At 57.3% G+C, this 57,671-nt stretch carries 52 protein-coding genes, 2 tRNA genes and 2 other RNA genes (2 of these 56 running past the window's edge); 27 read left to right on the top strand and 29 right to left on the bottom strand.

The annotated features are described in order from the left end of the window. The 6 genes from I6G83_RS20470 to I6G83_RS20445 all read right to left on the bottom strand — a co-directional run. Positions 1-985, bottom strand: the 5' portion of a protein-coding gene (locus tag I6G83_RS20470; RefSeq protein ID WP_054306216.1) for a Rieske 2Fe-2S domain-containing protein. 107 nt of this gene lie to the left of the window's left edge; only the first 985 of its 1,092 coding nucleotides appear in the window; the start codon lies at positions 983-985; its stop codon lies off the left edge, out of view. A 22-nt stretch (positions 986-1,007) separates the two neighbouring features. Then, positions 1,008-2,711: an NAD(P)/FAD-dependent oxidoreductase gene (locus I6G83_RS20465; RefSeq protein ID WP_054306217.1), complete on the bottom strand. Its 1,704-nt coding sequence runs from the start codon at positions 2,709-2,711 to the stop codon at positions 1,008-1,010. A 43-nt stretch (positions 2,712-2,754) separates the two neighbouring features. Then, a complete protein-coding gene (locus tag I6G83_RS20460; protein ID WP_054306218.1) occupies positions 2,755-3,840 on the bottom strand; it encodes a monodechloroaminopyrrolnitrin synthase PrnB family protein in 1,086 nt (361 codons plus the stop codon). Further along, positions 3,840-5,438 carry a tryptophan halogenase family protein gene (locus I6G83_RS20455; RefSeq protein WP_054306219.1) on the bottom strand — a complete coding sequence of 533 codons (1,599 nt, stop codon included), beginning with the start codon at positions 5,436-5,438 and terminating at the stop codon, positions 3,840-3,842. The genes I6G83_RS20460 and I6G83_RS20455 overlap by 1 nt, the downstream gene beginning before the upstream one ends. 437 nt (positions 5,439-5,875) lie before the next feature. Then, a complete protein-coding gene (locus I6G83_RS20450) occupies positions 5,876-7,696 on the bottom strand; it encodes an acyltransferase family protein (protein WP_072186117.1) in 1,821 nt (606 codons plus the stop codon). Positions 7,697-8,824: 1,128 nt separating this feature from the next. Next, entirely contained in the window at positions 8,825-9,199 is a 375-nt protein-coding gene (locus tag I6G83_RS20445) for a VOC family protein (protein ID WP_054306221.1), read from the bottom strand. 170 nt (positions 9,200-9,369) lie between these two features. Here I6G83_RS20445 and I6G83_RS20440 point away from each other — a divergent pair, with 170 nt between their 5' ends. Continuing rightward, entirely contained in the window at positions 9,370-9,882 is a 513-nt protein-coding gene (locus tag I6G83_RS20440) for a hypothetical protein (protein WP_054306222.1), read from the top strand. Between the two features lie 63 nt (positions 9,883-9,945). Here the strand turns inward: I6G83_RS20440 and I6G83_RS20435 are convergent, their stop codons facing one another. The 4 genes from I6G83_RS20435 to I6G83_RS20420 all read right to left on the bottom strand — a co-directional run bounded on the left by I6G83_RS20435 (position 9,946) and on the right by I6G83_RS20420 (position 13,581). Beyond that, a complete protein-coding gene (locus I6G83_RS20435) occupies positions 9,946-10,974 on the bottom strand; it encodes a fatty acid desaturase (protein ID WP_054306223.1) in 1,029 nt (342 codons plus the stop codon). Positions 10,975-11,301: 327 nt separating this feature from the next. Beyond that, positions 11,302-12,435 carry a class C beta-lactamase gene (gene ampC, locus I6G83_RS20430; RefSeq protein WP_072186118.1) on the bottom strand — a complete coding sequence of 378 codons (1,134 nt, stop codon included), beginning with the start codon at positions 12,433-12,435 and terminating at the stop codon, positions 11,302-11,304. A 157-nt stretch (positions 12,436-12,592) separates the two neighbouring features. Beyond that, positions 12,593-12,913, bottom strand: a complete 321-nt coding sequence (locus I6G83_RS20425) for an AzlD domain-containing protein (protein ID WP_054306224.1) — start codon at positions 12,911-12,913, stop codon at positions 12,593-12,595. Beyond that, positions 12,913-13,581, bottom strand: a complete 669-nt coding sequence (locus I6G83_RS20420) for an AzlC family ABC transporter permease (RefSeq protein ID WP_015672684.1) — start codon at positions 13,579-13,581, stop codon at positions 12,913-12,915. Before I6G83_RS20420 ends, I6G83_RS20425 begins: the two co-directional genes overlap by 1 nt. Before the next feature lie 102 nt (positions 13,582-13,683). Between I6G83_RS20420 and I6G83_RS20415 the strand changes: the two genes are divergently transcribed. Next, entirely contained in the window at positions 13,684-14,232 is a 549-nt protein-coding gene (locus I6G83_RS20415; RefSeq protein ID WP_061323420.1) for a helix-turn-helix domain-containing protein, read from the top strand. Positions 14,233-14,475: 243 nt separating this feature from the next. Further along, a complete protein-coding gene (locus I6G83_RS20410) occupies positions 14,476-14,892 on the top strand; it encodes a hypothetical protein (RefSeq protein WP_128144866.1) in 417 nt (138 codons plus the stop codon). Between the two features lie 69 nt (positions 14,893-14,961). Here I6G83_RS20410 and I6G83_RS20405 read toward each other — a convergent pair whose 3' ends face one another. From I6G83_RS20405 to I6G83_RS20380, 6 genes are all read right to left on the bottom strand, one after another. Continuing rightward, positions 14,962-15,801, bottom strand: coding sequence for an alpha/beta fold hydrolase (locus I6G83_RS20405; RefSeq protein ID WP_015672681.1), 840 nt, complete (start codon positions 15,799-15,801; stop codon positions 14,962-14,964). A 146-nt stretch (positions 15,802-15,947) separates the two neighbouring features. Beyond that, on the bottom strand, positions 15,948-16,493 hold the full coding sequence (locus tag I6G83_RS20400) for a hypothetical protein (RefSeq protein WP_054305868.1): 546 nt from the start codon (positions 16,491-16,493) through the stop codon (positions 15,948-15,950). Positions 16,494-16,944: 451 nt separating this feature from the next. Beyond that, a complete protein-coding gene (gene dcuR, locus I6G83_RS20395) occupies positions 16,945-17,661 on the bottom strand; it encodes a two-component system response regulator DcuR (protein WP_054305869.1) in 717 nt (238 codons plus the stop codon). A 3-nt stretch (positions 17,662-17,664) separates the two neighbouring features. Then, on the bottom strand, positions 17,665-19,266 hold the full coding sequence (locus tag I6G83_RS20390) for a sensor histidine kinase (RefSeq protein ID WP_054305870.1): 1,602 nt from the start codon (positions 19,264-19,266) through the stop codon (positions 17,665-17,667). A gap of 125 nt (positions 19,267-19,391) precedes the next feature. Continuing rightward, complete coding sequence (locus tag I6G83_RS20385; protein WP_054305871.1) at positions 19,392-20,234, bottom strand: class I fructose-bisphosphate aldolase; 843 nt, start codon at positions 20,232-20,234, stop codon at positions 19,392-19,394. 123 nt (positions 20,235-20,357) lie between these two features. Further along, a complete protein-coding gene (locus tag I6G83_RS20380; RefSeq protein ID WP_054305872.1) occupies positions 20,358-20,681 on the bottom strand; it encodes a cupin domain-containing protein in 324 nt (107 codons plus the stop codon). 217 nt (positions 20,682-20,898) lie between these two features. Here I6G83_RS20380 and I6G83_RS20375 point away from each other — a divergent pair, with 217 nt between their 5' ends. Next, positions 20,899-21,441 carry a hypothetical protein gene (locus I6G83_RS20375; RefSeq protein ID WP_015672675.1) on the top strand — a complete coding sequence of 181 codons (543 nt, stop codon included), beginning with the start codon at positions 20,899-20,901 and terminating at the stop codon, positions 21,439-21,441. A 9-nt stretch (positions 21,442-21,450) separates the two neighbouring features. Here the strand turns inward: I6G83_RS20375 and I6G83_RS20370 are convergent, their stop codons facing one another. Beyond that, positions 21,451-22,260 carry a DeoR family transcriptional regulator gene (locus I6G83_RS20370; RefSeq protein WP_054305873.1) on the bottom strand — a complete coding sequence of 270 codons (810 nt, stop codon included), beginning with the start codon at positions 22,258-22,260 and terminating at the stop codon, positions 21,451-21,453. Positions 22,261-22,511: 251 nt separating this feature from the next. Here I6G83_RS20370 and kbaZ point away from each other — a divergent pair, with 251 nt between their 5' ends. The 8 genes from kbaZ to I6G83_RS20330 all read left to right on the top strand — a co-directional run bounded on the left by kbaZ (position 22,512) and on the right by I6G83_RS20330 (position 30,491). After that, positions 22,512-23,807 (top strand): tagatose-bisphosphate aldolase subunit KbaZ, encoded by a 1,296-nt coding sequence (gene kbaZ, locus I6G83_RS20365; protein ID WP_054305874.1) that lies wholly within the window; start codon positions 22,512-22,514, stop codon positions 23,805-23,807. Positions 23,808-23,826: 19 nt separating this feature from the next. Continuing rightward, a complete protein-coding gene (agaV, locus tag I6G83_RS20360) occupies positions 23,827-24,300 on the top strand; it encodes a PTS N-acetylgalactosamine transporter subunit IIB (protein WP_015672672.1) in 474 nt (157 codons plus the stop codon). Between the two features lie 10 nt (positions 24,301-24,310). Continuing rightward, complete coding sequence (gene agaW, locus I6G83_RS20355; protein ID WP_054305875.1) at positions 24,311-25,090, top strand: PTS N-acetylgalactosamine transporter subunit IIC; 780 nt, start codon at positions 24,311-24,313, stop codon at positions 25,088-25,090. Beyond that, positions 25,080-25,961, top strand: coding sequence for a PTS N-acetylgalactosamine transporter subunit IID (gene agaE, locus I6G83_RS20350; protein WP_054305876.1), 882 nt, complete (start codon positions 25,080-25,082; stop codon positions 25,959-25,961). Before agaW ends, agaE begins: the two co-directional genes overlap by 11 nt. Positions 25,962-25,977: 16 nt before the next feature. Next, entirely contained in the window at positions 25,978-26,412 is a 435-nt protein-coding gene (gene agaF / locus I6G83_RS20345; RefSeq protein ID WP_015672669.1) for a PTS galactosamine/N-acetylgalactosamine transporter subunit IIA, read from the top strand. A gap of 94 nt (positions 26,413-26,506) precedes the next feature. Next, positions 26,507-27,661: an SIS domain-containing protein gene (locus tag I6G83_RS20340; RefSeq protein WP_054305877.1), complete on the top strand. Its 1,155-nt coding sequence runs from the start codon at positions 26,507-26,509 to the stop codon at positions 27,659-27,661. Between the two features lie 9 nt (positions 27,662-27,670). Continuing rightward, the gene (gene kbaY / locus I6G83_RS20335) at positions 27,671-28,549 is read left to right on the top strand and encodes a tagatose-bisphosphate aldolase subunit KbaY (protein ID WP_054305878.1); all 879 of its coding nucleotides are present in this window, start codon (positions 27,671-27,673) and stop codon (positions 28,547-28,549) included. A 52-nt stretch (positions 28,550-28,601) separates the two neighbouring features. Continuing rightward, positions 28,602-30,491 (top strand): alpha-amylase family protein, encoded by a 1,890-nt coding sequence (locus tag I6G83_RS20330; RefSeq protein ID WP_054305879.1) that lies wholly within the window; start codon positions 28,602-28,604, stop codon positions 30,489-30,491. A gap of 60 nt (positions 30,492-30,551) precedes the next feature. Here I6G83_RS20330 and I6G83_RS20325 read toward each other — a convergent pair whose 3' ends face one another. After that, positions 30,552-31,433: an alpha/beta fold hydrolase gene (locus I6G83_RS20325; RefSeq protein WP_054305880.1), complete on the bottom strand. Its 882-nt coding sequence runs from the start codon at positions 31,431-31,433 to the stop codon at positions 30,552-30,554. A gap of 270 nt (positions 31,434-31,703) precedes the next feature. Here I6G83_RS20325 and I6G83_RS20320 point away from each other — a divergent pair, with 270 nt between their 5' ends. The 5 genes from I6G83_RS20320 (at position 31,704) to I6G83_RS20300 (ending at position 37,737) form a co-directional block, all read left to right on the top strand. Continuing rightward, positions 31,704-32,285 carry a CGNR zinc finger domain-containing protein gene (locus I6G83_RS20320; protein WP_054305881.1) on the top strand — a complete coding sequence of 194 codons (582 nt, stop codon included), beginning with the start codon at positions 31,704-31,706 and terminating at the stop codon, positions 32,283-32,285. 361 nt (positions 32,286-32,646) lie between these two features. Next, entirely contained in the window at positions 32,647-33,105 is a 459-nt protein-coding gene (locus I6G83_RS20315; protein WP_054305882.1) for a (2Fe-2S)-binding protein, read from the top strand. After that, positions 33,102-35,339, top strand: a complete 2,238-nt coding sequence (locus I6G83_RS20310) for a xanthine dehydrogenase family protein molybdopterin-binding subunit (RefSeq protein WP_054305883.1) — start codon at positions 33,102-33,104, stop codon at positions 35,337-35,339. The genes I6G83_RS20315 and I6G83_RS20310 overlap by 4 nt, the downstream gene beginning before the upstream one ends. Before the next feature lie 26 nt (positions 35,340-35,365). Continuing rightward, positions 35,366-36,706, top strand: coding sequence for a c-type cytochrome (locus tag I6G83_RS20305; protein WP_062778907.1), 1,341 nt, complete (start codon positions 35,366-35,368; stop codon positions 36,704-36,706). A gap of 299 nt (positions 36,707-37,005) precedes the next feature. Beyond that, positions 37,006-37,737: an HNH endonuclease gene (locus I6G83_RS20300; RefSeq protein WP_072186184.1), complete on the top strand. Its 732-nt coding sequence runs from the start codon at positions 37,006-37,008 to the stop codon at positions 37,735-37,737. Between the two features lie 153 nt (positions 37,738-37,890). Here the strand turns inward: I6G83_RS20300 and I6G83_RS20295 are convergent, their stop codons facing one another. Beyond that, positions 37,891-38,322: a hypothetical protein gene (locus I6G83_RS20295; RefSeq protein WP_232238929.1), complete on the bottom strand. Its 432-nt coding sequence runs from the start codon at positions 38,320-38,322 to the stop codon at positions 37,891-37,893. A gap of 257 nt (positions 38,323-38,579) precedes the next feature. Beyond that, positions 38,580-39,671, bottom strand: a complete 1,092-nt coding sequence (gene ychF / locus I6G83_RS20290; protein ID WP_015672659.1) for a redox-regulated ATPase YchF — start codon at positions 39,669-39,671, stop codon at positions 38,580-38,582. Positions 39,672-40,025: 354 nt separating this feature from the next. Between ychF and I6G83_RS20285 the strand changes: the two genes are divergently transcribed. After that, positions 40,026-41,501 carry a SulP family inorganic anion transporter gene (locus I6G83_RS20285; protein ID WP_054307646.1) on the top strand — a complete coding sequence of 492 codons (1,476 nt, stop codon included), beginning with the start codon at positions 40,026-40,028 and terminating at the stop codon, positions 41,499-41,501. A gap of 489 nt (positions 41,502-41,990) precedes the next feature. Here the strand turns inward: I6G83_RS20285 and pth are convergent, their stop codons facing one another. Continuing rightward, positions 41,991-42,581, bottom strand: a complete 591-nt coding sequence (gene pth / locus I6G83_RS20280; RefSeq protein ID WP_054307645.1) for an aminoacyl-tRNA hydrolase — start codon at positions 42,579-42,581, stop codon at positions 41,991-41,993. A gap of 310 nt (positions 42,582-42,891) precedes the next feature. Between pth and ychH the strand changes: the two genes are divergently transcribed. Then, positions 42,892-43,173 (top strand): stress-induced protein YchH, encoded by a 282-nt coding sequence (gene ychH, locus I6G83_RS20275; RefSeq protein ID WP_015672656.1) that lies wholly within the window; start codon positions 42,892-42,894, stop codon positions 43,171-43,173. A 172-nt stretch (positions 43,174-43,345) separates the two neighbouring features. Here ychH and prs read toward each other — a convergent pair whose 3' ends face one another. From prs to I6G83_RS20255, 4 genes are all read right to left on the bottom strand, one after another. Further along, positions 43,346-44,293 carry a ribose-phosphate diphosphokinase gene (gene prs / locus I6G83_RS20270; RefSeq protein ID WP_015672655.1) on the bottom strand — a complete coding sequence of 316 codons (948 nt, stop codon included), beginning with the start codon at positions 44,291-44,293 and terminating at the stop codon, positions 43,346-43,348. 180 nt (positions 44,294-44,473) lie between these two features. Further along, on the bottom strand, positions 44,474-45,334 hold the full coding sequence (ispE, locus tag I6G83_RS20265) for a 4-(cytidine 5'-diphospho)-2-C-methyl-D-erythritol kinase (protein WP_054307644.1): 861 nt from the start codon (positions 45,332-45,334) through the stop codon (positions 44,474-44,476). After that, positions 45,331-45,954 (bottom strand): lipoprotein insertase outer membrane protein LolB, encoded by a 624-nt coding sequence (gene lolB / locus I6G83_RS20260; protein WP_015672653.1) that lies wholly within the window; start codon positions 45,952-45,954, stop codon positions 45,331-45,333. The genes ispE and lolB overlap by 4 nt, the downstream gene beginning before the upstream one ends. Positions 45,955-46,187: 233 nt before the next feature. Further along, positions 46,188-47,339 carry a porin gene (locus tag I6G83_RS20255; protein ID WP_054307648.1) on the bottom strand — a complete coding sequence of 384 codons (1,152 nt, stop codon included), beginning with the start codon at positions 47,337-47,339 and terminating at the stop codon, positions 46,188-46,190. 554 nt (positions 47,340-47,893) lie between these two features. On the opposite strand from I6G83_RS20255, the gene hemA reads away from it, so the two are divergent. The 6 genes from hemA to kdsA are packed head-to-tail and all read left to right on the top strand — an operon-like array spanning position 47,894 to position 53,234. Further along, positions 47,894-49,156 carry a glutamyl-tRNA reductase gene (gene hemA / locus I6G83_RS20250; RefSeq protein ID WP_015672651.1) on the top strand — a complete coding sequence of 421 codons (1,263 nt, stop codon included), beginning with the start codon at positions 47,894-47,896 and terminating at the stop codon, positions 49,154-49,156. A 32-nt stretch (positions 49,157-49,188) separates the two neighbouring features. Beyond that, entirely contained in the window at positions 49,189-50,274 is a 1,086-nt protein-coding gene (gene prfA, locus I6G83_RS20245) for a peptide chain release factor 1 (RefSeq protein ID WP_054307643.1), read from the top strand. Further along, positions 50,274-51,116, top strand: a complete 843-nt coding sequence (prmC, locus tag I6G83_RS20240) for a peptide chain release factor N(5)-glutamine methyltransferase (RefSeq protein ID WP_054307642.1) — start codon at positions 50,274-50,276, stop codon at positions 51,114-51,116. The genes prfA and prmC overlap by 1 nt, the downstream gene beginning before the upstream one ends. A gap of 22 nt (positions 51,117-51,138) precedes the next feature. Next, positions 51,139-51,540, top strand: coding sequence for a SirB2 family protein (locus I6G83_RS20235; protein WP_174545388.1), 402 nt, complete (start codon positions 51,139-51,141; stop codon positions 51,538-51,540). Next, positions 51,537-52,346: an invasion regulator SirB1 gene (gene sirB1, locus I6G83_RS20230; protein ID WP_054307640.1), complete on the top strand. Its 810-nt coding sequence runs from the start codon at positions 51,537-51,539 to the stop codon at positions 52,344-52,346. Before I6G83_RS20235 ends, sirB1 begins: the two co-directional genes overlap by 4 nt. Positions 52,347-52,379: 33 nt before the next feature. Then, entirely contained in the window at positions 52,380-53,234 is an 855-nt protein-coding gene (kdsA, locus tag I6G83_RS20225; protein ID WP_015672646.1) for a 3-deoxy-8-phosphooctulonate synthase, read from the top strand. A gap of 510 nt (positions 53,235-53,744) precedes the next feature. Here the strand turns inward: kdsA and I6G83_RS23775 are convergent. The 4 genes from I6G83_RS23775 to I6G83_RS20210 all read right to left on the bottom strand — a co-directional run bounded on the left by I6G83_RS23775 (position 53,745) and on the right by I6G83_RS20210 (position 54,931). Continuing rightward, positions 53,745-53,866, bottom strand: a non-coding RNA gene (locus I6G83_RS23775) — RtT sRNA. A gap of 45 nt (positions 53,867-53,911) precedes the next feature. Then, positions 53,912-54,001: transfer RNA gene (locus I6G83_RS20220), tRNA-Ser, on the bottom strand. 674 nt (positions 54,002-54,675) lie between these two features. After that, positions 54,676-54,796: non-coding RNA, RtT sRNA (locus I6G83_RS20215), on the bottom strand. A 45-nt stretch (positions 54,797-54,841) separates the two neighbouring features. Beyond that, positions 54,842-54,931 (bottom strand) — tRNA-Ser (locus tag I6G83_RS20210). Between the two features lie 490 nt (positions 54,932-55,421). Between I6G83_RS20210 and I6G83_RS20205 the strand changes: the two genes are divergently transcribed. Together I6G83_RS20205 and ghrA are read left to right on the top strand one after the other, a co-directional pair. Next, the gene (locus I6G83_RS20205) at positions 55,422-56,891 is read left to right on the top strand and encodes a peptide MFS transporter (RefSeq protein ID WP_054304813.1); all 1,470 of its coding nucleotides are present in this window, start codon (positions 55,422-55,424) and stop codon (positions 56,889-56,891) included. Positions 56,892-57,032: 141 nt separating this feature from the next. Next, positions 57,033-57,671 carry the 5' portion of a glyoxylate/hydroxypyruvate reductase GhrA gene (gene ghrA / locus I6G83_RS20200; RefSeq protein ID WP_054304812.1) on the top strand. 303 nt of this gene lie beyond the right edge of the window, so 639 of the gene's 942 nt are visible here — the first part of the coding sequence; it begins with the start codon at positions 57,033-57,035; its stop codon lies beyond the right edge, outside the window.

Here is a 57,671-nt window from a genome sequence, read left to right as displayed (position 1 = left end):
CGTTCCAGATTTTGACGTCGTACTGCGCCGCCTGTCTGGTCTGCAGCCCGAACAGCATGTAGTCGGTCGCACGGCGCAGGGCGCCGCCCACCTTTTTGATCGAAATAAGCATATGCATGATGTTCTTGCCGTCGCTCACCGGCGTCACGCACTGGAGCAGCTTGTATTTGAAGTCGCCGTCCAGGGAGACGGTCATAACGCAGCCGCCGGGGTAGCCATCGAAGTGCAGGTTCATCTGCGACATATTCAGACCAAGCGCGCGCGCCAGCATGCCGAAGGGGCCAAAGTAGCGGTCCACGGTGAAGTCGATCCCGGCGCCGAACCACGCGCCCGCCTGGGCCAGCGGCTCTAGCTCCGGCCAGCGCTGCCAATCGTCGAACAGCCTGAGTTCGAAGGCTGAGATCGGGAGTTCGTGCACGGGGGCTGCGTGCTGTGCGTCGTAGAAATTCTCGACGATACGCAGCACCGCCGTGGTGGTCTCAAACGCAAAGTGCAGGTGCATAAAGTCGTCGTTGTCGACGTCGGCGGCGGTGATTTCGGGCAGCGGATGCAGCGGCTGCGGGGAGCCGTACCAGACCCACACGTAGCCGTAGCGCTCGGTGGTGATCCACGTCGGCTGACGCACCGAGCGCGGCACCGGCTCCAGTTTACGCACCGTCTGGCTGTGGCCGGGGATGTGCACGCACTGGCCCTGTTCGTCGTATTGCCAGTGATGAAACGGGCACTGGATGCAGCCGTCCTTGACCTGTCCGTCGGCCAGGTTCGCGCCGAGGTGCGAGCAGTGGCGATCCATCACCACGGCCTGTCCTGTCGCGCCGCGCCATGCCACGCACGGACGGCCGAACAGCGTCAGCGCCTTCGGCTTGTCCTTGAGCTCGCTGGAGCGTATCGCCACGTACCAGCTTGCGGCGACGGAGGTGGTCGCGTCGTACGCCTTCGGGGGATGATCCTTGACGCTCACTGATTGCAATTGAATGTCGTTCATCGTTTGGTTCCTCGACGGCCGGCTACTTCTTCTGCATCAAGCCGATGCGGGTGGTGATGTACGCCTTGAGCAGCGCGAACATCGGGTTATAGTCGAAATACTTTTTCACCTCCGCCGGCGCGCTGGTTTGTGTCCAGTACATCAGCTTCATCGCCGGCAGCAGGCTGTGCTTCGAGTTGTTGAGCTGCGGCTTCTCCCCGGTGATGCAGTAGCCGAAACCAAACATATGCTTGGCGAAATCCCGTTCGTCGATGAGGGCGTGAATCCGCGCCGCGGCCTCCTCAGGCGGTTTCTGGCCGGTGCTCACGGCCTCGATCTCGGCTTTGGCGTCGTTGAACAGCTGGTAGTAGCCCTCCATGTCCGCGCACAGATAGCCGAGGTATGGCGGATCGTTATCGAGATGATCGAGGTCGCCATCGTTGCGCGACGCGCGGAACCGCGCATGGGCCTGCACAAGCCGGAACTGCCCGAGGATCGTGCCGACCGCCCACAGCCGGTGGAAGGCGTCCCACAGGCGAAAGTCCGAGAACGCGGTGTAGCAGCAGCTGACGAAGTCGTCGTTGTGGTCCAAAAGCTTTTGCTGCAGGCGCTCAATGTACTCGAAGCGCTCCGGGGAGAAGTCGTCGTCGCGCAGCGCCTTGATAAGGCGTGCCGCGAGCGCGTGGATGGTCACCGCGGTGTTCTCAAGCCCGCGGGAGAAGAGCGGGTCGATAAAGCCGTTCGCGTGCAGCATCAGGCAGTAGCGATCGCCGACGCAGGCGCTCGACGAGAACTGCAGGCGGTCGGTTCTGACCCAGTCACGCACCGGTACGGCGTCGCGGAACTGCGCCCCGATGCTGGGAAAGCGCGCGAGAAACTCGTCAAATTCCTGCTGTGCGGAGATGTCCGTTTTCGGGTAGATACGCGGGTCGAGCTGCAGGCCGACGCTCACCAGATTGTTGGTCGAACGCGGGTGGTTGTTGAACGGAATCACCCAGAGCCAGCCGCCCTTGAACATGTGGTGTAAGGTTCCCTCGTGCCAGCGCCAGCGCTGCCCCTTGACCTTGAAGATGTCGTCGAACGGTTTCACCCCGATCATATGCGTATAGAGGCTGCGTGAGTGCGTCTTGAAGCGGCACGGCTCTTCGCGGAGATTGAACTTGATCGCCAGCGGCGCGCGCGGGCCTCCGCAGTCGATCATATAGCGGCCGGTGAAGCGTTCGTTCTGCGCGGTGGTAATCGCGACGCCGTCTTTATCGGCGTGGAATTCGGTCACTTTCGTATTCTGGAGCACCGTGCAGCCGTATTTAATGGCGGCCTGCAGCAGGTAGGCGTCGACGTCTTGCCGGTAATAATGGCTCTCCGGTCCCCAGGGCAGCTCGGGAATGACGCACTGTGTGAACTCCTTCGGATCGTGCTCCTGGCCGGGTTTGTGGAACACAAAACCGAAGTTGCGCTTGATGCCGGTGCTCGACGCCACGTAACGCTGCGTCGAGTAGAACGACGTGATGTGGTCGAGTTCCGGAATGCCGTAGCGATCGGCGATGATGCGGTTCATCAGCGAGGTTTCGGGAATCGACGATTCGCCGATCGTGAAGCGCGGGTGCGACGACGCCTCGACGATCAGCACGCGAAACTGCTGTTTGGCCAGGATGGCTCCCATCTGGGTGCCGGACATGCCTGAGCCGATGATGATCACATCGAAGTGGTGGTTATCGCGCCCGTTCGCCGGGCTCTTCTGAGTCATGAGGGCAAATCTCCTAATGAGAGGAAACAGACAGCCGCGTGCGTCAGGACGGGTTGAGAGCGGCGCGAAGGCGGGAACGTGCGGCCAGCGTGAGCGTGAGCAGGTCGCCGAGCATGCTGGGCGCGTATCCGCCACTACCGACCGAGGGACCGCTGCGTCCGGCTTCGTATACCCGTTCCGCCAATTGGTGATGCGGTGCCCGGAAGCGCAGCAGGATCACGAAGAGCCGGTTGAGGGCCGTCAGTCCGGCCCGGACGGATTCGTCCTGCGCGCCGGCCGCTTGCGCCTCGGCGATCGCGCGGTCTACCAGCGCCGGCTTCCCGGCGAAGCGGGCGTAGACCGCGCGGTATCCAGGAAGCACGTAGGGCAGGTAGGTCTCTTTGAATTCCAGATAAACCGGATGATCCGATTGCGAGCCCCACAACACATGCTCCAGCACGAACAGGGGCATTTCTACGGCGCCGGGGCCAAGGTAGCTCTGGCCTCCGATTTGAATCGGTTCGTAGAAGGGGCGTAGCTCATCGTAGAAGACCTGCGGCGAGATAAAGCGGTACGCGTAGACGATCGATTCAACCATTTTTTGCAGATAGGCGGCCAGCTCGTCGCACCCCTGCACAAACGCGGGCGAGCGCAGGGGCACCTCAGTCAGCTCGACGGTCACGGCGATGGCCGCTTCGAGCGCCGCCATCGACATGCGTACGCTCTCGAGCAGGTGCGTTTCGTCGTCGAGCCCGGAATAGCTGCGCTGCGCGTCGGCCGCTGAAGGGTTCCAGACCGTCACATGCAGCAGCGTCTCGCGCGGCGGCATCTCGGTGATGCGCGCCAGGTCGAGCAGCAGCGGCTCCAGCCCGGGCACCGCGTCCGCCGGCTCTTGTCCGTGTCGCTTGAGCGAGCCCAGGAAGAACCCGATGTCCCGCATCGCGGCGGCGGCTTCGGTGAAGCCCCAGCCGGCAGGCACGCCGCCCAGCGGCAGGAACTCGCGCAGCAGGCCGACGATGCCGGGTACGTCCTGATTACGGTTCAGGCCCGGCAGCTGCAGTACCCGCGGGCGCGCCTGCAGCGGGTCGCAGGCCGCCACGGCTGCGTGGGTGGCGGCGAAGGCACCAGCCCGATCCAGGGCGCGTTCCACTACAGGATCTCCGGCGACGCGGGCCGCGACTGTTCCGCGTAGCCTTTCTGCAGCGAACGCAGGTAGTCATAGTTTGTCGGCAGGCTGGTGCGCAGACGCTCCGCCTCGTGCTGGATGCTGGCGAACATCGCTTCGGCCTTGTCGATCGATTCCGGCCGCAGTTGCAAAAGCGGCAGCGAGCGGTCGGGCAGCATGTCCAGGCCGGCAAAGATGCAGTAGTAGTTGCCGTTCAACCAGAAGTTCTTGAACTCAAAGTCGAAGGTGTCGTAGTAGGTGGCATCGTCGAACGAGGTGGTGGTCAGCGGCAGGCCCGCCTTGTAGCGCTCAATTTTCTCCTGGATGGCGTCGGAGAGCCGCAGTTCGTGCCGGTTGGCGAGCCAGAACGCGGTGTCTTCACGCGCGGAGGTGAAATAGTGCGCCTGAACAAAATCCCGGCAGTCGTCGAACATGTAGACGATCTCGGCGTTGAATGCGTCAGCCAGGCGCGGGTCGAACGCGGTGTCGGGGAAGTGCTTCACGAGTTGGTAAAGCGCCGCGTAGATGAAATAGATCCCCGTCGATTCCAGCGGCTCCAAAAAGCACGACGCCAGCCCGATGGAGACACAGTTGTTAACCCACGCCCGCTTGTTGCGCCCGACCCGGAATTTGATTTGGTTGAGCGGCTGATTGTCCGAAAGACCCCACAGGTTGAGGAAGTCGCTGGTGGCCTGGTCGCGCGAGGTGAACTTGCTTGAGAAGACGTAGCCGCTGCCGAACCGGCCCAGCATCGGGATCTTCCAGGTCCACCCTGCGTTCATGGCGATCGACGAGGTGTACGGCTCGACGCCCGCCTGCGTGTCGTCGTTGGGGACGGCGGAGGCAACTGCGCTGTCGCACAGCAGGTAGTCGGACATGTCAATGAAAGGCTCCTTCAGAGCCTGATTGATCAACAGCCCCCGCATGCCGGAGCAGTCGATAAACAGGTCCGCTTCGAGCTGGCGGCCTTCCTTGGTGAGCAGGCTGGAGATGAAGCCGTGTTCGTTCAGCTTAACTTCCACCACCTCGTCGACCACGCGGTTCACACCGCGATCGACAGCCCAACGTTTGAGAAAATCAGCCACCAGGTGCGCGTCGAAGTGCCACGCGTGCGACATCTGACGGCTGCCGTCGTGCAGGCAGGGCGCCAGGTTGCCATCGAGCGCTCCGGGCTGTGGGTAGCAGGCGTATGCCATCGACTGTTGAAAACCCTGTTCGCGCTTGCGCAGCCAGTAATGGGTGAGCGGCACGCCGTCGCAGTTCGGCACGTTGCCGAACAAATGGTAGAAGTAATCGTTATGCGAGGGAGAAGGAGGCTTTCTCCAATTGACGAATTTGATACCGGCTTTGAATGCGCCGTTCACCTGGGGCATCCACTCTCGCTCCGGTATTCCGAGGAAGTCGAAGAACACCTTCTGCAGGCTCGGAATGGTCGCTTCGCCGACGCCGATCCGCGGGATCGCCTCAGACTCGATAAGCGTAATATTCGCCTGTTGCTGGAGCGCCCGGACGAGGTAGGAAGCGGACATCCAGCCCGCAGTGCCGCCGCCCACGATGACAATATTTTTGATCGGTTTGCTCATGACACTTCTCCCATTAGGAGCCGGTGGAGGTATTAGACTGGAGTCTAATTCAGGTTAGACTTTAGTCTAAAAAGTGCAAATGCCGCTTCCGATTTAACGGCATCACGCCGGTATTGCGGGAAACTCAACGCGGGTTGAAAGGTATATTTATGAAGAGTAGCGATTATCACGCAGTTATATTCGATCCGTTTTTTTATTGTTGAAAACAATATGTTAAATCCCCGAACAACCACTTTCTTGCCCTGGTTGCTGAGCGTATGGCGCGCCGTCTTATTATTTCCGCTGCGAAGTGTGCGGGGAGCGGTACGTGCTTAAAAATAAACGGATAGTAGGACGGCAAGTTAATCTAGTTTGGGCAAGGCAGGGGAGGAGCAGAAGATTTAATGTAAATAAAGGTAAATGAAAAGGGTTGTCGCCAACCCTCTTCCTGGTGGAGTTTATAGGCCAACACTGGCTCTGATATGTTTTACATATGAGTCGGCCCATGTTTTTGTCAGGTGGTTTTTATCAAACATCATCGGCACGTTGTTTTTGTCGATATAATCACAACGGCCCTGACTGCAGTTAAGATCAAATACGTCAATGTAGTTGATGCCGCTTTGCGCCAGCTGTTCTGACATCCAGCGGTTACTCGCCCTTGACTCTTTGGTGACCAGCTGTTCTATTTTACTTTCCGGCGTTTTTTGCGCAATCTTGTAAAAATCGATGCTGAAGGTCTTGGTTTGCCCGATAATAAATACTTTATCCTTACCAATTTTATTAATCACTTCGGTAAGTTTTTTCCCCAGATCCCGATCTTTGTTTACCATCCAGTTGGCGGAGAGCAGAATATAGTCCACCTTGTTGTTTACCAGGAAGTCGTTATAGATATAGTTGAATAAATCGGTGCAGCGTTTTTCTCCGGTCTTGCCGTTTACCGGCATGCAGCCGGATGCTGCCGCTTGCATCACATTGTAATCAGAAAACACTTCATTGACCGACTGGTAGAGTTCGGCTGCATGGCTGTCGCCAAGCACCAGGATATTCTTCTTATCGTCTGCGGTTTTTAAACAGACTTCTTTATCAAAGAATGAAATATCATTGGTCTTGGTTGACAGGAAGCAGGTGCGATTATGGTTACCGAACTGCCGGATCCCTTCAGGGCTGGCAGCATAAGTTTTGAATTTCTCCAGCGCGATAGTGCCGGGGGATACCCAGTGCTTATTGACTTCCGTTGCCGTCGCGCCAAAGGAGATCGCGGCGAATGCGGCGGCGGCAGTGGCCAGGTAGGCGTAGCTCTTGCTGAACAGGCGCTCAAAGTATTTATAAGAGATATAACCCAACGCGAAAGACAGAATGATGCCGATAGTTGCATTGAGCGTCGTGAACTCAATGGAGTTATTGGCCATAAATGAGACCACCGGCCAGTGGAAAAGGTAAATGGAATACGATGCGGAACCGATGCTCTGTATAACGCTATTTTTGAACAATGTTTCGCTATTGCTGAGATTGGCATGGATGATGGCGCCGGTCGCCAATACCGGGATCAGTGTCATTCCGCCTGGCCAGGGGGCGCTCTCTTTTACAAACAGGAAGAAGGCGACCAATACAAGAACGGCGACGATTTCGGTCTGCTTGGCATAGGGATTTTTAAGCCGTGAGGCAGACACATAGGCGCCGATCATCAGCTCCCACATGCGGGTAGGCAGTAAGTAGAAGTTTGCGCTCAGGTGGGACTTACCAAATAGAATGCAGAGCAGTACCGAGCAAAGAATAATTAACAGATAAAAGTGACTTTTGTAATGTTTAAATAAATTGCCAATGACCAGAATTAACGGGAATATTAAGTAAAACTGCCATTCAACGGACAGCGACCAGGTATGTAATAACCAGTTGAAGTCAGATGTTGCGGAAAAATACCCGCCGCTGTGCAACAGGTAGTAAATATTAGAGGTGAAGGTCAAGGCGCTGAGCGTTTGCTTAAACTCTTCCTTGGCGCCGTTAGGCGTTTCGGAATACAGTGCGAGTAAAAAGGTGAAGATGACCATCATCAATAGCGCAGGGTATATCCTCTTGAACCTTTTTCTGTAAAAATCAATCACCCATGATTTTTTCCCTATCTGCTTTTGACATATTTCGTTCATTAAAAAACCGGAAATAACGAAAAATATATCAACCCCAGCGAAACCACCATATGCAAATTCGAATTTAAAATGGAATAAGACCACCATCGTAACGGCAAGAAATCTTAATCCATTAATGTCTAGTCTAAAGTTCATTTTCACTAACACCCAGAAAACAAGAAAGATCCTGGAAAATAGCATTTTGTCAGAGAGCACAGCAACGCGGTTAATTCTTATTTTTAGCGGGTTGTCGGATGGGTTAAATTTTACAATCTTTAGGATAATGGCCAATTATTTATTATTTTTGTAGGGTGCCGGAAGGGAGAAGGGAGCCTTAAATAAATAAAAAATCATAAATTACATAGTGTTAAGAGTTTGTTAAGGATGAGCGTTCACCTGTGTCAAGATGTGTAAATAACAAATTTTTAATGTAAATGAGGCATGGGCGAGAGATTTTTCCGCGGCCGTGGCGGAGATTTATAGGAAAAATCCCCATTGCATAGAAATGGGATGCCGCACGCCACTGTTGATGTTGCCTAACGTATTTTTGCTGATGCTGGCGTATTGAATTTTATGTGATCTCTGTTGGTTACTGTCCCCAGGGCTGCTCGCTGACATACTGCAGGAAGCTCATCATACCCAGGCAAACCAGTACGCCAACCATTACTATTATCACTAATCTCATAATGTTACCTTCCAGTCGTTTGGTTATCTGTTTCGTTATTCGCACGCCGGCAGGCGTGTGAGTAAAGCAACTTATCTGCCTTACGAATTATTGGCGACCCAGTATAACCAGAACTGGCCAAGGTTGGGAGTCAGGCGGCTAAAGGGTGGGAGCGAGGGCGTAACAGCGGGGCAGATATTTACTATCGGCATAATGGCATCGGGCTAGCCAGGTCGTCGGCTGGTTGCTTTATGATCCGGACTATGCAAACCCTTTTTTTTACGATGTTTCTAAGTTATTGATATATATTGGTTGAATTGAATGCGAGAAAAAGAGCCTTTTCGGGCGTAATCGGCAGGAGTGCTTTTAAAAACAATAGGCTAGTGCTAATCTGCAACAGTTCACTGCCGTACAGGCAGCTTAGAAAGGTAAAAATCATCTAGCCTTGGCTATCGCCAAGTTCACTGCCGTACAGGCAGCTTAGAAACTGAAATACTCGACGAATTAACACGGCGATTTGGTTCACTGCCGTACAGGCAGCTTAGAAAGACAGCAGGGAGCAACGACAGAACGCCGGATGGTTCAGCCGCACAGGCAGCTCCGTCCCCTTGCTGTGATTCTTATGCCTCAACGCGATGACAAACCATTTCGATATTGTGGCCGTCCGGCGCAATCACAAAGGCAGCGTAGTAACTGGCGTGATAATTGGGACGCAGGCCTGGTCCGCCGTTATCTTTACCGCCGGCCGCCAGCGCTGCCCGGTAGAAATCATCCACCTGCCGGCGGCTGTCGGCGATGAACGCCAGATGCAGCTGCGCCGGCTGCGCCGTGGTCTGGTACAGGCACAGTGAGGTATTGTCGGGGGCGGCGATCTCTATCCCATAGTCCGGCGCGCCTTCATCCACCACGCTCACGCCCAGCGGCGCTAGTGCCTTAAGAAAGAAATTTTTGCTGGCCTCATAGTCGCTAACGCCAAATTTTACGTGGTCAAACATAGCTTCCCCTTACCCGTGATGAGCCGTGCGCTCACTCCAGTATAGCCGTGCGGTCCGGGTATACTGCCACGCTGCGGTTTTTTCTTCTTTCTCGTTTTGACGGGGAGCGGCTTTACAACTATAAAAAATAAGACCTGAGTATCACAATTGATGGTTTATCTGGGGGTACTATGTTTAATAATGAAGAAGATTTCCTGAATGCGTTACCGGAAAAGCTGCGTGAACCTATTGCTAAATTTATGACCGCCGTTAAAAATACGTTTGATTCTCTAAACCCTGACTCCTCTGATTTTTTCAAAGGCGTTATTGGCACCGTAAAGGGATTGTTCACCGAGGTGGGGGACTTTATTCACGATCGCGTCAGCCATATTTCTGATCTATTCAGCAAACCGCTTAAATTCTTCAAGGATACTCTGGAAGGCGTGAAGGATCTGGCCGGTAAAGTGGGGGATATCTTCCATGATATCAAGGATAAATACGATCAGCTGACGGATAAACCCAGCCATATTTTCGACGGTATTAAAAATTGGTTCGATGGCCTGCTGGACGGCAAACATGAAAAAACCAGCGATGCGGAGTTTAATCTGTACCAGGAGGGTCACGATAATGCGGCGATCGCCCACAGCGCTATTGAAGCTAACGGTGTTGCCGCGGCTAATGCGGATATGCACTCGGTGATATAAGCGGCGCAAGAATGGCACGACCCGGCCCTTTTACTCAGGCGGCGCCGGGCGTGCTGTTGTTGCTTAGCCGCTACTCTTCCAGCGGTTGGCCCTGCTGAAGGAGCCATAGTCGTTAAACCTGACGCCCATCTCTCTCATCACGCGGTGCGCTTTTGCGGCGGTCAGCTGCCGGATATAGAAGGGTTCATTAACCACGAAGTGGTGAATACTGTGCGTACTGCCGAAATTAAAGCAGAACAGCTGCAGCGGCCATAGCCACCAAGGGTTCATCACCTGCGTTTGCTGCAGGAGATTGTTGTGCTCTACGTCGCCATGATAATGCATATTTGAACTGACGAAGTGCAGGCAAAAACTCCAGAGAATATTGGGGCCGATCAGCACCACCACCAACATATCAAGATCGCCGATCAGCGCCTGCGCACCGGCGGACCAGGCAATCGGCATGCCGAGCAGCGCGGCGGCCACGTCCACGCCGTGTACCAGCAGAAACAGATACCACAGCCCCCAGGTCAGCATGGCAACGGGGAAGAACGCCTTGATCCCGGTCATCACCATCCCCAGACGGTCGCCTTTATCCTTGTCCTGCCAGGCGACGACGGCCATCGCCACCATCAGATCCGCCGTCATCAGCAGCCGCAGCACTCCCCAGCGGGTGCCGTTACTGAGCGCGCGCTCTTCAATATCCAGCTCTGAACCGGAATACTGATGATGTTTAAGGTGCAGCGTTTTGCGCGCCCACGGGTTAGCGCTGCTCGGCCTGACGATCCACACCAAGGCCATCATCAGGTGGTACATAAAGCGGTTTTTTTTAAAGTAGAGGCTATGGATTAAATCGTGTTCTATCTCATGGGCTAAAGAGAGACACAGCGCATTCAGGATCAGACATAGCCACCAGGGAATCTGCTGATTGAGGTAGAGCGCCGAGACGACGACCATGGAAAACAGCGCGAAGAGCAAGATGCCAAGGCCAATGGCGTTCTGATATTTCAACACGGGGAAACGCTGCTTAACGTCGCTGCCTGCCGCGATAATGTTTTTGCGGATATATTTTACCCGCTCGGGCAGGCTGAGCGGCTGGGGTTCATCGACCATTGATACGTCCTCGCTATCCGGTTAACTGCTGTCGAGTGCTCTTCAGGCTCCCTGAGCGGTTGTCTCCGGCCACGTCAGCCAGGATGAATTCCATGCAATAAAGAAGGTAGAAATAATTAGCAAATTATCAAGCATCACTTAAGTTTTGGTGCGGGCGATAGATTTGCTCAGGAATGATTTATCTGCTGATTATTCAGTGAATAACCTCTGGCGTTTCCCGTATTTGATTCTGCTGTTTCGGATTTTTGCGCAGGGAAAACTATCGCGAAGTGAATGGAATTAAAGGGGGAGAATAGGGGGCAGAAGCCCCCTAAGAGAAGACGGCGGTTAGTGCGCCAGGCTTTGGACGATCTGGTAAACCGCCTTTACGCGCTCATCGTTAGGGAAGTTTTTATTCGCCAGCATCACGACGGCGGTTTTTTGCGCGGGGATAAATACCGCGTAGGTGGCAAAGCCGTTAGTCGAGCCGGTTTTGTTGTACCAGGCCTGCTGCTGAGGAGCCTGCGGCGGGGTTATCGCCTGCGCCGGCGTGCCATCCATGATCACCTTCACATCGTTGCCTGCCAGCAACGTTTCCAGCTTCACCGGATACGGGTAGCTTTCCCACATCAGATCCTGGGTAAACTCGCTGGCGCGGTAGTAGCCGCGATGAACGCCATCCAGCGCCTGTTGCCAGTCGGGCGTCACCTTGACCAGCCCCATATTGGCGTTCAGGTAACGGATCAGATCGCTGCTGCTGGACTTCAGGCCGTAAGATTCAGCGTCCAGCGGGCCGGGGGTAACGCGCACCGGTTTATCCTCTTTATTATAGCCCTGCGCATAATCTTGCTGGGCGGCCGGCGGCACATTGACGTAGCTGTGCGTCATTCCCAGCGCCGGCAGCAGGCGCTGCTCCATGGCGGTGGCAAACGGCTGCTCCAGGCTGTTGGCGGTAATCATGCCCAGCAGGCCGATGCCGAGGTTGGAGTACACCCGGTAGCTGCCGATCGGGTGCGACGGCTGCCACTGGCGGTAATAGTCCATCAGCTGCCGTTCATTGGTGACCTCATCCGGGACAAACAGCGGCAGGCCGGAGGTGTGGGTCGCCAGGTTCAGCAGGCTGACGCGGTCGAAGGCGCTGCCGCGCAGCTGCGGCAGGTAATGGCTGGCCGGCTGCGCCCAGTCAATCTTGCCGGTGTGCTGCGCGTAGGCGGCCAGCGTGGCGGTAAAGGTTTTACTCAGCGAGCCGATCTCAAACAGCGTGTCCTGCGTAACCGGCTGTTTGCTCTGTTTGGAGGCCACGCCATAGTTATAAAACTGCGGTTTGCCGTCGACGGAAACGGCGAGGGTCATGCCCGGCACCGCATACTTTTCCATTAACGGCTGTACGATCTTGTCGATGTCCGTCTTATCGACGGCGTGGCTGAATGCCGGCAGCAGGGCCAGGCACAGGGGAAGCAGGGTAAGCGTTTTTTTCAGCATAATTAAAGGTAACCGAGGCGATGCATCAGATGTCTGGGAATGCCGAACCCGCAGGTTCGGCGCCGATCGTTAATGCGCAAATTTTCCTGTTGCGCTGAAACTACATCATAGAACAGTTGCGTATCGTTATTATCATTAATTATGCGAATAATCTTGATCAGGGCAGGCCCAGCCAGCGCAGCAGCGCGGTCACCGCAGCGGCGGCGATCAGCACGATAATCAGCGGCACCTTACGCCAGGTGAGCAGCAGGCCGGTCAGGACGCCGACCACCCGCGCCGCGCCGGCGAAATGTTGGTCCTCGAACAGCGTGGCGATAACCGCGACCGCCAGCAGCAGCGTGGTGGCGGCATCCGCCAGCAGATCGCGGGTGGTGGTGGAAAAGGACATCTTCCGGCCGAGCATCGCGCCGCTCAGGCGCAGCAGATAGGTGCCGGCGGCCAGGATAATCATACCGATAACCACGGATTGCAGTGACATTAACGCGTCCTCTTTCTGATCAGCAGGCCCAGCAGGGCAAACAGCACCGGCATGCCAATGGGCGCCCAGGGCACGGCCGCCAGCGCAAACGCGGTGCCGGAGGCGGCGGAAAGCAGGGTGCGGCGGTTTTTCAACGCCGAAACGATCAGCGCCAGGAGAATCGTCGGGAAAACGGCGTCCAGACCAATACTGTGCACGTCCGGGATCAGGTTGCCGATGGAACCGCCGATAATCACCCCCAGCGGCCAGCACAGCGCAATGCCGAGGCCGCACAGCCAGTAAGCCGCCTTGCGCGCCGCCAGCGTCGATTGTGATACGCCGAACACCACGCTTTCATCATTCATAATGTGGCAGCCGAGAAAGCGCGCCGGGCCGTGGCCGATTAAATCCTTCACCGCCATGCCGAAGGGCATATGGCGCGCGTTGACCAGCAGCCCGGCGGTGGCGGCGGCAAATGGGCTGCCGCCGCCGGCGACAATGCCGATAAACAGAAACTCGGACGCGCCGGCCAGCACCAATACTGACAGCCCCAGCGGCACCCATAACGGGAAACCGTAGCCGATGGCCAGCGATCCGTAAGAAACGCCCACGATGCCATCGGCCAGGCAGACCAGCACGATGCCTTTGACCACATTACCGTTTAGCGCGCCAAAGCGGTTGAGCCTCATCTCCATTACCTTATAACGAACGAAAGTTCTGTTATAATGAACAACGCCAAGCCGTTTTACAAGTCGAACGATCGTTCGTTATAAGGAAAGAGTGACGTATTTATGACGCAACCGATAGCCATTATTGCCGAGGCGCTGATGCGTGAACGCCAGCGCGCGGGGCTTTCTCTGGCGGAGGTCGCCCGGCGCGCGGGCATTGCCAAATCCACGCTGTCGCAGCTGGAGGCGGCGAACGGCAATCCCAGCCTGGAAACGCTGTGGGCGCTGTGCGTTGCCCTGGATATTCCGTTTGCCAGGCTGATGGAGCCGCAGCAAAACAGTACGCAGGTGATTCGCCGCGGCGAAGGGCCGACGGTGGTGGCGGAAATGGCTAACTATACCGCCGCGCTGCTGGCGACCTGCCCGCCGGGCGCGCGGCGCGATATTTATCTGCTGACCACCCAGCCCGGCGCCGATCGTATTTCACAGCCGCATTCCCCCGGTTCGGTGGAGCACATTATTATTACCCAGGGGCGGGCGCTGGTCGGGCTGACGGAAGCGCCGGTCGAACTGTATGCCGGCGACTATATCTGCTACCCCGGCGACAGGCCGCATATCTTCCAGGCGCTGGAGCCGGATACGCTGGCGGTGCTGGTTTCGGAGCAGAACTGAGCCGCTGACGCCGCTTATGCGCCAGCTTTATTAACTATTGTAATCAGCGTAATTACTTTCATTCTCATTTAGCCGTCACTTATAATCCGTGCGCCTGCCGTTTTTATAGCCATTAATAAGAATGCTAATTAATTTTGTCCCGCGTTTGCGACGTTCAGCGTTGCGGCGGTTGGGGCGGGGGATCCTGGCGGCAGGCATCCCCGGCAGGGCATTCGCATAAACAGGGATTTCAGGAGAATGTTGATGAAACGGAGCGTACCGCTATTGATGGCGGTGTTGATGGGCGCGGCGTCTGCGGCGTCGGGCGCCGCCTTTGATTTACAATACCACCCGCCGGCAGCGGCCGAGCAGAAACCGGCCGATACGCCGCCGTCCCATCAATCCGCGCCGCGCCACCAGATATGGAATGCGGAAAAACTGGCGCAGGACAATCAGCGGGCGGAGAGCCGGGAACAGGCCGAGGCGTTGGCGGACTATCAGCGCCAGCGGCAACGCACGCAGATGCTGGGGGAGCAGCGGGGCGGACGGCATCCGCACAGCACGCGCCCGGCGGCCAGAGACTATCAGGTCAACTGTATGCCACCGGCGTATCGCGGCAGTCTGAAGTGGGATGACGAAGGGCGCGAGCCCAGCCTGTGCGGGAGCATTAACTGGGATTAACGCGGAGAGTAAACAACAAAAGGCCGGACGCTGTTAACGTCCGGCCCTTACGCGTACGGCACCACCTTTTCAGGAGGCCATCGCTTCTTCAACAAACAGAAAACCGTTCATCACGTCGTTGAAATAATCGGCCGCAAAGCGGCTTTCCATATAAATAAAGTGGCCAGCCTGCGGTACGGTAATAAATTCGCAGTTATTGATATAGTTACTGAGTTCCTTAATATCTTGCGCTGTAGTGTATTCGTCCTGCTCGCCGTTGATGAACAGTATCGGCGTATCGATTTGCCGGAAGGTATCGATATAGTCCGCCTGATTAAATTCGGTAATTTGCGCGACGTGGTAACGCACCTGTTTTTGCGCTGATTCGTCAAACTGTCTCAAGTGTTCGTAGTTCACCTGCTTCAACAGATTCGGCAGATATTTGCCAACCTCGGTATTGAGCAGCATCGCCGCTTCATCGCCTTTGCCTTCATCCAGTAATTTCTTGCCCTGACTGACGTAGTAATTCATCGCGTCGTTCACCTTGGTGGAGAACGAGGCCACCACGGCTTTGCGGATGGAGCGAGGGCGGGAGGAGAGCGCCATCAATGCTGCCAGTCCGCCCCAGGAGATGGAGAGCAGATAAGACGGTTCATAATGGTTAATCAAACTCTGCAGAATGAAAACCTCATCGGTTTTCGACAGCGGTTTGGTTAAATCATTATGCTCACGGGACTGACCGAGGAACGGCAGATCGAAGAGAATGACGTTAACCCGGTTCTTGAAGTTACGTACGCAGCTGCGAAAAGCCAGCGTGGTTGAAAAAGATCCATTAACGCAAATGACGGAATCCGTGACGCCTGGATAAATATATCGCTCTACATAGACCTGCCAGTCACCGACGCGAACAATTTCTGTTTCTGGTTTCATTTCCCACCCCCATGAATAACAATAAAATGATGCCAGCCACTCAGCGTGGCGCAGCAAGCCCTGGAGAATATTTGAAAATCATTGCGTTCCGGTTATTTTGTGTCTGCGGCCAGTGCGGCCGCAGAGCGATATTATGAGTCCGGAGATTACGCTGCGTGGTGTACGGCAGCGTCAGCAGCGTCAGTTACGCCGTTAACTTCTACAGCAGCTGGGGTAGCAGCAGCGGCAACGTCGCCACCGGTGTGTTCCAGTGCAGAGATCAGCGCGTCGGTCGCGTCGGTTGCGCCATCGGTTACGCCGTCGGTGACATGGTCAACCACTTTACCGACGTCGCCGCCCAGGTCGCTGATTTTATCCAGCACGCCGCTGACAAAATCAGTCACATTGCCGGCCAGGTCGCCAACGGTGCCAGCCACATCACCCACCAGGCCCAGCAGAGAGCCTGCTACGCCGGAAAGCAGGCCGCCAACGCTGCCGGCTACGCCGCTAATCACACCCCACAGGCCGCCGCTGCCTGAAGTCACAGCGTCAACGACGCCGCCGATAGCGCCGGTGGCGTTGTCAACGGTAGAGTCGACCAGATCGCCAACGGTGCCAGACACGCCGCCAACCAGGTCGCCGGCGGTGCCGGTAACAGAACCAACCAGATCGCTTGCGGTGTCAGCGACGTCTTTCACGATATTATCAGCCATAAATCCTCCTAAAAACCTTGCAGGGTTTTGCATTAACAGGGTAAGCATCCAAGCGAGAGTTATTCATCCGTTCGCCTATAAAGTTAGAACCAGATCACGTCGATGATCAAAGTTTAATTAAGTATTAAACCCATGTTAAAAAGTTATAAATCGTGTATTTTTTTATAAATCTAATAAATATCAATTAATTGGATTTCTGGTTTGCTCATCGGAGAAGTAAAATTTTTAGGAATAATTCTATTCACACAGTTTTATTACTGTTGTTTTATTAATTAATTGTGACGCAAATATTACCTTAGCAAGATGTTTTGAAATTGTTAGGAAAACTTACGTTTTTCGCTAAACTTTGCTGGCTTTATGCACCGCCGGCGCAACAAGCGTCTGCAGCCGGCGACGGGGAGGACGGGAAAGCGCGCACGGCGGGTGCCGGTGCGCAAAGTGGTGAAGGGGGTTAGCGGCAGTACGATTGCAGCAGGTTCAGCGCATCGGCATTGAGCTGATAGAGATACACCGGCCGGCCGGTGGCGCCGTACATGATGCGGGTGCTGAGGATTTCGCTGTCGGCCAGATAAATTAAATATTTACGGCACGATACCCGCGAGATGCCGATGGCGTTAGCCAGATTATCGGTGGAGAACTCCTCGTCGTGCTGCTGTTCAATCCATTCACAAACCGTGCGTAGCGTCATGCTGGTCAGCCCTTTCGGCAGCTTCTTGTTTTCATTGCCGTTCGGCTGGCGGCGCAGCAGGTTATCCACGTCGGACTGCGCGCAGAAGGTGCGCTGCGCCAGCAGCTGCGACTGCTGCTGATAGTGGCTCAACGCCTGTTTGAAGCGGGTGAACTGAAACGGTTTGATCAGATAGTCCACCACGCCGTAATGCAGCGCCTTTTGCACCGTATTGACGTCGCTGGCGGAGGAGATAACGATCACGTCGGTCTGCTCGCCTAGCTCACGCAGCGCCGGCAGCAGGTCCAAACCGTTCTCCTGCTTCATATAAATATCCAGCAGCACCAGATCGATCCTGGCGCCGCCGTCGGTAAGCAGGGCATGCGCCTGCGCCAGCGTCGCCACCGTGGCCTGGCAGTGAAAGCCCTTGACCTGGCTCAGGTAATATTTATTGAGTTCCGCCACCATCGGATCGTCATCGACAATCAATACGTTAATCATGTTTTAGCTCTTGGCCTGATAGGGAATATGCACATAGAACTGGGTCAGTTCACCCGGTTCAGAGTCAAAATCAATACTGCCGCCCAGCTTTTGCAGGTGGCTGAGAATTAATGCCAGGCCGATGCCGCGTCCCGACCCTTTGGTTGAAAATCCCTGTTCAAAAATGCGCGAGCCGATGATCGGATCGATGCCTGGACCGTCGTCACTGACGATACAGTGTAAATGATTATCATTGTGATGGAAGCTCAGGGTGATTTCATGTCCCTCTTCGCCGTCGATGGCCTCAATGGCGTTTTCGATTAAATTACCCAGCACGCTGATCAATACGTGGGTGGTTTCCGCATCTGCGGTTTCCGGCAGCAGGCTGTCTTCGTCAATCACCAGATCGATGCCGGCCTCCTGCGCGCGGTTGATTTTGGCGATAAAAAAGCCGGCGACTTCGGGTGATTTTACCCGCCGCAGCAGGGTGCCGATCTCTTCCTGATAGGTGCTGGCGGTATTGATCACGTAGTTTTCCAACTGCTGATAGGCCTTCATATGCAGCATGCCGAGGATCACGTGCAGCTTGTTCATAAACTCGTGCGACTGCACCCGCAGCGCGTCGGCGTACTGCGTCATGCCGCTGAGGCGCTGCAGCAGTTGGCTGACCTCGGTTTTATCGCGGAAGGTCGCAATGGCGCCCACCACCTGACCCTGAACGATCACCGGCACGGTATTCACCAGCAGTTCACTGCCGTTGAACGCGATCTGCCGGTCGCGCCGCGGCTTGCCGTTCTCCAGCACCTCCGCCAGATGCAGCTGCGCCGGCCAGTGTTTGCTGGCGGCGTCGAGCAGCAGGTTTTCAAACGGCCCGCTCTGGCGCAGCAGCCGTTTCGCCTCATCATTGACGATGCTGATGCGTGATTGATTATCGACGGCAATCACGCCTTCTTTAATCGACTGCAGCATCGCATTGCGCTGTTCAAACAGGTTGGAGATTTCGTAAGGCTCAAAGCCGAGCATAATGCGTTTCAACGCTTTTACCAGGCAGAACGTACCCAGTGAACCGACCAGCGCGGCGAAGGCCAGCGTCCAGTAGATAATCCAGCGGCTCTCGTCGATAACGCGCTCGACGGTGTCCAGCGCGATGCCCAGCGCCACGACGCCGATCTGCCGGTGCCGGGCATCATAAACCGGCACAAATACCCGCAGCGCCGGGGCCAATGCGCCGCGGTTGATGGCGCTGTTCAGCTGGCCGCGCAGCGCCGGCGCCAGATCGTTGCCGATAAAATGATGGCCGATCAGCTCCGGCTTGGGATGCGAATAGCGGATGCCGTCCATATCCAGCACCACCACGAACAGCAGTTCGTTATGCTGGCGCACCTGCTCGGCGAAGCGTTGAATGGCGCCGTCCTGCCGCCGGCTTTGTAGCCCGTCGACGATGGTGTCGGACAGCGCCAGCGTTTCGGCGATGGCCATGGCCTTGCGCTGCAGCTGGCTTTGCCCTTCATGGTTCATCTGAACAAAAAACAGGGCGTACACCACCATCAGCACCGAGGCGATAATGGCGGACACCATCAGCGTGACCGAGGTGCTGAGCTTCAGCGGAAGCCTTGGCTGGGACATGAGAATTCTCCGGAGCAGGTTGCGACGCGCTATTCTAACGGGGAAAGGGGACGGGCGCAGTTACCGGCTGCAGATTTCCACGGCCGGCGGCGGGTACGGCGTTATTTTTACGCTATGACGCCGGGTTATGACTGCTGGTAAAGCGCCAGCGCCTGCTCACCGTCGGCGCCCTGATGCACGATCGCCATCAACGCGCGCACCACCTGCGCCGGGTTATCGTGTTGATAAACGTTGCGGCCGTACACCATGCCGCTGGCGCCCTGCGCCATCAGCGCGGCAGACTTGTCCAGCACCGCGCGCAGCTCGCCCTTGCCGCCGCCGCGCACCAGCGTCGGGCAGCGGGCCGCTTCGACGACGCGGTGAAAATCTTCCACCCGCTCGGTCGGGTCGGCCTTGATGATATCGGCGCCCAGCTCACGCGCCAGACGCACCAGCGGCACCATCTTTTCCACGTCGCCGATTGAGCCGTAGGCGGCGCCCTGGCCGGCCGGCGCCATAACCAGCGGTTCGACCATCAGCGGCATGGCGTAGCGCTCACAGGCGTGACGCAAACGACCGATGTTCTCCACGCACTGGCGGAAAATGCCGGGTTCATCCGGGATCATGTACAGATTGACCACCACCGCGGCGGCGTCCATCTGCAGGGCGGCGAGGATCGGCTGCTCCGGGTTATGCAGTACCGCCCACATTTCGCGGTGGCGGGCGGCGTTATAGGCATTGCCGACGTCGGTGCGCATCACCAGCGCCGGTTTATCGCGCTGCGGGGCGTTTTGCAGCAGATCGGCCTGGCCGTAATTGACCTGAATGGCGTCCGGCCGGGCGGCGATCAGGCTGTGCATCACCCGTTCGATATTCTCCAGGCCGGACAAGAAATCCGGCTCATTGGCGATGCCGTGATCGATCGCCACATCCAGACATTTGCCCTGATTAAACAGCCGGTTCATCCTCGCCTTATTGCTGATTTGCATCTCCAGTCTCCGTCTGATTGGTCGTCTACACAGTATTGGCGAGGATAGGTCGTACGGAACGAATAATCGTGTAAATTGCGCTGCTGCTCGCAATTTTTAGCCGGGCCGGGGGGAGAGGGGCGCTCAGGTCAGAAAATCCTCCCGCTGCGGAGTAAAGGTATCCAGCAGTACGCCGGCCTCCAGGCAGACGCAGCCGTGCACCACGTGGGGACGTTTATATAGCGTATCGCCGGCGCTGACCTGATGCGTCTCATCGCCGATGGTAAACGCGAAGCGGCCGGACAACACGTAGGTCAGTTGCTCATGAGGATGGCTGTGCAACGGCCCGACAGCGCCGGTGAGGAAGTGTACTTCGACGGCCATCATGCCGCCGCCGTGCGCCAGAATGCGGCGCGATACGCCATCCCCCAGCGTTTCCAGCCGGGTATTCTGCTTAAATACGAACATTGATGCTCCTGATAACGAATGAGACCGGATGGGGTTAAATTAAAACGTTGTTTTAATTTTAGCAAGGGTGCGCGTCGCCGGCGGAACGTGGAATATTGAACCAACCGACAACCGCCGGTGCGTTGACAGTTGCGCGCGCGGACCCGGCGACAGTATGCTAAACCCTGCGGCACCCACGGGTGCGCTCGACTATCGCCAGGAAATAAGGGAATCCGCTATGCAAGTTACACGTCGGTTATTGCCACTGATGCTGCTTATACCGCTGTCGGCGCCGTTATTGGCGATGGCGCAGCAGACGCCGCCGGACAAGGGCCGTTCCGCGTCTTTGGCGCCGATCCCCAGCCAGCTGCTCGGCCAGTGGCGCGTGACAAAAACATTGCCGACGCAGGCCGACGCCTGCTGGGATCGGCAGCAGATCGACAGCGTGCTGAATACGCAAATCAGCTACCAGCGAGACGGTTTTAGCTGGAATAACCAGCAGCGGCGCAGTTTGGGCGTGGTAAGCAGTACGGTTGAGGAGCAGGAGTTTGTCGAGGACAACTCGGAGGCCGACTCTGATACGCCGGCCGTTGATTTCGCCATGCTCGGCATTATCGCGCCGGCGGTAGAGCGGATCGCCATCATGCATACCGCGAAAGACTCGGCCGCCAATACGCCGGATGCCGACGAGTTCCCCGGGGCGACGGTGCTGATCAAAAATCCGGATACGCTGATTTTCTCCCTGTGCAACGTGTACTTTGAGGCCCAGCGTCAGCGCTAAAGGCTGGCGTTACACTGTCACTCTAACCACGTCGATCCCGCTCTTTTGCAGCCCGTTAAGGCAGTCTGCGGGAATGCCCTCATCGGTGATGATGGTGTCGATACGCTGGGTATCGATAATTTTATGCAGGCTGGAACGGTTGAACTTGCTGGAGTCGGTCACCACGATAATCCGCTCTGCCACTTCGCACATCCGGCGGTTCAGCCGCGCTTCATCCTCATTGTGCGTGCTGATGCCGCGCTCCGGGTCAATGGCGTCAACGCCGAGAAACAGCATATCGAAGTGATAATTCTGCAGCGCCTGTTCCGCCTGATCGCCGTAAAAAGAGAGCGACTGGCGGCGCAGATGGCCGCCGGTCATTAACAGCTCCACGCCTTCCGCCTCCAGCAGCGCATTGCCGACGTTCATGCCGTTGGTCATGGCGATCACCGCCTGGTGGTGGCGCATCAGCCGGGCTATCTCGTAGGTGGTGGTGCCGGAATCGAGAATCACCCGGCTGCCGGGCAGGATCATCTCGGCCGCAACCCGGGCGATAGCCTGTTTTAACGCCATATTCAGCGAACTTTTCGCTTCTACGCTGGGCTCCGCGGCGGGCGACGCGCCGTCGCAGATCAGCGCGCCGCCGTAGGCGCGTACGGCGATGCCCTGTTTTTCCAGGAACGCCAGATCGTTGCGGATCGTCACCGTGGAGACGCCAAACCAGGCGGAAAGATCGTTAACCTGCACGCTTCCTTGCTGCCGCAACCGCTGAATGATCTGTTCACGCCGTTCGCTGGTGCCGGTGACGCGCTTGTCAGCGGAAAAGTCGCTGCTGCTCATAAGAGCTCCTTTCATTAAGTCTTTCGTTTCATTTCGATTCGTCTATTAACTCCTTTCCTTTGACAGAATGCAAGCGTAAAAACGCCGTCGTCAGTGCGCTGGCTCACGTCTGCTTCCTTTCGTTGGCTTTCTTTTGTGAAACGGATCGGAAAATTAATATCTTTCGTTTTGTTTTTTAAAATCTCTGCAGCAGGATGAAAGAAACGAAACGAAAATATGTTGCCGTGCATCGGCCGGACGGGGGGAGGAAAGTGAAACAGCTTACAGAGATGGTTATCAGGCATAAGCAGGGGCAGGAGAACGGTATCTACGCCGTGTGCTCCGCGCACCCGTTGGTGCTGGAGGCGGCGCTGCGCTACGCCCGGCGGCAGCAGACGCCTTTGCTGATTGAGGCGACGTCCAACCAGGTCGACCAGTTCGGCGGCTATACCGGCATGACGCCGGCGGATTTTCGCGGTTTTGTCTGTCAGCTGGCGCAGCGGCTGGATTTTCCCTCGTCGCAGCTGATCTTCGGCGGCGATCACCTCGGCCCCAACCGCTGGCAGAACCAGCCTGCCGAACAGGCGATGGCGCAGGCGGAAACGCTGATTGAAAGCTACGTCGCCGCCGGTTTTAAAAAGATTCACCTCGATTGCAGCATGTCCTGCGCGGATGACCCGCAGCCGCTGAGCGATGCGATCGTCGCCGAACGCGCCGCGCGGCTGGCGCAGGTGGCCGAACGCACCTGCCGCGCGCAGTTCGGCGTCGCCGATTTGGTGTATGTGATCGGCACCGAGGTGCCGGTTCCCGGCGGCGCCCATGAGGCCCTGACGACGCTGGCGGTCACCGCCCCAGAGGCCGCGCGGGCGACGCTGGCCGCGCACCGTCAGGCATTTGAGCGGCAGGGGCTGGATGACGTCTGGCCGCGCATTATCGCGCTGGTGGTGCAGCCCGGCGTCGAGTTCGACCATACGCAGGTGATTGACTACCAGCCGCAGCAGGCCGTGGCGCTCAGCGCTATGGTGGCGTCCTGCGATACGCTGGTGTTTGAAGCCCACTCCACCGATTACCAGACGCCGCAGGCGCTGCGCCAGCTGGTGAAGGACCACTTCGCTATCCTGAAAGTCGGTCCGGCGCTGACCTTCGCCCTGCGCGAGGCGCTGTTTGCGCTGGCGGCGGTGGAGCAGGAGCTGCTGCCGACGCATGCCTGTTCCGGTCTGCGGCAGGTGCTGGAACAGGTGATGTGCGAGCGGCCGGAGTACTGGCGCAGCCACTACCATGGCGATGAGTCCGCCCGCCGGCTGGCGCGCGGCTACAGCTACTCCGACCGTATCCGCTACTACTGGCCGGACGAACAGATCGAACGGGCGTTTACCCAACTGCTGCATAACCTGGCGGAGACGACGATCCCGCTGCCGCTGCTCAGCCAGTATTTACCGCTGCAGTATCCCAGGGTGCGGGCGGGGACGCTGGCCGCCGCGCCGCGAGCGCTGATTATCGACCATATCCAGCACGTTCTGGGCCAGTATCACACCGCCTGTCAGGGCGAGGCCCGGCATCACGCATAACAACAACGAGGAAAACGCTATGCCGAACATTGTATTAAGCCGCATCGACGAACGCCTGATTCACGGGCAGGTAGGCGTGCAGTGGGTCGGGTTCGCCGGGGCGAATCTGGTGCTGGTGGCCAACGATGAGGCGGCCGCGGACCCGGTGCAGCAGAACCTGATGGAGATGGTGTTGGCGGAGGGCATTGCGGTGCGCTTCTGGCCGTTGCAGAAGGTGATCGACAATATTCACCGCGCCGCCGATCGGCAAAAAATCCTGCTGGTGTGCAAAACGCCGGCGGATTTTCTCACGCTGGTGCAGGGCGGGGTGCCGGTAACGCGTATCAACGTCGGCAATATGCACTACGTCGAGGGCAAACGGCAAATTGCCAAAACGGTCTCCGTCGACGCCGGCGATATCGCCGCGTTTCACGGCCTGCAAGACGCCGGCGTGGCGTGCTTTGTACAGGGCGTACCGACGGAGCCGGCGTTGGATCTGTTCAAACAACTGTGAGGAATAGGCGATGGAAATCAGTCTGTTGCAGGCCTGTGCGCTGGGCGTTCTCGCCTTTATCGCCGGCCTGGATATGTTTGACGGCTTAACCCATATGCACCGTCCGGTGGTGCTCGGCCCGCTGGTGGGGCTGATCCTCGGCGATCTGCATACCGGCATTCTGACCGGCGGCACGCTGGAGCTGGTGTGGATGGGGCTGGCGCCGCTGGCGGGGGCGCAGCCGCCCAACGTAATTATCGGCACCATCGTCGGCACCACCTTCGCCATTACCACCGGGGTAAAGCCGGACGTGGCGGTCGGCGTCGCGGTGCCGTTTGCCGTGGCGGTGCAGATGGGGATTACCTTCCTGTTCTCGGTGATGTCCGGCGTGATGTCCCGCTGCGACAGGATGGCGGCCAACGCCGACACCCGGGGCATTGAGCGGGTGAACTATCTGGCGATGCTGACGCTGGGGTGTTTCTACTTTCTGTGCGCCTTTCTGCCGATTTACTTCGGCGCGGAACATGCCAAAACCGCGATCGACGTGCTGCCGGCGCGGCTGATTGACGGCCTCGGCGTGGCGGGCGGCATGATGCCGGCCATCGGCTTCGCCGTGCTGCTGAAGATCATGATGAAAAACGTCTATATCCCCTATTTTATCATCGGCTTTGTGGCGGCGGCCTGGCTGAAGCTGCCGGTGCTGGCGATTGCCGCGGCGGCGCTGGCGATGGCGCTGATCGACCTGTACCGCAAAGGCCCTGAAGCCAACACGCCGGACCCACGGCAGGAGGAGTTCGAAGATGGTATCTGACCAACGCACGCTGCCGAACAATGTCTCTGGCGGTGAAGAGACGCTGCTGTCCGGCGCCAATGAGAATGTGTACGAAGACCAGCGCGTCGGCGCGGAACTGAGCCGCAAGGACATCAACCGCGTCGCCTGGCGTTCCATGCTGCTGCAGGCTTCGTTCAACTATGAGCGCATGCAGGCCTCCGGCTGGCTGTACGGGCTGCTGCCGGCGCTGAAAAAAATCCATACCAACCCACGCGATCTGGCGCGGGCGATGAAGGGGCATATGGGGTTCTTTAACACCCACCCGTTTCTGGTGACCTTCGTCATCGGCATTATTCTGGCGATGGAGCGCTCCAAGCAGGACGTCAACAGCATTCAGAGCACCAAAATCGCCGTCGGCGCGCCGCTGGGCGGCATTGGCGACGCCATGTTCTGGCTGACGCTGCTGCCTATTTGCGGCGGTATCGGCGCCAGCCTGGCGCTACAGGGGTCGATCCTCGGCGCGGTGATCTTCCTGCTGCTGTTTAACGTGGTGCACCTGGGGCTGCGTTTTGGTCTGGCCCACTATGCCTACCGCATGGGCGTGGCGGCGATTCCGCTGCTGAAAGCCAATACCAGGCGGGTCGGCCATGCGGCGTCGATCGTCGGCATGACGGTGATTGGCGCGCTGGTGGCGACCTACGTGCGCTTGGCGACGACGCTGGAGATCACCGCCGGCGATGCGGTGGTCAAGCTGCAGAGCGACGTGATTGACAAGCTGATGCCGGCCTTCCTGCCGCTGGCGTACACCTTGCTGATGTACTACCTGGTGCGGCGCGGCTGGAGCCCGCTGCGGCTGATCGCGATGACCGTGGTGCTGGCGATAGCCGGCAAATTTGCTCACTTTTTGTAAGCCGGAGGCGTTGACGATGATAGGCATTATTCTTTGCGGCCACGGCGGTTTCGCCAGCGGGCTGGCGCGGGCGATGACGCAGATCCTGGGCGAACAGCCGCAGTTTATGGCGATCGACTTTACCGAAAGCGCCAGCACGGCGCAGCTGACCGCCGAGCTGGAGCAGGCGGTGGCGGCGCTTGATGCGCAGGAAGAGCTGGTGTTTCTGACCGATCTCTTGGGGGGCACGCCGTTTCGCGTTGCGTCGACGCTGGCGATGCAACGGCCGGGGCGGGAAGTGATTACCGGCACCAATCTGCAGCTGCTGCTGGAGATGGTGCTGGAGCGGGAGGGGCTGAGCAGCGAGGCGTTCCGCCGGCAGGCGCTGGAGTGCGGACGGCGCGGGCTGACCAGCCTGGCGGATGAGCTGGGCCGCTGTCGGGCGGAAAAACCGTTGGAAGAGGGCATCTGACCCTCGCGTCCGCCCGCTGACACCAAACCATACGCAAGGCCGCCGCGCGATTGCCAGCGGCCGATGCTGACGTTACACGACTAAGGATTGAGCTATGCCACACACCGAGATTTTCTCCACCGCGACGCCGGACAGCTGGACAGAGGCCGAAATCCGTCAGCAGCCCGCCAGCTGGCTGCGGGCGCTGGAGAGGCTGGACGACCTGCGCCGGCCGCTTGAACAGTTTCTTGCGCCGCTGCTGCTTGACGGCGATTTACGCATTGTGCTGACCGGCGCCGGCACCTCGGCGTTTATCGGCGAGATTATCGCCCCCTGGCTGGCGCGCCATACGGGCAAGAATTTCAGCGCGCTGCCCACCACCGACTTGGTCACCAACCCGCAGGACTACCTGAACGCCGCCCATCCGCTGCTGCTGGTCTCCTTTGGCCGTTCCGGCAACAGCCCGGAAAGCCTGGCGGCGGTTGAGCTGGCCAATCAGCTGGTGCCGGAATGCCATCACCTGGTGATTACCTGCAATGAGGGCGGCAGACTGTACCAGAACGCGCGTGACGACGGCAACGCTTTGGCGCTGCTGATGCCGGCGGAAACGCACGATCGCGGCTTTGCCATGACCAGCAGCATCACCACCATGATGCTCAGCTGTCTGGCGGCGTTTGCGCCGACGGTATTCAATGCCCGCCGGTTCGGCGACGTGGCCGAGCGTTGCCAGCGCATTCTGGCGTCGCTGGGGGATTTCCGCACCGGCGTGTTCGGCAACCAGCCGTGGCAACGCGTCGCCTACCTCGGCAGCGGCGGCCTGCAGGGGGCGGCGCGCGAGGCCGCGCTGAAAGTGCTGGAGCTGACCGCCGGCCGGCTGGCGGCGTTTTATGATTCGCCGGCCGGCTTCCGCCACGGCCCGAAATCGCTGGTGGATGACAAGACGCTGGTGGTGGTGTTTATTTCCGGCCATCCCTATACGCGCCGTTACGATTTGGATCTGCTGGCCGAGCTGCGCCGCGAAAAACAGGCGCAGCGCGTGGTGGCGATTGCGGCGCAGCCGGATGCGGTGATCGAACAGGGGCCGCATATTCTGCTGCCGCCGGCGCGCGAGTTTAACGACGTGGAGCTGGCGTTCTGCTTCCTGATGTACGCGCAGGTGTTTGCACTGAGCGAATCGCTGAAGGCGGGCATCACGCCGGATACGCCTTCCGCCAGCGGTGCGGTCAACCGGGTGGTGCAGGGCGTGGTTATTCATGCATGGCAAGCGTAGGGGAACATCATGAGCATTATTTCCACCAAGTATCTGTTGCTGGACGCGCAGGCTCGCGGCTATGCGGTGCCGGCGTTCAATATCCACAATGCCGAAACCATTCAGGCGATTCTTGAGGTGTGCGCCGAGCTGCGTTCACCGGTGATCCTGGCGGGTACGCCCGGCACCTTCAAGCATATCGCCTTTGAGGAGATCTACGCGCTGTGCAGCGCCTATTCCGCCAGCTATCGGATGCCGCTGGCGCTGCACCTTGACCACCATGAATCGCTGGATGATATCCGCCGCAAGGTGCAGGCCGGGGTGCGCAGCGCAATGATCGACGGCAGCCATTTGCCGTTTGACGATAACGTCCGGCTGGTGGCATCGGTGGTGGAGTATTGTCATCGCCACGACTGTAGCGTGGAGGCCGAGCTGGGCCGGCTGGGCGGCGTGGAGGACGATATGGCCACCGATGACGAACAGGCGTTTATGACCGATCCGCAGGAGGCGCGCCGCTTTGTAACGCAGACCGGCGTCGACAGCCTGGCCGTCGCCATCGGTACCGCGCACGGCCTGTATACCCAGCGGCCGAAGATTGATTTTCAGCGCTTGGCGGCCATTCGCGATGTGGTCAGCGTGCCGCTGGTGCTGCACGGTGCCAGCGATGTGCCGGACGAGTTCGTCCGCCGGGCGATCGCCCTCGGCGTCTGCAAGGTCAACGTGGCCACCGAGCTGAAGATCGCCTTCGCCGGCGCGGTGAAGCAGTGGTTTGCCGACCATCCGCAGGGCAACGATCCCCGTTACTACCTGCGCGTGGGCATGGATGCGATGAAAGAAGTGGTCAGAAATAAAATCAGTCTGTGCGGCTCGGCGGGAAAAATCGGCGCGGAACCGGCGCTGACGGCGTAACGCCGCCTGGTGATTAGCGCAGTCTTCAATAACAACAATAAGGATCTCTGGTATGAAGAAAGTCTTCCGCGTGGCGCTGTTGACGCTGCTGGTGGCCAACGGTGCGGCCGCCGCGCAGTACGCGCTCGATAATGAAAATATTGCCGTGACCTTTAACCAGGATAAGTCGGCGCTGACGATCAAGGATAAGGCCGACGGGGGGCAGCTGGCGCCGCAGGAGCTGTTTTTTCTGACGCTGCCTGATGAGACGGTGATTCACGCCGCAGATTTCACGCTGCAGAGCGTCAGCCAACAAGGGGAGGCGATAACGCTCACCTATACGCGCCCTGACTTTAACGTCAGCGTGACGCTCAACACGCTGCACGGCAAGTATGCGCGCATCGATTACAAGATTAGCGCGCAAAAGCAGGCGCGCCGGGTGGCGAAGATTACCTTCTTCCCGACGAAGAAGCAGGCGCAGGCCCCTTATGTTGACGGTGCGATCAATAGCTCACCAATTATTGCCGACTCGTTCTTTATTATTCCGGAAAAGCCGATCGTCAATACCTACGCCTACGAGGCCACCACCAACCTGAACGTGGAGCTGGCGACGCCGATTGAGCCGGAAGCGCCGGTCAGCTACCGGATCTATTTCGGCACCTTTCCGCAGCCCGGCCAGCTGCGCCGCAGCGTGAACCAGTTTATCAATGCGGTGCGCGCGCGGCCGTATCAGCCTTATCTGCACTACAACAGCTGGATGGATATCGGCTTCTTCACCACCTATACCGAGCAGGACGTGCTGAAACGCATGGACGAGTGGGATAAGGCCTTTATCAGCGGCCGCGGGGTGAAGCTGGATGCGTTCTTGCTGGATGACGGCTGGGATGACCGCAGCGGACGCTGGCTGTTCGGCCCGGCGTTCCGTGACGGTTTTGGCGCGGTGCGGGACAAGGCGGCCAGCGTGCACAGTTCGGTCGGCCTGTGGCTGTCGCCGTGGGGCGGCTATAACAAACCGCGCGATATTCGCGTTTCCCACGCTAAAGAGTACGGTTTTGAAACCGTTGACGGCAAGCTGGCGCTGTCCGGCCCGAACTACTTTAAAAACTTCAATCAGCAGATCGTCAAGCTGATCAAGAACGAGCATATCACCTCGTTCAAGCTGGACGGCATGGGCAACGCCAACGCGCACCTTGCCGGCAGCCCGTTTGCCTCGGATTTTGACGCCTCGATCGCGCTGCTGGACAACATGCGCGCCGCCAACCCGCAGCAGTTTATCAACCTGACCACCGGCACCAACGCCAGCCCGTCCTGGCTGTTCTATGCCGACTCTATCTGGCGGCAGGGCGATGATATCAATCTGTACGGCAAAGGATCGCCGGTGCAGCGCTGGATGACCTACCGCGATGCGGAAACCTACCGCTCTATCGTCAGGAAAGGGCCGCTGTTTCCGCTGAACTCGCTGATGTATCACGGCATTATCAGCGCGGAAAATGCCTACTACGGCCTGGAGAAAGTACAGAGCGACGCTGACTTTGACGATCAAGCATGGAGCTTCTTCGCCACCGGCACGCAGCTGCAGGAGCTGTATATCACCCCGTCGATGCTGAACGATCACAAGTGGGATACCCTGGCGCAGGCGGCGAAGTGGTCGCGGGATAATGCGGCGGTGCTGGTCGATACCCACTGGATCGGCGGCGATCCGACGCTGCTGGAGGTGTACGGCTGGGCGTCGTGGCAGCCGGAGAAGGGGATTTTCGGGCTGCGCAATCCGCTGGATAAACCGCAGACCTATTACCTGGATCTGAGTAAAGCGTTCGAAATCCCGCAGGGCGTCGGTGACCGCTTTAGCCTGAAGCCGGTTTACGGCAGCAACGCCACCTTCCCGCAGGCGTATCAGCAGGCGTTGGTGGTTACCCTGCAGCCGCTGGAAACGCTGGTGTTTGAGGCGACGCCGGTGAAATAGCCGCGGTGCAACGCCGGGCAACACCCATCCACGCCTCGGCGTGGATGGGTTGCTATTGGTTCAGGCCGGCTCGCCGCCAATCACCTGGCGGATACGTTGGGCGATATGTGCCACGTGGGTTTCCAGCGCAAAGTGGCCGGTATCGAGCAGCTCGACGACGGCGTGCGGATTGTCGCGCCTGAAGGCTTCCGCACCCGGCGGAATGAAAAAGGGATCGTTCTTGCCCCAGATAATCAACGTCGGCAGCTGGGTTTGGCGGAAAAACGCCTGAAAGTCGGGGTAGCGCTTCAGGTTGTTGGCGTAGTCGAGAAACAGATCCAGCTGGATGTCCTTGTTGCCGGGGCGCTCCAGCAGCAGGGCATCCAGGTGCCAGGTTTCGGGTGCGACGCGTTCCGGGTCTGACACCCCATGCAGATATTGCCAGCGAATGCCCGCCAGATTCAGCACCGCGTCGTTAACCGCCCGGCGGTTCTCGGCGGAGGCGTCCTGCCAGTAGGCGCGGATTGGCGCCCAGGCGTCGCCAAGCCCTTCCAGATAGGCGTTGCCGTTTTGCGAGATAAACCCGGTCACCCGCTCGGGGTGATTGAGCGCCAGCCGCAAACCGGCCGGCGCGCCGTAGTCGAAGACGTACAGCGCGTAGCTTTCCAGCCCCAGAGCCTCGACAAACTGCGTGAGGGTCTGGCCCAGTGCGTCAAAACTGTAGCGGTATTGGCGTTCCGCGGGGATTTCGCTGAAGCCGAAGCCGGGCAGGTCCGGCGCCACCAGGTGGAACTTATCCGCCAGCAGTGGGATCAGCTCGCGGAACTGGTGAGATGAACTGGCAAAACCGTGCACCAGCAGCAGGGTCGGGTTTTGCGGCTCACCGGCTTCACGGTAGAAAACGCGTACGCCGTCGGCATCGGCGTACTGATAGCGTACGGGGAAATGGCGGTTCATGGTCATAATGCGGCTCCCGATGTAACTGTTAAATATGTTTTTAGTGGTTACTTGCGGGGTTTAGTATGGTGCTATTTTGTAACCTGTCAAATGTATTTTTAACGGTTACCATGGCGGTGTTGGCCGATGGAATACGAGGAGTGGCAGAGATATCTTTTTTATTCATTGGGTTAGCGGCATAGGAATAGCGCTTACCTTCACACAACAATGTCGTAACTGTTAATTTATTATTTTATGGGTTACTTTATCTGGCATTGATATACGTTGGAGACGTCGATGTCCGCTCATTCCCATAGCGTTGAAGGTCCGCTGTTTGTCGCCGACCATGGCGCGCTTGATTTCTTGAATACGCTGGCGCAGCTGAACGGGCAGCCTTATGATTTTTGGCAGTCCGATGATGATGTCCGCCACTGGCTGGAACAGGCCGGTTTGGCCGCTGCGCCGGACGCGCCGGCATCGACCGACGGCGAGCTGCTGCATGAGGCGCGCCGGCTGCGGGAGGCGATAAGAATCCTGGTTAAACAGAAAAAGGCCGGAGAAACGCCGGACCCTGCGGTGCTGAACCGCTATCTGAGCGCCGCCGTCAGCCATCAGCAACTGGTGGCGGATCGACAAGGCGGGCTGAGTATTAAACGCATCTATGACGGTAAAACGCCGACGCGGCTGCTGGCGCCGGTGGCGGAACTGGCGGCGTCGCTGCTGGCCGATGCGCATTTTGATTTGGTGCGTGAATGCGAGCACCCCGACTGCACGCTGTGGTTTTATGATCGCACCAAATCGCATCGCCGCCGCTGGTGCAGCATGGCGCTGTGCGGCAACCGCGCGAAGGTCGCCAGATTTCGTCAGCAGAGGCAGTAAACCGCCGCCGCACGGTTTGCCCGCTGGGTGATAAAACCGTATCGCTTTACGGCTGACGCTTGTCCATCGGCACCGGCTGATTCTCCCGCTTTCCATCTCCGTTTTCCGCTTTATTTCAGTCCGTGGCTCACACCGGGTGGGCCACATCCGGCGTCGCTAATGGTGAATTCTTTTCAGCACCACATTGAGTTGGACGCTATTAATTATTCGTCTAATCTTTGTAAGGATTAACACCCTTATTCATTTCTGTAGCTATTCTGATACACGCCTCCTAAACCCGCAGAGCGGGGGGAGCCACTTTCTGAGCCTGCAAGCTGAACGGCTGTCGTTGTGAGCACTACTTTATCTGGAGCGGTTAGCGATGGAACTCAACATCAATAATAAGATTTATCAGACCGATGCGGACGCGGATACGCCGCTGCTATGGGTTATCCGCGACGATTTGGCTATGACCGGGACAAAATATGGCTGCGGGCTGGCGCAGTGCGGCGCCTGTGCGGTGATGGTGGACGGCCAGGCCGTGCGTTCCTGCGTGACGCCGCTGGAGACCGTCGCCGGGAAAAAAATCACCACCATTGAAGCGATCGAAAGTGATGATGTCGGCCAGCGCGTGGTGGCGGCGTGGGTCAAGCATCAGGTACCGCAGTGCGGCTACTGTCAGTCAGGCCAGGTGATGGCGGCGACTGCCTTGTTGAAGCACAACGCTCATCCCTCGGACGAGGAGATTGCCGCGGCGATGGTCAATCTATGCCGCTGCGGCACCTACAACGCGATCGGCGCCGCCATTCATGAGGTTGCAGGGAAGGGAGACAAGGTATGAACCTACGCGATCACGATCTGGCAGCGCTGGGTGAGCAACCGGTTAATCTTTCACGGCGTCGTTTTCTGTTGGCCGGCGGCAGCCTGGCCGGCGTGCTGGTGCTGGGCGTCGGTTTGCCGGTTGGGCAGGGCCGCGCCCAGACGGCGCAGGCCAGCCCAGCGCCGGGCACGCGGGTGCCGGCATTTCTCGAAATCCGCCCGGATAGCTCGGTGAAATTCCTTTCGCCGTTTATCGAAGGCGGACAGGGAATATTTACCGCCATGGCGCAGATTGTGGGTGAAGAGCTGGATGCCGATCCGGCGACCTTTATCGTCGAGAATGCGCCGGCCGGTTCAGAGTATCAGGTGATGGATAGCGGGATGCGTATTACCGGCGGCAGCCAGTCGGTACGATCCAGCTACACCACCATGCGTCGTCTTGGCGCGCTGGCGCGGCAGATGCTGTTACAGGCTGCGGCGGCGCAGCTTTCCGTGCCGGTTGAGCAGCTGCATACCGAGCCGGGGTGCGTTATCCATGCGCTGTCCGGGCGCTCGCTGAGCTATGGCGAACTTGCCGCACGCGCACGCGATTTGGCGGTACCGTCGCCGGATTCGGTGACGCTGAAAGATCCCGCCCGGTTCCGCTGGATCGGCAAGCCGGTGCAGCGTCTTGATATGCACGAAAAATCGACCGGCAAGGCCGTCTATACCATCGACTGCCGCGTTGACGGCATGCTGCATGCTGCGGTCCAGCATGCGCCGCGGCTTGGTCTGCATGCCGGCCAGCTGCGTAATGAAGAGCAGGTTAAGGCGATGAAAGGCGTGCACTCGGTGCATGTACTGCCGGGGGCCGTTGCCGTGGTGGCGGAGCGCTGGTGGCAGGCGAAACGCGCCGCCGAAGCGCTGCAGGTTGAATGGCTGGAGCCTGACGCGCCGGACGGTAACTATATGCCTGCTGATTTTTCCTCCGAGGCGTTTGCCGCCGCGCTGGCGCAGGAGCCGGGCGAGGGGGAAGATGCGGAGGTGAAGGGCGAGCCGGCGCAGGCAATGTCAGCGGCGCAAACCACGTTGAGCGCAACCTATCACAGCCAGTATCTCAATCATGCCCAGCTTGAACCGCCTTCGGCGCTGGCGCGCTTCAATGACGACGGCACCCTGGAGCTGTGGATCCCGAATCAGGCGCCGGAAATGTTTCAGGCCGACGTGGCCAAACGCACCGGACTTGCCCCTGAAAAAATCATTATCCATTCACCGCTGCTCGGCGGCTTCTTTGGCCGCCACTTTGTTTACGATACCGCGATGGTTTATCCGCAGGCTATTGCGCTGGCCAAAGCGGTTGGCCGGCCTATCAAGCTGATCTGGAGCCGGGAAGAGGAATTCTTGCGCGATACCCATCGTCCGATGGCCGCGGTGCGCTTTCGCGCCGGCCTGGATGCAGAGGGCTATCCCGTGGCGCTGGAGGCTATCAGCATCTGCGAGGGACCGAGCGAAGCGCAGACAGGTAAACACGGCGACCAACTGGATCCCAGCGCGTTAGAAGGGCTGACGGGTAAAGCGTACGCCATTCCTAACGTGCGCATCGCGCAGATCTATAAAAAGGGGCCGGTCCGGCTGGGCTACTGGCGCTCGGTGGGCAACTCAATGAATGATTTCCTCTATGAGTGCTTCCTCGACGAGATTGCTGATAAAAGCAAGCTGGATCCTTTCGCCTTGCGCCTGCATTTATTGCAGGGAAGCCAGCGGCTGACGACGCTGCTTAACGCGGTGGCGGAGATGTCGGGCGGATGGCAGGCCGGTCCTTATACCGCGGCTGACGGCAGCCGCCGGGCGCGCGGCGTGGCGATGGCCTCGCCGTTTGGCAGCGAGGCGGCGGCGATTGCGGAGGTGTCCATCGAACAGGGCCAGGTAAGGGTGCATCAGGTGTGGGAGGCGATCGATCCCGGCAGCATCGTGAACCCGGCTATCATCGAGGCGCAGGTTAATAGTGCGGTTGCTCTCGGGCTGTCTCAGGTGTTGCTTGAGGAGAGCGTGTATGAGAAAGGGCAGCCGGTGGCGCGCAACTACGATATGTACCCGATTCTACCGCCGTCGCGCATGGCGCAGGTGCAGGTACGCATTATCGAGAGCGGCGCCAAAATGGGCGGCATCGGCGAACCGCCGCTGCCCGCCATACCGCCGGCCGTGGCGAATGCCGTCTCCCGCCTGACCGGCGAGCGGATCCGCAGCATGCCGCTGTCGCGTTTTAACTTTAGCTGAGCCGCAGGCGCTATAGGGAAAGAACCATGAAACTGAAAAGGCTTGGCCTGATAGTGGCCGGTTTGGTGGGTGCCGCCGCGGTGGCGACCGTGTGGCTGTTGCGCACGCCTGCCTCTACGTTTGATCATGCGCCGGCTGGCCAGCCGGCAGCCTCCGCCGATTTGATCCGCCAAGGGGAGTATGTCGCCCGGCTCGGCGACTGTGTGGCATGCCACAGTACGCCGGACGGCGCGCCTTTCAGCGGCGGCCTGGCGATGGCGACGCCGGTTGGCAAAATCTACACCACCAACATTACGCCGGATGACGAAACCGGCATCGGGCGCTATACGCTGGCCGATTTCGATCGTGCGGTGCGCCATGGCGTGGCGCGCGACGGCCATCGTCTGTATCCGGCGATGCCGTTTCCTTCCTACCAGAAGCTGAGTGATGAGGACGTGGCGGCGCTGTATGCCTTTATGATGCAGGGCGTTAAACCGGTATCCCGCCAGAATAGCCCGACGGAGATTCCGTGGCCGCTGAATATGCGCTGGCCGTTGGCGCTGTGGAGCGCGGCGTTTTCCCGCGGCGGGCCTTATCAGGTGCAGGAGAGCCAGAATGCGCTGTGGAACCGCGGCGCGTACCTGGTGGAAGGGCCGGGGCACTGCGGCAGTTGCCATACGCCGCGCGGGCTGGCCTTTAATGAGAAGGCGCTGGACGCCGGCAGTCAGGACTATCTGGCCGGCGCACTGTTGGACGGCTGGTATGCGCCAAGTCTGCGTAACGATGCCAATACCGGCATCAGCCGCTGGAGCGAAGAGGACGTGGTGACATTTCTGAAGCAGGGGCGTAACCAGCACGCCGTGGTGTTCGGCTCAATGACCGATGCGTTCAATAACTCAACCCAGTTTATGAGCGATGACGATCTGCGCGCGATCGCCCACTACCTGAAAGCCTTGCCGCCCGGCAGTAACAACCGCGGCAGCGCCTGGCAATATCCGCAGGGCACTGCAACGGCCGGCAGCGGGAGTCATCCCGGCAGGCAGACGTATATGGCGCGCTGCAGCAGCTGCCACGGGGCCGACGGCCGCGGTCAGACGCCGTGGATCCCACCGCTGGCCGGCGCGACCTCAATGCAGGTTGACGCTTCGTCTTCCATTAACGTAGTGCTGAACGGCTCTGCGCGCATAGTGGCGCACGGCGTACCCGACGCCTATCGCATGCCGCCGTACCGTAAACAGCTTACCGATCGGCAGACCGCCGAGGTGCTGAACTTTATCCGCACCTCGTGGGGGAATCAGGGCGCGGAGACGGATGCCAAAGCGGTGGGAGAGCTGCGTGAGAAGACCGATCCCGCCAGCAGCAGCGTTATTATCCTGCAGATGCGGTAGGGGGCGTATATGGGCAAACGGACTGAATGATAAGGTAAGTGCCGCTGGCGCCAGCAGCGTTGTGCGGCGCCGAATTTTGGCGGCTGAGATGAACGCCAACTTCTGGTTTGGAGCCTATGACTATACTAAGCCGGTATTATTGGTGCAGTATGGCGCCGTGTGGTAATCCGTCAAGTGAACCAGATTTTTGCAACAAGAGCATATCTTATCCAGCAGGTGCTATTTGTTGCGAATTACGAAATGGCTAGATATTCTGAGGTTAATTTTGAGAACCTATGATCCTCAGGGAGGATAGAGCGATGGTCAAGAGATCTGGTCGGACTTTCAAATATGGAGATATGCCAATAAGAGCAAAAACTGTTCAGGTGGTGCAGGAGCAGTTTGGCGGAGCAGCAACAGCCGTAGAGGTGGATGAATATTTGAAGTCTATTTATCCAAATTATAGGGATGATACTCGCCTCAATCTCATTGTTAATACTGTTAACTGCAATAGAAGTTACTGGAGCTTTAATAAAACAGCTAGAAGAACAGATGATGAGTCTCATCGGCACCATACATATGACCGGTTGTTTAAACGCGGGAATATATTTGAAATATATAATCCTTTAGTCCATGGCGTATGGGAATTATATGAAAACTCACAAGGGAAGTGGTGTTTTAGAGAGGTGAAATCTGAATTTGAAGAGGCTGTAGATGCTGCATCTAGACTATCATCTGGACAACGCAGTGAAATATTAGCTACCAAGAGTAAAAATCCCGATTTTATAGAGGTGACATCGCGAGTATTTAAGCGAAACCCATATGTTGTTGCAGAGGTTATATTTAGAGCCAATGGTAAATGTCAATGTTGTAAACGTGATGCGCCTTTCAAACGTGAAGATGGTACGCCATATCTTGAAGTTCATCATATCGAATGGCTGTCTAGAGGTGGAGAGGACTCTGTTGAAAATGCGATCGCGTTATGTCCTAACTGCCATAGGCAAGCCCACTACGGAGTGCTTAAATTATCTGCTATTAATTCATGCCATTAGGGTAGAAAAAACTTAAATGCTGCTTCTATGTGATCGTTTATCCGAGCGTGCTTCAGTATGAAGCCGCTCTTTGTTCTGAAAGGTTCACTTAATGTACTAGAGTATTTTGCTATGGTAAGTAATAATAAATAATTGACTTTGTAAAAAGTTTAACTATAGGAATAAAATATAAAGAAATGATATCATTAGATACAGATAACTAGATAGGAATCGCCAATTTCTTTTAATAACAAACAGAGTATTTCTATTTTTTCTGAACCCTCTCACTTTATCTAGTCTAAAATTAAGAGCATCTTTTTCAGACGGAGTAATGTTGGATTCTTTTATTTTATTAACTATTGATGACTCTGTTTCTGAAAACGAATGCTTGTGTTTTATTTTTAAAAGTTTTCCAGAGAATAGTAATATGGTGAGGATGAATGCGGTAATTTGAAACACATGGTTAGGTATTCCCCAACAACCAAAGGTTGTTAGCAGAGTCCATTCTGCTACTGATTCCTTCTGCAGACTCTTCCACCATTGGTTCATATCATTTGCATACAGCCTTATGTCTTTTTTTATAGCTTGGTAATTTCTGCTGCTCACATTAATTTCCTTTTTATATGTACTGTAAGAAGCTATTTGTTTATGACAATTCGCTCCTAGTTAATCATGTTATTTTGAATGCTGGCGAAATCAGCAATTGTTGTAGGTTTTATCTATTTTTATATTAAATGCTATTTTTTCAATTTCAAGAAATTATGATTAAAATCGTAATGCCTTGTTAATGAAAAATCCACGCAATTGCGTGGATTTTATAAGGATTAATCGTTTTTCTCAGGCATTCTGCGATGCCGTATGACTTAGACGTTAAACAAGAAGTTCATCACGTCGCCGTCTTTGACGATGTACTCTTTACCTTCCGAGCGCATTTTGCCGGCTTCTTTCGCGCCTTGCTCGCCCTTGTAGGTAATGAAATCGTCAAAGGCGATGGTCTGCGCGCGGATAAAGCCTTTCTCGAAGTCGGTGTGGATCTTGCCGGCCGCCTGCGGGGCGGTAGCGCCGACCGGGATGGTCCAGGCGCGCACTTCTTTGACGCCGGCGGTGAAGTAGGTCTGCAGGTTCAGCAGCTGGTAACCGGCGCGGATCACGCGGTTCAGGCCCGGTTCTTCCAGACCCAGCTCGGCCATAAACTCGTCGCGCTCTTCGTCATCCAGTTCGGCAATGTCGGATTCGACGGCGGCGCAGACGGCCACTACCACCGAGCCTTCAGCGGCGGCGATTTCACGCACTTTGTCGAGGTACGGGTTATTTTCAAAACCGTCTTCGTTCACGTTGGCGATGTACATGGTCGGCTTCAGCGTCAGGAAGCTCAGGTAGCGGATGGCCGCTTTCTCTTCCGCGCTCAGATCCAGTGCGCGCAGCATGCCGGCGTTTTCCAGGTGCGGCAGGCATTTTTCCAGCGCCGCCAGTTCGGCCTTGGCGTCTTTGTCGCCGCCTTTGGCTTTCTTCTGGATGCGGTGCATGGCGCGTTCACAGGTGTCCAGATCGGACAGCGCCAGCTCGGTGTTGATCACATCAATGTCCGACGCCGGATCAACCTGGCCGGAAACGTGGATGATGTTGTCGTTTTCAAAGCAGCGCACTACGTGGCCGATCGCTTCGGTTTCGCGGATGTTGGTCAGGAACTGGTTACCCAGACCTTCACCTTTGGAAGCGCCTTTCACCAGGCCCGCGATATCGACGAATTCCATGGTGGTCGGCAGGATGCGCTGAGGCTTGACGATCTCGGCCAGCTGGTCCAGACGCGGATCGGGCATCGGAACCACACCGGTGTTCGGTTCAATGGTGCAGAACGGGAAGTTGGCTGCTTCGATACCCGCTTTGGTCAACGCGTTGAACAGGGTGGATTTGCCTACGTTTGGCAGGCCGACGATACCGCATTTGAATCCCATGTTGTAATCACCTTAAATATCTTAACTAACAGCCAGTTAGCATTAACTGGCCGCATAAAGGGCAGAATAATTGCGTCATTATACACGTAATGCGCATCTATCACGATCCCGGCGTTAGGTCTGAGAGTTTTGCTTACGAAGTTTGTGTTGAGATCTTGCTCACGTTTCAACATACTGTTCACTATCTTTAACCAACCGGAAACGTGCGGATGTACTTCTTGCCTACGCCACCCTGATTTTTCCCGCCAGCTTACTCTCTTTGTAACAGCATTGGCCTGGCGCCAGCGCTGATGTTTTTCGCTGCCTGCTTCAGGCATGCGCAGTTGTTGTACCCTCAGACTATCTGGAAAATGTATGTTTAACCTGAGCAACCTCAGGCTGGCGGACGTCAAGAATGAAGTCCTGGCCGGTTTTGTTGTCGCAGTATCCATGATCCCGGAAGCCGTCGGCTTCTCCCTGGTCGGCGGGCTGTCGCCCATCGTCGGCCTGCATACCGCCTTTATTATCGGCCTGACCACGGCGCTGTTCGGCGGCAAACCCGGCATGGTATCCGGTGCGGCCGGCTCCATCGTGGTGGTGTTAATGAGCCTGTCGGCCCAGCACGGTATGGATTACGTACTGTGGGCGACCCTGCTTGCCGGCGTGATTCAAATTCTGATCGGCGTTTTCCGCCTGGGCAAATTTATTCGTCTGGTGCCGCTGCCGGCGATTCACGGCTTCGTCAACGGGTTGGCGATCGTGATTATGCTGGCTCAGCTGCATATGGTCGCCGGGCAGGGGCCGCTGATGTATGGTCTGGTGCTGCTGGCGATTTTGGTGGTGGTGTTTTTCCCGCGCCTGACCAAGGCGATCCCGTCATCGCTGGCGGCGTTGATCGTGGTGTCCGCGCTGGCGATCGGCCTGGGGCTGAATACGCTGCGGGTGGGGGATTTGGCGGATATCTCCGGCAGCCTGCCGCACTTTAGCCTGCCGATGGCGCCGTTTACGCTCGATATGCTGAAGGTGGTGCTGCCATACGCTGTGATTATCGCGCTGGTCGGTTTGATCGAGTCGCTGTTAACCATGACGGTGCTAGATGAAATGGGCAACAGCAAAGGCAACGGCAACCGGGAAAGTATTGCTCAGGGGGCAGGGAACACCCTGTGCGGGCTGTTTGGCTGTTTTGCCGGTTGTGCGATGATCGGGCAGTCGATCATTAACTTCACCTCCGGCGGCCGCAGGCGTATCTCTGCGGCGGTTGGCGCGGTGTTGCTGATTCTGTTTGTGGTCAGCCTGTCATCCTATATTGGTTATATTCCCGTTGCCGCACTGGCCGGGATTATGCTGGTGGTGTGCTATAACACCTTTGAGTGGAGTTCATTGCGTCGCTTAAAAAGAATGCCGAAAGAGGATGCCTTTATTCTGCTTACCGTTACCCTGATTACGGTATTCGCAGATTTGGCCGTGGCGGTGATCAGCGGCGTAATTATTTCGGCGTTGGTGTTTGCCTGGAAACAGGCGAAAATATCTATTCGTGATAAAAAGGAAGAAAACAACACCGTTATTTATTCTTTAGCGGGGCCGCTATTTTTTGGCTCCACCACGGATTTTGCCGAACTATTCGACCCGGCAAACGACCCTGCGCTGGTTATTTTAGATTTTGCGCAGACGAGGGTGATGGATTCCAGCGGCGTTGAGGCAATTGATAAGCTCACCGCACGCTATCTGGCCGCCGGTAAGACGGTACGTCTGCGACATCTCAGTGCCGACTGCGTCAGTTTGCTGAAACAGGCCGGTCCGTTCTGCCTCCATGAGCTTGACGACCCCACCTATCGCGTAGCGGCGGACTGATGTACCAAACCCCAATAATAAATATTATTGGGGTTTTTCCTAAGACTAGTCCATTAAAAAAATAATCATTTTCTATTTATTGCATCGCCGAAGATAAACTTTTTTGTAAAGTTTTGGATGTGATTTATGGTTGTGTGCATTGAGGGCTTGGCTATTTCAGCTTTTCATTCTTTAGGTGCCTGGGGGATATCAAGGAGGATAGGTTAAATGAATGGGATATTTATTTATATAGCGCCAGGTTTATCAATTCTATCATTACTTTCTTTTTCACTACATAGCCGTAATAGGCTGAAGAAAAAGCCCGTGCAGCGTCATTGGCTCAGAAAAAGGCGCCATTCTTTACGCCGACGTCTGGGCGTTACTCGCCTCACATCGCATTCCCGTTCGCCTCAGGCGGCAAATTGTAGTGAAGCATCATGCCTGTGCCACCTCTGTACGGCGGAAAGCAAAGTCAGGCTGCGCAGCAATCACGCAACCTGACATAGGCACTTAGCTGCCGGCTTTAAACGCGTGCAGACGGTTCATGGCCTTGGTCATGCCGTCTTTTAGCAGCACCTCGGTGCAACGCAGCGATTCATCGATGGCGTCATCGATCAGGCTCTGCTCGCTGGCCGGCGGTTTACCCAGCACGAATCCCACCACCTTGTTGCGGTCGCCCGGATGGCCGATGCCAATCCGCAGGCGATAAAAGTTCGGGTTATTCGCCATCTTGCTCTGGATATCCTTTAAACCGTTATGACCACCGTTGCTGCCGCCCAGCTTTAACTTGGCGACGCCCGGCGGCAAATCGAGTTCATCGTGGGCGACCAGGATCTCATCCGGCTGGATGCGATAGAACGACGCCATGGCCGCAACGGCTTTACCACTCAAATTCATAAAGGTGGTCGGCACCAGCAGGCGAACGTCGTTCCCGGCCAGGTTCAGACGTGCGGTATAGCCGAAGAATTTGCCTTCCTCTTTCAGCGGCTGGTTATGGCGTTGCGCCAGTTGATCTACATACCAGGCGCCGGCATTGTGGCGCGTCTGCGCATATTCGGCGCCAGGGTTGGCCAGGCCGACAATCAATTTGATACTGCTCACGGAGAGATTCACTCTGCTCAAAATAATGGAAAGGGCATTAGTCTACCTTCCGCGGCGCCGAATGACAAAACGCGTCGCATCCGGCGGTAAATGGCAGCTCATTACTTGCAAAAGTTAATAATGCAGATGGGTTATAGTTCAGGTTTAGAGGGATCTGCCGCTGCTAAAGTAAAGAATTGTCAGTATTAATTGCACATCTGTGATCGCCAGCGCAATACCCTTGCTGCGGGAGTGTCTATAATTAATTCATCAAAGGGAGTTAACAATTACTTATTCATCCCGCTGGCATTTAGCGCTATGGAGGTGACATATGAAACGTAAAAACGCGGATGTGATTGGTAACGTTCTGATGGGGCTTGGGCTGTTGGTGATGATTGGCGGCGTTGGCTATTCCATTGTCGCCGAGGTTTCGCAGTTCAATTTGCCGCAGTTCTTCTCTCACGGGGCGATATTCAGCATATTTATTGGCGCCCTGTTGTGGCTGGCCGGCGCGCGTATCGGCGGACGCGAACAGGTTGCGGATCGCTACTGGTGGGTAAAACACTTTGACAAGCGTTGCCGCAATAGCCAGCACCACCATTCATCGCATTAGTCATTACGTTGAGGAGACCGGTTGACCGCAAGGCGTGGTGACGCGTAATCAGGTTTGACGCTATGAACGCTTTAACATAGAAAACCCGTTGTTGCTGACGCTTCAACGGGTTTTTCTTTTACTGCGTCTGGCAAACTCTACATCGGCGCGGGCTGTCCGCGCCGATGGCGAATTAATGCTCGAACATCGCAGAGATTGACTCTTCATTGCTGATGCGGCGGATGGCTTCTGCCATCATGCCGGACAGCGTCAGAGTACGTACGTTTTTCAGTGCCTTGATTTCTGGCGACAGCGGGATGGTGTCGCAGACGATCACTTCATCAATCACGGAGTTCTTGATGTTGTCCACGGCGTTGCCGGAGAAGATCGGGTGCGTCGCGTAGGCGAATACGCGCTTGGCACCGCGCTCTTTCAGAGCTTCTGCCGCTTTACACAAGGTGCCGCCGGTATCGATCATGTCATCGACCAGGATGCAGTCGCGGCCGGCAACGTCACCGATGATGTGCATGACCTGAGAAACGTTGGCGCGTGGACGACGTTTATCAATAATGGCCATATCGGTATCGTTGAGCAGCTTGGCGATTGCACGGGCGCGTACCACGCCGCCGATATCCGGAGAAACGACGATCGGGTTTTCCAGGTTCTGCTGCAGCATATCTTCCAGCAGAATCGGGCTGCCGAACACGTTATCAACCGGCACGTCGAAGAAGCCTTGGATCTGTTCAGCATGCAAATCCACGGTCAGCACGCGGTCAACCCCGACGCTGGACAGGAAGTCGGCAACCACTTTGGCGGTGATTGGCACACGCGCCGAGCGTACGCGACGGTCCTGACGGGCATAGCCGAAGTAGGGGATAACGGCGGTGATGCGGCCTGCAGAAGCGCGCCGCAGGGCATCGACCATCACAACCAGTTCCATCAGGTTGTCATTGGTGGGTGCGCAGGTGGACTGGATGATGAAAATATCACCGCCGCGTACATTTTCGTTGATTTGCACGCTCACTTCGCCGTCGCTAAAACGACCTACAGCGGCGTCACCAAGGCTGGTGTACAAACGGTTGGCAATACGTTGTGCTAGTTCCGGGGTGGCGTTACCAGCAAAAAGCTTCATATCAGGCACGAGAAGAACCTCAGGCTTGCGTCCAGAGAAGATGCTATTGACGGCCGGCCAGCCTCAAGGGGCTGTTGAGCATGGCTGCCGCAATAGACATACGGGTATGTAAAACTTATGAGGCGTAGTAGCGCAGGGATACAGGGCCGAATAATACGGGCCCTGCGCAACGAAACGTCGAGCTACGACTCAAATTTGCCCGGAACGGGTACGATGTAGTGGTGAAATGTTAACGCCACGCGCTACAAAACCACGCAACCACGCCGGGGCTTGATTTAACACCTGGCGGGCTTCGGGCTCGGTGTTGAACTCTGCAAACACACAAGCACCTGTGCCGGTCAGGCGTGACGGCGCGTATTGTAACAGCCAAGAAAGAAGCTGTTCAACCTCGCGAAAACGTTTTCTTGCGATCGGTTCGCAATCATTGGCGTATGGCAATTGCAACAGTTCATTTAACGGCCGCACCGGCGTGTCGCGTTTCAGTTCGGCGTCGCCGAAAATCAGCGGCGTGGGAATGCTGACGCCGGGGTGGGCGACCAGGTACCACTTTTCCTGCGGGTCGGCGGGCTGCAGCCGTTCACCGATGCCCTCGGCGAATGCGGCGTGGCCGCGTACAAAAACCGGTACATCCGCGCCGAGGCTCAGCCCCAGTTCGGCCAGTTGCTCATCGCTGAGGCCGCACTGCCACAGGCTGTTCAGCGCCACCAGCACCGTCGCCGCGTTTGACGAACCGCCGCCCAGACCGCCGCCCATCGGCAGCACTTTCTCTATACGGATGTCGGCGCCGCGCGGCGGCGTGGCGATCTGCCGTTCATCGCAGTAGCGCTGCAGCAGGCGCGCGGCGCGCACGATCAGATTGTGTTCATCCTCTACGCCGTCCACCGGCGTCAGCAGGCGGATCTGCCCGTCCTGACGCGGGATGATGGTCAGCGTGTCGCCGTAATCGAGAAACTGAAACAGCGTCTGCAGCTGGTGGTAGCCGTCTGCGCGACGGCCGGTGATATATAAAAACAGGTTTAACTTTGCCGGCGAGGGCCACTGCTGAATCATTTGAGCGTCCAGTTATCCATTTTCAGCTTGATGCGTTGGTCGCCCTGTTGCAGTTCCAGACGGCTTGGCAGCTGGGGCTGAGTATCGCTGTTATAGTCCTGATAGCTGACTTTCCAGCTCAGGCCCTCCTGCTGGTAATTCAGTTTGCTCAGGCGGTAGCGGTCATCCAGGGTAAAATCGGTGGCTTCCCCGGGCAGGCCGAGCATCCACTGGCGCAGATTGTTCATCGGGATCGCCATGCCGGTCATCTTGCGGATCATCTCCTCGGCGTTATCACTGACGTAGCGCTTGCCCTGATTATCGGTCAGCTGCACCACGTTTTTCTGCACGTTCAGCTCCAGCTCGGTGCTGCCGAGCGGGTTGGTCAGCAGCAGACGGTAGCGATCCGCCGAATATTGCTGCCAGAAGAAGCGGGCATAGACCTTTTTGCTGTCGGACAGGTAGGCGAAAGCGCCGCGGGTCTGATACTGGTTCAGCTGCTGCACCGCCTGCTCATGGGCGCGCCATTCGGGAGACGTCGGGCTGGTGGCCGGGCCGGTCGGCCGGGTAGTGGTACAGGCCGCCAGCACCAGGCTGGCCAGCGGGATAAGGCGTAGCAAACTGACTTTGCGGATAGGCATAACGATTTATTGTCCTTTTGTCCTGGCGGGCTGACGTTACGTCACCCATTTTTGCCACCACGCTAACGGCACGGGCGCGCAGCGTCAATACTCTGCTGCAGCGCGTCCGGGTCAGAGCGGACGGATGCTCATAGTGTACGCGGAGATGGGCGGAAGGATGTAGCAAGAAGATGAAAAATGCGGTTTTTTCTTAGAAACGGGGCGCCGCGCCGACAAGGCGGGCGCCCGTACGATCAGAAGTCGTAACGCAGACGTACGACGGTCATATCGCCAAGGTTGTCGGTGCTGGAGGTGAACACGTGCTCCACATCGGTACGGAAGCCGTAGTCGAACTGGAAGGTGATGCCCAGGCCGTTATCGATACGCTGATAGTTGCGGCCGCTGACGTATTCCAGGCGATCGCCCATCACGTAAGGGGTGACGGATTTCAGCGCATACTGACCCACCGGTGCGGTGTAGCCGGCGTAGTATTCAATACCCCAGGCGTCGCCGGCGAAGTAATTGTGCACGTCGGTCTGCTTGGTGGTCAGGAAGTTATTGTACCAGCCGCCGCCGAAGCTGAAGGTCCAGTTGTCAGGCTTCCAGCTCAGCGCAGTGCCCAGAATGTTCTGGTCGTAGGTTTTGCTGTCGCCGCCGGTCGGGTCACGCATTTCCGCCCGGGTGTAGTTCCACGCGGTGCCCCAGGTCAGATCGCGGGTCAGGTGGTAATCGACGCCCAGTGAGCCGCCGCCTTTACGCTTGTAGCGCAGGCCGTTGCCCGGCAGGTAGTCGCTGTCGTTGAACAGGTAAGAGGCGTATACGTCGGCATCGCCGAAGGTCTGCTTGTATTTCAGCATCTTGCGGGAACGGTAAGAACCGTCGTAGTCGCCGTTGATGCCGTTGCCCGGCGCCTGGGCCAGCATGTCGTAGTCCCAGATATCGGTTTTCGCGCCGACGACATCATAATAAACGCTGTTTTGCTGGCCGAAGGTCAGCTGGCCCCAGGTCTTGCTCTTCAGACCGGTGTACAGCATACGGCGGCTGGTGTTGTTGGCGCCGTCGGCGTAGTGGTTGTCCCAGTCGAACAGGGCCGGGATGTTGACGCCCAGTTCGTAGTAGCTGATCCAGCTGATGTCGTCGAACAGGTAGTAGTCAGCGGCAAAGCGGAAGCGGGTGCCGCCGTCGAAACCGTTGCGTTTGTAAGAGCCTTTATCGCCGTCGCCGGTCATCATATTGAACTGCGGACGGATGCTGCCGCCGACGGTAAAGTTGAGACGGCTCAGCGGATCGCCGGCCTGCGGATCCTGCTTCAGTAAGGTGATTTCCGCCTGGGCGGCAAAGGCGCTGCAGCCGGCGATCAGGCCAACGGCCACGCCGCGGGCTAAACGACTCATTTTATGTGCCATATCCATACCTGCTTTTTATATTTATACAATTTTTAATTCCGACGAATGGCACGTATCGATGCGCAAACCATCCGCGGCGTCTTTTATAATGCATTATCGTTTCGTGAGCCGATGATATCCGGGCAGAAGCGATAAACCGCTATTATTCGCTATGTACGAATTTATACGGCGCGGAATTATGCGAACAGCCGGACAGAAATTCAATAATAACAGTTGGGAAGGTTGCCAATGGTTATAATCATAACCAACTATTGATTAACGTCCGTACAGATTCAGCGACAGAGAGCTTTGGCGCGGCGAATTTTATCTGGCCGGCAAAAAGCGCTAAACTAGGCATAACTTGCGATCGTTACCTGATGTCATCGGCCAGCGGCGTCGATTCTTTAGTTTTGATCGCCATTATAAATTAATGGTTTGTTTTTAAGCGGTTGTTTGATGTGTAGCGGCGATGGCAGCGATTGGGCGTAAGATGCGCTTGTTGCTTTTATTGATGCCGCGCATCAAGTAGAATGCCGTCAACGAAACCCGTACCAACATAAGTATTACTTGAAGCAATGACCCTGCTTGCCTTAGGCATTAATCATAAAACCGCTCCGGTTGCTTTGCGGGAAAAAGTCACCTTTTCTCCAGAAAGCATTGACCAGGCGCTCAATAGTCTGCTCCAGCAGCCGCTGGTGCAGGGCGGAGTCGTGCTGTCCACCTGCAACCGCACCGAGCTGTACCTCAGCGTGGAGCAGCAGGAGCATATTCACGAGCAGCTGGTGAGCTGGCTGTGTGAATACCATCAGCTCAGTCCGGAAGAGGTGAAAAAGAGCCTGTACTGGCATCATGACAATGATGCGGTCAGCCACCTGATGCGCGTTGCCAGCGGCCTGGATTCACTGGTGCTGGGCGAGCCGCAGATCCTTGGCCAGGTGAAAAAAGCCTTTGCCGAATCCCAGCGCGAGCAATCGCTGTCCGGTGAGCTGGAGCGCCTGTTCCAAAAATCCTTCTCCGTCGCCAAGCGCGTGCGTACCGAAACCGAGATCGGCGCCAGCGCCGTTTCCGTGGCGTTTGCCGCCTGTACGCTGGCGCGGCAGATTTTTGAATCGCTGGCGGATTTGAACGTGCTGTTGGTGGGGGCGGGTGAAACCATCGAACTGGTGGCGCGCCATCTGCGCGAACATCAGGTCAAGCATATGATTATCGCCAACCGCACCCGTGAACGCGCGCAGCTGCTGGCGGATGAAGTCGGGGCCGAGGTGATTACGCTGCCGGAAATCGACGCGCGCCTGGCCGATGCCGATATCATTATCAGTTCCACGGCCAGCCCTCTGCCGATCATCGGCAAGGGCATGGTTGAGCGGGCGCTGAAAGCGCGCCGCAACCAGCCGATGCTGCTGGTGGATATCGCCGTTCCGCGCGATATCGAACCCGAGGTCGGCAAGCTGGCGAACGCCTATCTGTACAGCGTTGACGACCTGCACGCGATTATCCAGAACAACCTGGCGCAGCGTAAGGCGGCGGCGGTGCAGGCGGAGTCCATCGTTCAGCAGGAAAGCACCAATTTTATGGCCTGGCTGCGCTCGCAGGGTGCGGTGGAGACCATCCGCGACTACCGCTCGCAGGCCGATCAAATCCGCAGTGAAATGGAAGCCAAAGCGTTGGCCGCCATTGCGCAGGGGGCCAACGTGGAGCAGGTCATCCATAAATTGGCTCACAACCTGACCAATCGTCTTATTCATGCCCCTACCAAATCCCTTCAGCAGGCTGCCGGCGACGGCGATGTGGAGCGGTTACAAATATTACGCGACAGCCTCGGGCTGGATCAGCACTAGTTTCTCTCTATTTACAGGGTTTAAAACCACGCATGAAGCCTTCTATTGTTGCCAAACTGGAAGCGTTACAAGAGCGCCATGAAGAAGTGCAGGCGCTGCTCGGCGATGCCGGCGTTATTGCCGATCAGGACCGGTTCCGGGCGCTGTCGCGCGAATATGCGCAGCTGACCGATGTCAGCAACTGCTTCCTGCAGTGGCGTCAGGTGCAAGACGATCTTGCGACCGCCGAGATGATGCTGGAAGACCCGGAAATGCGCGAAATGGCGCAGGAAGAGATCAAACAGGCCAAAACGGTGACCGACGAGCTGGAGCAGCAGCTGCAGCTGTTGCTGCTGCCGAAAGATCCCGACGATGAGCGCAGCTGCTTCCTTGAAGTGCGCGCCGGCACCGGCGGTGACGAGGCGGCGCTGTTCGCCGGCGATCTGTTCCGCATGTACAGCCGCTATGCCGAGGCGCGCCGCTGGCGGGTCGAGGTGATGAGCGCCAACGAAGGCGAGCATGGCGGTTATAAAGAAGTGATCGCCAAAGTCTCGGGCGAGGGCGTGTACGGCCTGCTGAAGTTTGAGTCGGGCGGCCACCGCGTGCAGCGCGTGCCGGAGACCGAATCCCAGGGGCGCATTCACACCTCGGCCTGCACCGTCGCGGTGATGCCGGAGGTGCCGGAAGCTGAACTGCCGGATATCAACCCCGCCGATCTGAAAATCGACACCTTCCGCTCCTCCGGGGCCGGCGGCCAGCACGTTAACACCACCGACTCGGCGATTCGTATTACCCACCTGCCGACCGGCATCGTGGTGGAGTGCCAGGACGAACGTTCACAGCATAAGAACAAAGCGAAAGCGATGTCGGTGCTGGGCGCACGCATCCGCGCCGCCGAAGTGGCCAAGCGCCAGCAGGAAGAGGCGTCAACCCGTCGCAACCTGCTGGGCAGCGGCGACCGTTCCGACCGTAACCGCACCTATAATTTCCCGCAGGGCCGCGTGACCGACCACCGCATTAACCTGACGCTCTATCGTCTGGACGAGGTGATGGAAGGGAAGCTGGATATGCTGATCCAGCCGATCGTGCAGGAATATCAGGCGGACCAGCTGGCTGCGTTGTCCGCCGAGCAAGAGTGATGGATTATCAAGGCTGGCTGAAGGCCGCCGCCGCGCGGCTGACGGAGAGCGACAGCGCCCGGCGGGATGCGGAAATCCTGCTGGGCTTTGTCACCGGTCGCGCCAGAACCTATCTGCTGGCGTTTGGCGAGCGCAGCCTGACCGCGCAGGAGATCGCGCAGCTGGAGGCGTTGCTGACGCGCCGGGTGCGCGGCGAACCGATTGCCTATCTGGTGGGCGAGCGCGAATTCTGGTCGCTGCCGCTGTCTGTTTCCCCCGCAACCCTGATCCCACGGCCGGACACCGAGTGTCTGGTCGAACAGGCGTTAGCGCGCCTGCCTGCAGGCGGCTGCGCCATTCTCGACCTGGGAACCGGCACCGGCGCCATTGCGTTGGCGCTGGCCAGCGAACGTCCTGATTGCACGGTAACCGGCGTGGATTTCCAGCCCGAAGCGGTGGCGCTGGCGCGCCATAATGCGCAAAAATTGGCGATTGCCAATGCGCAGTTCGTTCAGGGCAGTTGGTTTACGCCGCTGGCCGGACAGCGCTTCCAGCTGATTGCCAGTAACCCACCCTATATTGACGCCGCCGATCCGCACCTGTCGCAGGGGGATGTCCGCTTTGAACCGGACAGCGCGCTGGTGGCTGAAGAAAACGGCCTGGCAGACCTGCGTACCATCGTGCGTCAGGCGCCGGCGCACCTGTTGCCGCGCGGCTGGCTGCTGCTGGAACACGGCTGGCAACAGGCGGCCAGCGTGCGTGAGCTGCTGGCCGAGGCGGGCTTTAGCGCCGTGGAGAGCTGCCGCGACTATGGCGGCAATGAACGCGTAACGCTGGGGCAGTATCTGCCGGCGCAAGAATAATCACTGGAAACAAAAGGGAACGATTATGGCCGCCTACGCCGCGTTAAAAAATTTGCATCTGCTGACGGTAACCATCAGTATTGTTTTGTTTGTATTGCGTTTTTTCTGGAAATGGCGTAATTCGGCGATGATGAGCCGGCGCTGGGTAAAAATAGCGCCGCATATTAATGACACCGTGCTGTTTCTGAGCGGCATTGCGCTGGTGGTCACGCTCCAGCTTTATCCGCTGCTGGGTATGGACTCCTGGCTGACCGAGAAGCTGTTTGGCGTTATTATCTACATCCTGCTTGGCTACGTTGCGCTGAGCAAGAACGTCCGCAGCGCGGGGTTACGCACGTCGGCATTTATTCTGGCTTTAGGCTGCCTTTACCTGATTATTAAACTTGCCACGACGAAGATACCGTTTCTGATGGGATACCTATGAGTAGCATTGCTGATTTCGAATTTAATTCCTCACCGCTGAGCGCAGGCGTCATCCTGGTGTCTCAGCGCGTGCGGCGCGATTTTCCCGCCGCCGACGTGGCGCGCCAGCTGCAGCGATTGTCGGAAGAAGCGCGGGCGGCGGTGCCGGACGACCTCAGCCAGGAACAGCAATTAGAAGCACTCATTGAGCTGTTTTACCACACCTGGGGATTTGGCGGGGCGAGCGGTGTTTATCGCCTTTCCGACGCCATCTGGCTCGATAAGGTGCTGGAAGGCCGTCAGGGTACGCCGGTATCGCTGGGCACCATCTTTTTGCACATCGCTCATCAGCTCGGTTTACCGCTGATGCCGGTTATTTTCCCGACCCAGTTGATCCTGCGGGCCGACTGGATGGATGATGAGATGTGGCTGATCAATCCGCTTAACGGCGAAACGCTGAGTGAGCATACGCTGGAGGCCTGGATTAAAGGTAATCTGGGGCTGTCCGCCGATCTGGAAGATGACGATCTGGACGAAGCGGAAAATAATATGGTGGTGCGCAAGATGCTGGATACGCTGAAGGCCGCCCTGATGGAAGAGAAGCAGATGGAAATGGCGCTGCGCGCCAGCGAAACGGTGCTGTGTTTTGACCCGGACGATCCCTATGAGATTCGTGACCGTGGTCTGATTTATGCGCAGCTGGACTGCAACCACGTGGCGATTTCCGACCTCAACTATTTTATCGAGCAGTGTCCGGAAGATCCGGTCAGCGAAGTGATCAAAGTACAGATCCACGCGATCGAACCCAAACAGGTGACGCTGCACTAATTTTGGCGACTTACCCTCAATAAAGGCGAAAGCATGAAACAGAAAGTGATTAGCATTGGCGACATCAACGTAGCGAACGACCTGCCGTTTGTGCTGTTCGGTGGTATGAACGTGCTTGAATCGCGCGATTTGGCGATGCGCATCTGCGAACACTACGTCACGGTGACGCAAAAGCTGGGTATCCCTTATGTCTTCAAGGCCTCGTTTGATAAGGCCAACCGCTCTTCCATTCACTCTTACCGCGGGCCGGGCCTGGAAGAGGGGATGCGTATTTTTGAAGAGCTGAAGCAGACCTTCGGCGTGAAAACCATTACCGACGTGCATGAGGCCGCCCAGGCGCAGCCGGTGGCGGAAGTGGTGGATGTGATCCAGCTGCCTGCGTTTCTGGCGCGTCAGACCGACCTGGTGGAAGCGATGGCGAAAACCGGCGCGGTGATCAACGTTAAAAAGCCGCAGTTCGTCAGCCCGGGCCAGATGGGCAACATCGTGGAAAAATTCAAAGAGGGCGGCAACGACCAGGTCATTCTGTGCGATCGCGGCAGCAACTTTGGCTATGACAACCTGGTGGTCGACATGCTGGGCATCAACGTGATGAAAAATGCCACCGGCGGTCATCCGGTGATTTTCGACGTGACCCATGCGTTGCAGACCCGTGACCCGTTTGGCGCGGCCTCCGGCGGCCGTCGCGCTCAGGTTACCGAGCTGGCGCGCGCCGGGATGGCGGTGGGCTTGGCCGGGCTGTTTATTGAGGCGCACCCGGATCCGAACAACGCGAAGTGCGACGGCCCGTCGGCCCTGCCGCTGGATAAACTGGAGCCGTTCCTGGTACAGATGAAAGCGATCGACGATCTGGTGAAAAGCTTCCCGGAACTCGATACCAGCAACTGATTTTCAGCTGCCTGAATGGAAAAAGCCCGACATGACGTCGGGCTTTTTTATTGCTGCCGTTGAGCCGGCTTCAGACCGCTGCCAAATGAGCAGGCTGAGTGATACCTGCCAATCCTGTCGCGGGTTCCGGCAGGGGAATAGTTTTTAGGTCGCTGATGTTAAAACCTGCAGCTGATTTTCCCGGTAAATACAGATTCGGGTGTTGACCTTTAGCGCGCATCACGGGCTGCCGAACAAGGAACCTGAGCCAGGGGCAACCGGACAGGGATGTCCGGTTGAGGCGGCACAGGCAGGGAAGCCTGTAGAGTCGACCCGCCCGGCGACGGTGACGCAGAGAGGGCACCCGCGTAGCGGGCAGAACGTGCTTAAGCGCGGGCGCGGGTGAAGGGGCCGCGCCTACGGCCCCTTCAATTGCCGTTCTCCGTTATCGCAGAGAAGTACCGCACGTGTACGGCAATTCTAATTATTCAGTGCCAACAGAGGCTATACCCTGAACGAGAGTCTGGAATAGGACGGTGAGGGAGGGATGCATTCGCTGCGCTCACCCTGCGGGCAGCCTTCGGCTGTGCAAAACGCTGCCGCGTTTTGTCGAACCCTGTCGAGGGTTCTCACCCTCCCGGAGCGGGGAATATAAAGCAAAAAAGCCTGAACGTGAGTTCAGGCTTTCTCTTTGAATATGGCGGTGAGGGAGGGATTCGAACCCTCGATACACTTTCGCGTATACACACTTTCCAGGCGTGCTCCTTCAGCCACTCGGACACCTCACCATATTGTCGTTGCGCTGAATGCGTCAGGGCAACGGGGCGCTACTATAGGGAGTGAGAGCAGATGGGTCAAGCTTATTTTTTTGGTTTCGTAACGGGTGGTTAAGTTGTGTTCTCTTTGGCTGAAACTCCGACAAAGTTATTAGGGATTACCGTCTGGCGATAATTTTTAGCATTCCCCATCGAGGATGCTTATCCTCCCGGCGCGGGAATATAAAGCAAAAAAGCCTGAACGTGAGCTCAGGCTTTCTTTTGGAATAGGACGGTGAGGGAGGGATGCATTCGCTGCGACTGCGCATTAGGGAAATAGTTTTAACTCGTTGACGTTAAAGCCGTAGCTGATTTTCCCGGTAAATACAGATTCGGGTGTTGACCTTTAGCGCGCATCACGGGCTGCCGAACAAGGAACCTGAGCCAGGGGCAACCGGACAAGGATGTCCGGTTGAGGCGGCACAGGCAGGGAAGCCTGTAGAGCCGACCCGCCCGGCGACGGTGACGCAGAGAGGGCACCCGCGTAGCGGGCAGAACGTGCTTAAGCGCGGGCGCGGGTGAAGGGGCCGCGCCTACGGCCCCTTCAATTGCCGTTCTCCGTTATCGCAGAGAAGTACCGCACGTGTACGGCAATTCTAATTATTCAGTGCCAACAGAGGCTATACCCTGAACGAGAGTCTGGAATAGGACGGTGAGGGAGGGATGCATTCGCTACGCTCACCCTGCGGGCAGCCTTCGGCTGTGCAAAACGCTGCGCGTTTTGTCGAACCCTGTCGAGGGTTCTCACCCTCCCGGTGCGGGGAATATAAAGCAAAAAAGCCTGAACGTAAGTTCAGGCTTTCTTTTGGAATATGGCGGTGAGGGAGGGATTCGAACCCTCGATACACTTTCGCGTATACACACTTTCCAGGCGTGCTCCTTCAGCCACTCGGACACCTCACCATATTGTCTGTCGTCAGCGCCTTGCGTTGTCGACGGGCGCTAATGTAGGAGAAACTGATCCCAGCGTCAACACTCTTTTTACGCTTTCCGTCCGTTTAGCCAAACTTACAGCAATTTGCTGATTTCACGCGCAATAATCAGCTATTTATTCTTCACCTGCATGCAGAACGTGGCTGATAAGGTGTTGATAAATGCTGGTGGTATATTATTTGAGCGCTCAGTGTATCTGTAGATTAATATTCCACCAGTTCGCACCGATGCTTTGCCGATGTATTCATTAATACTGGATTATTAGTCAAATATGCCGCTAAATGGAATGGCGAGCGTACGGAGATTTTTGCAAGGAAATACCCACCGCCGTGACGCTTGCCGCGCGATTTATGCCGATTTCACCGGTTGCACCGGCTCTTTACCGAGCGCGGCGCCGGCGTAGGGCAAAGAGCGCAGACAGGGATAAAACCATCAAATAATAATGCGGTAGAGGTTTGCTTTGACTGACTCGGAATCCACACTGGCGGCGCCGTCGCGCTATGCCACCCCCTCCGGCGCGGGAGCGCTGTTCTTTATTCAAATCTTCGCCACGCTGGGCTTTGCCGTGCTGTACTCCACGCTGGTGCTGTATGCCACCAAGCGTCTGGGGTTCAGCGAAAGCAGCGCCAACGCCATGATGGGCGTATTCGGCGCCTTTAACTATGGCCTGCACCTGTTTGGCGGCTACCTGGGCGGGCGCTATCTCAGCAACCGCAACCTGTTTGTCCTGGGTATGGTGCTGCAGGTGGCGGGATGTGCGCTGATTGCGCTGGCCGGCGTCTGGGGGCTGTATTGGGGGCTGGCGATGTTCCTCACCGGCAGCGGGCTGAACGTCACCTGCATTAATATGATGCTGACGCAGCGGTTTAAACCCGAGGACGACCGGCGCGAGTCGGCATTCTTGTGGAACTACGCCGCGATGAACCTGGGCTTTTTTGTCGGTTTCAGCGCCGCCGGTTATTTCCAACTGACGGAAAATTACCGCGCGCTGTTCCTGTTCGCCACGTTGGGGAACGCCGGGGCGATTATCGTGGCGGCTCTACGCTGGCGCGTGCTGGGCGATCTCAACACCCCGTTGCTCAATGCGACGCCGGCGCAGTATCGTCGGCGCCTGCTGGCCGGCCTGGCGGTTCTGGTGATTCTGGTGCCGGTGATTCGGCTGATGCTGACCCATGCCGAGTTCAGCGGCTACTTTGTGATTGGCGTGGGGTGCGCCGTTTTCCTGCTGCTGTGCCTGATTACCCTGCGTCACCATCCGCATGATGAACGCCGGCGGATGAGCGCCTACCTGATTCTGGCTCTGGGATCGCTGGTGTTCTGGATGCTGTATCAGCTGGCGCCGATGGGGCTGATGCTGTTTTCTGAACACAATATCAACCTGAACCCGTATGGCATTCATGTTGCTCCGCAGTGGATCCAGAATATCAACACGCTGGTGATCGTCATCGGCGGCCCGCTGCTGGCCTGGTGGTTTAACCGCCTGCGCGCCCGCGGCTGCAATATTGATATTCCCCTGCAGTTTTCCGGCTCGCTGTTCTGTATGGGGCTGGGGATGCTGGTGTTACCGCTGGGCATCAGCCTGGCGGGCGGCGACGGACTGGTGGCGTTTAAATGGATCGTTATCAGCTATGTGCTGCAGAGCATCGGCGAATTGCTGATCTCGCCCATCGGTTACGCGATGATCGGCAAGCTGGCGCCGGCGCGCTATCAGGGCGTGATGATGGGGTGCTGGATGATGGTGACCGGCGTCGGTTCGGTGCTGGCGGGTTATGTGTCCGGTCTGATGCCGGAAAACAGCGGCAGCACGCCGTTGCTGACCAATCCCGGCTATAGCCATATCTTCAGCCTGCTGGGCTGGGGAGCGGCCGGCGTAGGCGTGGCGCTGTTGATTCTGATCCCGCTGCTGCGCCGCCTGATCCAGCGCGCCTAAAGGCGCAGCGATGCTTTTCTGCGTGAAACAGCCCCACTGGTCGGGGCTGTTTTTATTTGTCGGTTTTACTCTTGCATCTTCTGCCGATTCGCGGAACCCTGAGGGGACAATAACAGCAAACCTGCAGGAGCCTCTCTTTTCATGAACATCATGTTTTACCATCCTACGTTTAATGCACAACAGTGGCAGGCCGGCATGCAACAGCGTTTACCCGGTTCGACGCTGCGTATCTGGCAGCCGGGGGACGACCGCCCGGCGGACTACGCGCTGGTCTGGCTGCCGCCGTATGAGATGCTGGCCGGGCGCCATCAGCTGAAAGGCGTGTTCGCGCTGGGGGCCGGCGTTGACGCCATTTTACAGCAGGAGAGACAGCGTCCCGGCACCTTGCCGTCCGGCGTGCCGCTGCTGCGGCTGGAAGATACCGGCATGGCGCAGCAGATGCAGGAGTATGCCCTGAGCTATGTCCTGCGTTATTTCCGCCGTTTCGACGAGTACCAGCAGCAGCAACAGCAAGGGCTGTGGCAGCCGTTGGAGCCGCATCAGCTGCAGGATTTCACCATCGGCATTCTTGGCGCCGGCGTCCTGGGCAAAGCGGTGGCGCAAAAGCTGGTGGATTTTGGCTTTAACGTACGCTGCTGGAGCCGCAGCGCCAAGCAGATTGACGGCGTGAGCAGTTTTGCCGGTGAGGCGCAGCGGCCGGCATTTCTGGACGGCGTCAAGCTGCTGATTAACCTGCTGCCCAACACGCCGGAAACGCAGGGGATCCTCAACGGTGAGATG

The sequence above is a fragment of the Serratia rubidaea genome, from assembly GCF_016026735.1.
Lineage (GTDB): Bacteria > Pseudomonadota > Gammaproteobacteria > Enterobacterales > Enterobacteriaceae > Serratia_B > Serratia_B rubidaea.
The sequence above is the reverse complement of the archived record's forward strand: the minus strand, read 5'-3'. Positions and strand labels throughout refer to the sequence as shown.

Coding starts and splice junctions, on each gene's coding strand:
- I6G83_RS20420 (WP_015672684.1), bottom strand. CDS start 13,581: ATGAGGCTCAACCGCTTTGGCGCGCTAAACGGTAATGTGGTCAAAGGC.
- I6G83_RS20390 (WP_054305870.1), bottom strand. CDS start 19,266: ATGTCCCAGCCAAGGCTTCCGCTGAAGCTCAGCACCTCGGTCACGCTG.
- I6G83_RS20310 (WP_054305883.1), top strand. CDS start 33,102: ATGAACCTACGCGATCACGATCTGGCAGCGCTGGGTGAGCAACCGGTT.
- I6G83_RS20450 (WP_072186117.1), bottom strand. CDS start 7,696: ATGAACTTTAGACTAGACATTAATGGATTAAGATTTCTTGCCGTTACG.
- I6G83_RS20320 (WP_054305881.1), top strand. CDS start 31,704: ATGTCCGCTCATTCCCATAGCGTTGAAGGTCCGCTGTTTGTCGCCGAC.
- I6G83_RS20380 (WP_054305872.1), bottom strand. CDS start 20,681: ATGTTCGTATTTAAGCAGAATACCCGGCTGGAAACGCTGGGGGATGGC.
- lolB (WP_015672653.1), bottom strand. CDS start 45,954: ATGCCTATCCGCAAAGTCAGTTTGCTACGCCTTATCCCGCTGGCCAGC.
- I6G83_RS20300 (WP_072186184.1), top strand. CDS start 37,006: ATGGTCAAGAGATCTGGTCGGACTTTCAAATATGGAGATATGCCAATA.
- I6G83_RS20255 (WP_054307648.1), bottom strand. CDS start 47,339: ATGGCACATAAAATGAGTCGTTTAGCCCGCGGCGTGGCCGTTGGCCTG.
- ychF (WP_015672659.1), bottom strand. CDS start 39,671: ATGGGATTCAAATGCGGTATCGTCGGCCTGCCAAACGTAGGCAAATCC.
- I6G83_RS20455 (WP_054306219.1), bottom strand. CDS start 5,438: ATGAGCAAACCGATCAAAAATATTGTCATCGTGGGCGGCGGCACTGCG.
- I6G83_RS20285 (WP_054307646.1), top strand. CDS start 40,026: ATGTTTAACCTGAGCAACCTCAGGCTGGCGGACGTCAAGAATGAAGTC.
- I6G83_RS20445 (WP_054306221.1), bottom strand. CDS start 9,199: ATGTTTGACCACGTAAAATTTGGCGTTAGCGACTATGAGGCCAGCAAA.
- kdsA (WP_015672646.1), top strand. CDS start 52,380: ATGAAACAGAAAGTGATTAGCATTGGCGACATCAACGTAGCGAACGAC.
- ispE (WP_054307644.1), bottom strand. CDS start 45,334: ATGATTCAGCAGTGGCCCTCGCCGGCAAAGTTAAACCTGTTTTTATAT.
- dcuR (WP_054305869.1), bottom strand. CDS start 17,661: ATGATTAACGTATTGATTGTCGATGACGATCCGATGGTGGCGGAACTC.
- I6G83_RS20340 (WP_054305877.1), top strand. CDS start 26,507: ATGCCACACACCGAGATTTTCTCCACCGCGACGCCGGACAGCTGGACA.
- prmC (WP_054307642.1), top strand. CDS start 50,274: ATGGATTATCAAGGCTGGCTGAAGGCCGCCGCCGCGCGGCTGACGGAG.
- I6G83_RS20405 (WP_015672681.1), bottom strand. CDS start 15,801: ATGAAACCAGAAACAGAAATTGTTCGCGTCGGTGACTGGCAGGTCTAT.
- I6G83_RS20440 (WP_054306222.1), top strand. CDS start 9,370: ATGTTTAATAATGAAGAAGATTTCCTGAATGCGTTACCGGAAAAGCTG.
- I6G83_RS20400 (WP_054305868.1), bottom strand. CDS start 16,493: ATGGCTGATAATATCGTGAAAGACGTCGCTGACACCGCAAGCGATCTG.
- I6G83_RS20325 (WP_054305880.1), bottom strand. CDS start 31,433: ATGACCATGAACCGCCATTTCCCCGTACGCTATCAGTACGCCGATGCC.
- hemA (WP_015672651.1), top strand. CDS start 47,894: ATGACCCTGCTTGCCTTAGGCATTAATCATAAAACCGCTCCGGTTGCT.
- I6G83_RS20305 (WP_062778907.1), top strand. CDS start 35,366: ATGAAACTGAAAAGGCTTGGCCTGATAGTGGCCGGTTTGGTGGGTGCC.
- I6G83_RS20385 (WP_054305871.1), bottom strand. CDS start 20,234: ATGCAAATCAGCAATAAGGCGAGGATGAACCGGCTGTTTAATCAGGGC.
- ychH (WP_015672656.1), top strand. CDS start 42,892: ATGAAACGTAAAAACGCGGATGTGATTGGTAACGTTCTGATGGGGCTT.
- sirB1 (WP_054307640.1), top strand. CDS start 51,537: ATGAGTAGCATTGCTGATTTCGAATTTAATTCCTCACCGCTGAGCGCA.
- I6G83_RS20330 (WP_054305879.1), top strand. CDS start 28,602: ATGAAGAAAGTCTTCCGCGTGGCGCTGTTGACGCTGCTGGTGGCCAAC.
- ampC (WP_072186118.1), bottom strand. CDS start 12,435: ATGCTGAAAAAAACGCTTACCCTGCTTCCCCTGTGCCTGGCCCTGCTG.
- I6G83_RS20375 (WP_015672675.1), top strand. CDS start 20,899: ATGCAAGTTACACGTCGGTTATTGCCACTGATGCTGCTTATACCGCTG.
- agaV (WP_015672672.1), top strand. CDS start 23,827: ATGCCGAACATTGTATTAAGCCGCATCGACGAACGCCTGATTCACGGG.
- kbaY (WP_054305878.1), top strand. CDS start 27,671: ATGAGCATTATTTCCACCAAGTATCTGTTGCTGGACGCGCAGGCTCGC.
- I6G83_RS20425 (WP_054306224.1), bottom strand. CDS start 12,913: ATGTCACTGCAATCCGTGGTTATCGGTATGATTATCCTGGCCGCCGGC.
- I6G83_RS20465 (WP_054306217.1), bottom strand. CDS start 2,711: ATGACTCAGAAGAGCCCGGCGAACGGGCGCGATAACCACCACTTCGAT.
- agaF (WP_015672669.1), top strand. CDS start 25,978: ATGATAGGCATTATTCTTTGCGGCCACGGCGGTTTCGCCAGCGGGCTG.
- I6G83_RS20370 (WP_054305873.1), bottom strand. CDS start 22,260: ATGAGCAGCAGCGACTTTTCCGCTGACAAGCGCGTCACCGGCACCAGC.
- I6G83_RS20410 (WP_128144866.1), top strand. CDS start 14,476: ATGAAACGGAGCGTACCGCTATTGATGGCGGTGTTGATGGGCGCGGCG.
- I6G83_RS20415 (WP_061323420.1), top strand. CDS start 13,684: ATGACGCAACCGATAGCCATTATTGCCGAGGCGCTGATGCGTGAACGC.
- prfA (WP_054307643.1), top strand. CDS start 49,189: ATGAAGCCTTCTATTGTTGCCAAACTGGAAGCGTTACAAGAGCGCCAT.
- agaW (WP_054305875.1), top strand. CDS start 24,311: ATGGAAATCAGTCTGTTGCAGGCCTGTGCGCTGGGCGTTCTCGCCTTT.
- I6G83_RS20435 (WP_054306223.1), bottom strand. CDS start 10,974: ATGGTCGATGAACCCCAGCCGCTCAGCCTGCCCGAGCGGGTAAAATAT.
- I6G83_RS20315 (WP_054305882.1), top strand. CDS start 32,647: ATGGAACTCAACATCAATAATAAGATTTATCAGACCGATGCGGACGCG.
- agaE (WP_054305876.1), top strand. CDS start 25,080: ATGGTATCTGACCAACGCACGCTGCCGAACAATGTCTCTGGCGGTGAA.